51 protein-coding genes, 1 tRNA gene and 1 other RNA gene (1 of these 53 only partly in view) are annotated in these 57671 nt (G+C 70.8%); 46 read left to right on the forward strand and 7 right to left on the reverse strand.

Features of this window, described 5'->3' with window-relative positions; all coding sequences use genetic code 11:
- The 3 genes from ACWCQM_RS03345 to ACWCQM_RS03355 all read left to right on the forward strand — a co-directional run.
- A protein-coding gene (locus ACWCQM_RS03345; protein WP_450913673.1) for a serine/threonine-protein kinase crosses the window boundary here: on the forward strand, positions 1-665 show its 3' portion. 574 nt of this gene lie to the left of the window's left edge; 665 of the gene's 1239 nt are visible here — the last part of the coding sequence; its start codon lies beyond the left edge, outside the window; it ends in the stop codon at positions 663-665.
- 69 nt (positions 666-734) lie between these two features.
- Complete coding sequence (prfB, locus tag ACWCQM_RS03350) at positions 735-1841, forward strand: peptide chain release factor 2 (RefSeq protein ID WP_073746229.1); 1107 nt, start codon at positions 735-737, stop codon at positions 1839-1841.
- Between the two features lie 357 nt (positions 1842-2198).
- A complete protein-coding gene (locus ACWCQM_RS03355) occupies positions 2199-3080 on the forward strand; it encodes a hypothetical protein (protein ID WP_450913674.1) in 882 nt (293 codons plus the stop codon).
- 132 nt (positions 3081-3212) lie between these two features.
- Here ACWCQM_RS03355 and ACWCQM_RS03360 read toward each other — a convergent pair whose 3' ends face one another.
- The gene (locus ACWCQM_RS03360) at positions 3213-3404 is read right to left on the reverse strand and encodes a hypothetical protein (protein WP_073746233.1); all 192 of its coding nucleotides are present in this window, start codon (positions 3402-3404) and stop codon (positions 3213-3215) included.
- Between the two features lie 258 nt (positions 3405-3662).
- Between ACWCQM_RS03360 and ftsE the strand changes: the two genes are divergently transcribed.
- The 5 genes from ftsE to ssrA all read left to right on the forward strand — a co-directional run bounded on the left by ftsE (position 3663) and on the right by ssrA (position 7566).
- Positions 3663-4352: a cell division ATP-binding protein FtsE gene (ftsE, locus tag ACWCQM_RS03365; RefSeq protein ID WP_014046319.1), complete on the forward strand. Its 690-nt coding sequence runs from the start codon at positions 3663-3665 to the stop codon at positions 4350-4352.
- 23 nt (positions 4353-4375) lie between these two features.
- The gene (gene ftsX, locus ACWCQM_RS03370) at positions 4376-5296 is read left to right on the forward strand and encodes a permease-like cell division protein FtsX (protein WP_073746235.1); all 921 of its coding nucleotides are present in this window, start codon (positions 4376-4378) and stop codon (positions 5294-5296) included.
- Positions 5297-5364: 68 nt separating this feature from the next.
- Positions 5365-6552, forward strand: coding sequence for a S41 family peptidase (locus tag ACWCQM_RS03375; protein WP_450913675.1), 1188 nt, complete (start codon positions 5365-5367; stop codon positions 6550-6552).
- Between the two features lie 18 nt (positions 6553-6570).
- Positions 6571-7059: an SsrA-binding protein SmpB gene (gene smpB / locus ACWCQM_RS03380; protein WP_073746239.1), complete on the forward strand. Its 489-nt coding sequence runs from the start codon at positions 6571-6573 to the stop codon at positions 7057-7059.
- A gap of 120 nt (positions 7060-7179) precedes the next feature.
- Positions 7180-7566, forward strand: a transfer-messenger RNA (tmRNA) gene (gene ssrA, locus ACWCQM_RS03385).
- A 98-nt stretch (positions 7567-7664) separates the two neighbouring features.
- Here ssrA and ACWCQM_RS03390 read toward each other — a convergent pair.
- Positions 7665-8876 carry an MFS transporter gene (locus ACWCQM_RS03390; RefSeq protein ID WP_450914079.1) on the reverse strand — a complete coding sequence of 404 codons (1212 nt, stop codon included), beginning with the start codon at positions 8874-8876 and terminating at the stop codon, positions 7665-7667.
- Between the two features lie 166 nt (positions 8877-9042).
- Between ACWCQM_RS03390 and ACWCQM_RS03395 the strand changes: the two genes are divergently transcribed.
- The 7 genes from ACWCQM_RS03395 to ACWCQM_RS03425 all read left to right on the forward strand — a co-directional run bounded on the left by ACWCQM_RS03395 (position 9043) and on the right by ACWCQM_RS03425 (position 17811).
- Positions 9043-10011, forward strand: a complete 969-nt coding sequence (locus ACWCQM_RS03395; RefSeq protein WP_450913676.1) for a LysR family transcriptional regulator — start codon at positions 9043-9045, stop codon at positions 10009-10011.
- A gap of 169 nt (positions 10012-10180) precedes the next feature.
- Positions 10181-10834 carry a hypothetical protein gene (locus ACWCQM_RS03400; RefSeq protein ID WP_450913677.1) on the forward strand — a complete coding sequence of 218 codons (654 nt, stop codon included), beginning with the start codon at positions 10181-10183 and terminating at the stop codon, positions 10832-10834.
- A 69-nt stretch (positions 10835-10903) separates the two neighbouring features.
- Positions 10904-13027 (forward strand): glycosyltransferase, encoded by a 2124-nt coding sequence (locus tag ACWCQM_RS03405; protein ID WP_450914080.1) that lies wholly within the window; start codon positions 10904-10906, stop codon positions 13025-13027.
- A complete protein-coding gene (locus ACWCQM_RS03410; protein WP_450913678.1) occupies positions 13024-14469 on the forward strand; it encodes an acyltransferase family protein in 1446 nt (481 codons plus the stop codon). The genes ACWCQM_RS03405 and ACWCQM_RS03410 overlap by 4 nt, the downstream gene beginning before the upstream one ends.
- Before the next feature lie 152 nt (positions 14470-14621).
- Complete coding sequence (locus ACWCQM_RS03415; RefSeq protein WP_450913679.1) at positions 14622-15953, forward strand: nitrate/nitrite transporter; 1332 nt, start codon at positions 14622-14624, stop codon at positions 15951-15953.
- A 128-nt stretch (positions 15954-16081) separates the two neighbouring features.
- Entirely contained in the window at positions 16082-17227 is a 1146-nt protein-coding gene (locus ACWCQM_RS03420) for a uroporphyrinogen-III synthase (protein ID WP_450913680.1), read from the forward strand.
- Between the two features lie 20 nt (positions 17228-17247).
- The gene (locus tag ACWCQM_RS03425) at positions 17248-17811 is read left to right on the forward strand and encodes a GNAT family N-acetyltransferase (RefSeq protein WP_450913681.1); all 564 of its coding nucleotides are present in this window, start codon (positions 17248-17250) and stop codon (positions 17809-17811) included.
- On the opposite strand, the gene ACWCQM_RS03430 is transcribed toward ACWCQM_RS03425, so the two are convergent.
- Positions 17744-18346 (reverse strand): GNAT family N-acetyltransferase, encoded by a 603-nt coding sequence (locus ACWCQM_RS03430; protein ID WP_450913682.1) that lies wholly within the window; start codon positions 18344-18346, stop codon positions 17744-17746. The two genes, ACWCQM_RS03425 and ACWCQM_RS03430, sit on opposite strands and share 68 nt — an antisense overlap.
- A gap of 102 nt (positions 18347-18448) precedes the next feature.
- Here ACWCQM_RS03430 and ACWCQM_RS03435 point away from each other — a divergent pair, with 102 nt between their 5' ends.
- The 6 genes from ACWCQM_RS03435 (at position 18449) to ACWCQM_RS03460 (ending at position 25762) form a co-directional block, all read left to right on the forward strand.
- Positions 18449-19030, forward strand: coding sequence for a CGNR zinc finger domain-containing protein (locus ACWCQM_RS03435; RefSeq protein ID WP_450913683.1), 582 nt, complete (start codon positions 18449-18451; stop codon positions 19028-19030).
- A 176-nt stretch (positions 19031-19206) separates the two neighbouring features.
- Positions 19207-19794, forward strand: a complete 588-nt coding sequence (locus ACWCQM_RS03440) for a sigma-70 family RNA polymerase sigma factor (protein WP_073746253.1) — start codon at positions 19207-19209, stop codon at positions 19792-19794.
- Positions 19791-20729: a zf-HC2 domain-containing protein gene (locus ACWCQM_RS03445; RefSeq protein ID WP_450913684.1), complete on the forward strand. Its 939-nt coding sequence runs from the start codon at positions 19791-19793 to the stop codon at positions 20727-20729. The genes ACWCQM_RS03440 and ACWCQM_RS03445 overlap by 4 nt, the downstream gene beginning before the upstream one ends.
- A gap of 84 nt (positions 20730-20813) precedes the next feature.
- Entirely contained in the window at positions 20814-23186 is a 2373-nt protein-coding gene (locus ACWCQM_RS03450) for a HelD family protein (protein ID WP_450913685.1), read from the forward strand.
- 457 nt (positions 23187-23643) lie between these two features.
- The gene (locus ACWCQM_RS03455; RefSeq protein ID WP_267075387.1) at positions 23644-25077 is read left to right on the forward strand and encodes an NAD-dependent malic enzyme; all 1434 of its coding nucleotides are present in this window, start codon (positions 23644-23646) and stop codon (positions 25075-25077) included.
- Positions 25078-25480: 403 nt separating this feature from the next.
- A complete protein-coding gene (locus tag ACWCQM_RS03460) occupies positions 25481-25762 on the forward strand; it encodes an HU family DNA-binding protein (protein WP_003968811.1) in 282 nt (93 codons plus the stop codon).
- 494 nt (positions 25763-26256) lie between these two features.
- Here ACWCQM_RS03460 and murA read toward each other — a convergent pair whose 3' ends face one another.
- Positions 26257-27597 carry a UDP-N-acetylglucosamine 1-carboxyvinyltransferase gene (gene murA / locus ACWCQM_RS03465; protein WP_015608864.1) on the reverse strand — a complete coding sequence of 447 codons (1341 nt, stop codon included), beginning with the start codon at positions 27595-27597 and terminating at the stop codon, positions 26257-26259.
- A 297-nt stretch (positions 27598-27894) separates the two neighbouring features.
- On the opposite strand from murA, the gene ACWCQM_RS03470 reads away from it, so the two are divergent.
- From ACWCQM_RS03470 to ACWCQM_RS03545, 16 genes are all read left to right on the forward strand, one after another.
- Positions 27895-28455: a YqgE/AlgH family protein gene (locus ACWCQM_RS03470; RefSeq protein ID WP_450913686.1), complete on the forward strand. Its 561-nt coding sequence runs from the start codon at positions 27895-27897 to the stop codon at positions 28453-28455.
- A gap of 30 nt (positions 28456-28485) precedes the next feature.
- Complete coding sequence (locus ACWCQM_RS03475; protein WP_267075389.1) at positions 28486-28785, forward strand: DUF3039 domain-containing protein; 300 nt, start codon at positions 28486-28488, stop codon at positions 28783-28785.
- Positions 28786-29056: 271 nt separating this feature from the next.
- Entirely contained in the window at positions 29057-30361 is a 1305-nt protein-coding gene (locus ACWCQM_RS03480; RefSeq protein WP_450913687.1) for an extracellular solute-binding protein, read from the forward strand.
- A 2-nt stretch (positions 30362-30363) separates the two neighbouring features.
- Positions 30364-31335 (forward strand): carbohydrate ABC transporter permease, encoded by a 972-nt coding sequence (locus ACWCQM_RS03485; protein ID WP_450913688.1) that lies wholly within the window; start codon positions 30364-30366, stop codon positions 31333-31335.
- Positions 31332-32180, forward strand: coding sequence for a carbohydrate ABC transporter permease (locus tag ACWCQM_RS03490; RefSeq protein WP_450913689.1), 849 nt, complete (start codon positions 31332-31334; stop codon positions 32178-32180). Before ACWCQM_RS03485 ends, ACWCQM_RS03490 begins: the two co-directional genes overlap by 4 nt.
- Position 32181: 1 nt before the next feature.
- Positions 32182-33813 (forward strand): beta-N-acetylhexosaminidase, encoded by a 1632-nt coding sequence (locus ACWCQM_RS03495; protein ID WP_450913690.1) that lies wholly within the window; start codon positions 32182-32184, stop codon positions 33811-33813.
- Between the two features lie 249 nt (positions 33814-34062).
- Positions 34063-34959 carry an FAD binding domain-containing protein gene (locus tag ACWCQM_RS03500; protein ID WP_267075394.1) on the forward strand — a complete coding sequence of 299 codons (897 nt, stop codon included), beginning with the start codon at positions 34063-34065 and terminating at the stop codon, positions 34957-34959.
- Positions 34956-36659, forward strand: coding sequence for a 2Fe-2S iron-sulfur cluster-binding protein (locus ACWCQM_RS03505; protein ID WP_450913691.1), 1704 nt, complete (start codon positions 34956-34958; stop codon positions 36657-36659). The genes ACWCQM_RS03500 and ACWCQM_RS03505 overlap by 4 nt, the downstream gene beginning before the upstream one ends.
- Positions 36660-36738: 79 nt before the next feature.
- A complete protein-coding gene (locus ACWCQM_RS03510; protein WP_450913692.1) occupies positions 36739-39072 on the forward strand; it encodes a xanthine dehydrogenase family protein molybdopterin-binding subunit in 2334 nt (777 codons plus the stop codon).
- 103 nt (positions 39073-39175) lie between these two features.
- A complete protein-coding gene (locus ACWCQM_RS03515) occupies positions 39176-39688 on the forward strand; it encodes a hypothetical protein (protein ID WP_450913693.1) in 513 nt (170 codons plus the stop codon).
- Positions 39689-39735: 47 nt separating this feature from the next.
- The gene (locus ACWCQM_RS03520) at positions 39736-41175 is read left to right on the forward strand and encodes a WXG100 family type VII secretion target (protein ID WP_450913694.1); all 1440 of its coding nucleotides are present in this window, start codon (positions 39736-39738) and stop codon (positions 41173-41175) included.
- A gap of 25 nt (positions 41176-41200) precedes the next feature.
- Positions 41201-42565: a type VII secretion-associated serine protease mycosin gene (mycP, locus tag ACWCQM_RS03525; RefSeq protein ID WP_450913695.1), complete on the forward strand. Its 1365-nt coding sequence runs from the start codon at positions 41201-41203 to the stop codon at positions 42563-42565.
- Positions 42566-42701: 136 nt separating this feature from the next.
- Positions 42702-43136 carry a hypothetical protein gene (locus tag ACWCQM_RS03530; RefSeq protein WP_450913696.1) on the forward strand — a complete coding sequence of 145 codons (435 nt, stop codon included), beginning with the start codon at positions 42702-42704 and terminating at the stop codon, positions 43134-43136.
- A gap of 17 nt (positions 43137-43153) precedes the next feature.
- Positions 43154-45499, forward strand: a complete 2346-nt coding sequence (locus tag ACWCQM_RS03535) for a hypothetical protein (RefSeq protein WP_450913697.1) — start codon at positions 43154-43156, stop codon at positions 45497-45499.
- Between the two features lie 25 nt (positions 45500-45524).
- Positions 45525-46205, forward strand: coding sequence for a hypothetical protein (locus ACWCQM_RS03540; RefSeq protein WP_450913698.1), 681 nt, complete (start codon positions 45525-45527; stop codon positions 46203-46205).
- Between the two features lie 375 nt (positions 46206-46580).
- Positions 46581-47531: a MarR family transcriptional regulator gene (locus ACWCQM_RS03545; protein WP_450913699.1), complete on the forward strand. Its 951-nt coding sequence runs from the start codon at positions 46581-46583 to the stop codon at positions 47529-47531.
- Positions 47532-47535: 4 nt separating this feature from the next.
- Here ACWCQM_RS03545 and ACWCQM_RS03550 read toward each other — a convergent pair whose 3' ends face one another.
- A complete protein-coding gene (locus ACWCQM_RS03550; RefSeq protein ID WP_450913700.1) occupies positions 47536-47958 on the reverse strand; it encodes a hypothetical protein in 423 nt (140 codons plus the stop codon).
- A 119-nt stretch (positions 47959-48077) separates the two neighbouring features.
- Here ACWCQM_RS03550 and ACWCQM_RS03555 point away from each other — a divergent pair, with 119 nt between their 5' ends.
- The 3 genes from ACWCQM_RS03555 to ACWCQM_RS03565 all read left to right on the forward strand — a co-directional run bounded on the left by ACWCQM_RS03555 (position 48078) and on the right by ACWCQM_RS03565 (position 49612).
- On the forward strand, positions 48078-48854 hold the full coding sequence (locus ACWCQM_RS03555) for a helix-turn-helix domain-containing protein (RefSeq protein ID WP_450913701.1): 777 nt from the start codon (positions 48078-48080) through the stop codon (positions 48852-48854).
- Positions 48851-49102, forward strand: coding sequence for a DUF397 domain-containing protein (locus ACWCQM_RS03560; protein ID WP_450913702.1), 252 nt, complete (start codon positions 48851-48853; stop codon positions 49100-49102). Before ACWCQM_RS03555 ends, ACWCQM_RS03560 begins: the two co-directional genes overlap by 4 nt.
- Before the next feature lie 102 nt (positions 49103-49204).
- Positions 49205-49612: a hypothetical protein gene (locus ACWCQM_RS03565; protein ID WP_450913703.1), complete on the forward strand. Its 408-nt coding sequence runs from the start codon at positions 49205-49207 to the stop codon at positions 49610-49612.
- A gap of 76 nt (positions 49613-49688) precedes the next feature.
- Here ACWCQM_RS03565 and ACWCQM_RS03570 read toward each other — a convergent pair.
- Positions 49689-49763 (reverse strand) — tRNA-Cys (locus ACWCQM_RS03570).
- Positions 49764-49960: 197 nt separating this feature from the next.
- Between ACWCQM_RS03570 and ACWCQM_RS03575 the strand changes: the two genes are divergently transcribed.
- The 6 genes from ACWCQM_RS03575 to ACWCQM_RS03600 all read left to right on the forward strand — a co-directional run bounded on the left by ACWCQM_RS03575 (position 49961) and on the right by ACWCQM_RS03600 (position 56160).
- Positions 49961-51424 (forward strand): MFS transporter, encoded by a 1464-nt coding sequence (locus ACWCQM_RS03575; RefSeq protein WP_450913704.1) that lies wholly within the window; start codon positions 49961-49963, stop codon positions 51422-51424.
- A gap of 47 nt (positions 51425-51471) precedes the next feature.
- Positions 51472-51672, forward strand: a complete 201-nt coding sequence (locus ACWCQM_RS03580) for a ribbon-helix-helix protein, CopG family (protein ID WP_129263580.1) — start codon at positions 51472-51474, stop codon at positions 51670-51672.
- On the forward strand, positions 51669-52058 hold the full coding sequence (locus tag ACWCQM_RS03585; protein ID WP_450913705.1) for a type II toxin-antitoxin system death-on-curing family toxin: 390 nt from the start codon (positions 51669-51671) through the stop codon (positions 52056-52058). The genes ACWCQM_RS03580 and ACWCQM_RS03585 overlap by 4 nt, the downstream gene beginning before the upstream one ends.
- Positions 52059-52207: 149 nt before the next feature.
- Complete coding sequence (locus tag ACWCQM_RS03590) at positions 52208-53989, forward strand: DEAD/DEAH box helicase (protein WP_450913706.1); 1782 nt, start codon at positions 52208-52210, stop codon at positions 53987-53989.
- Positions 53990-54546: 557 nt separating this feature from the next.
- Complete coding sequence (locus tag ACWCQM_RS03595) at positions 54547-55188, forward strand: IclR family transcriptional regulator (RefSeq protein ID WP_267075409.1); 642 nt, start codon at positions 54547-54549, stop codon at positions 55186-55188.
- Between the two features lie 183 nt (positions 55189-55371).
- Positions 55372-56160, forward strand: a complete 789-nt coding sequence (locus ACWCQM_RS03600; RefSeq protein WP_450913707.1) for a S16 family serine protease — start codon at positions 55372-55374, stop codon at positions 56158-56160.
- A gap of 19 nt (positions 56161-56179) precedes the next feature.
- Here ACWCQM_RS03600 and ACWCQM_RS03605 read toward each other — a convergent pair whose 3' ends face one another.
- A complete protein-coding gene (locus tag ACWCQM_RS03605) occupies positions 56180-57496 on the reverse strand; it encodes an MFS transporter (protein WP_450913708.1) in 1317 nt (438 codons plus the stop codon).
- Positions 57497-57671: the final 175 nt, after the last annotated feature.

Genomic DNA, 57671 nt, shown 5'->3' on the forward strand with positions numbered 1-57671 from the left:
GCGCCGCCGTGGACATCTACGCCCTCGCCACCGTGCTCTACGAGCTCCTCGCCGGCTTCACCCCCTTCGGCGGCGGCCACCCCGGCGCCGTGCTGCGCCGCCATGTGACCGAGACGGTCGTCCCGCTCCCCGGCATCCCCGAGGAGCTCTGGCAGCTCCTGGTGCAGTGCCTGGCCAAGGCCCCGGCGTCCAGACTGCGTGCCTCGGAGCTGGCCACCCGGCTGCGGGAGATCCTCCCGCTGCTGTCCGGGATACCCCCGCTCGACGTCGACGAGCCCGACGCCGAGGCCGAACCCCAGGCGTACGACGAGCAGCAGTACACCCCGGCCCCCGAGGAGCCCCGCCGCCGCGGCGCGGTCCCGCTGGTGCCGGGCTCCTCACCGGACTCCAACCGGGACACCCACACGAGCATGCGCGTCCCGGCGCCCGACGAGCTGGCGGGCGGCCCCCTGGGCACCGCCCGCGCCCCGCGCGCCCCCGGCCGCCCCCGTCCGGGCTCGGCCAGGAACAAGGCCGCGGCCGTCCGCAAGCGCCGGATCACCCTCGGTGCGGCCGCCGTCGCCCTGTGTGCGGCCATAGGGGTGGGCGGCTGGCTCGCCACGAGCGGCGACGACGCGGGCCCGGCCCCCGACGACACGCGGAATTCGGCGCCCGCGGGCCCCTGAGGACGGCCCGCGAGGCCCCCTGATCCGGGGGAGGGACAGGTTCACTCGTCCAGCCGTTACGCTGGACCCGTGGCAGTCGTCGATATTTCCGAAGAGCTGAAGTCCCTCTCCTCCACCATGGGGTCGATCGAGGCCGTCCTGGACCTGGATGCGCTGAGGGCCGACATCGCCGCGCTCGAGGAGCAGGCGGCGGCGCCGTCCCTCTGGGACGACCCGGAGGCGGCGCAGAAGATCACCAGCAAGCTTTCGCACCTCCAGGCCGAGGTCCGCAAGGCCGAGGCCCTGCGCGGCCGTATCGACGATCTCGGAGTCCTCTTCGAGCTCGCCGAGGACGAGGGCGACGCCGACACGCTCGCCGAGGCCGAGGCGGAGCTCGAGTCGGTCCGCAAGGCGCTCGACGAGATGGAGGTCCGTACCCTCCTCTCCGGCGAGTACGACGCGCGTGAGGCCCTGGTCACCATCCGGGCCGAGGCGGGCGGCGTCGACGCGGCGGACTTCGCCGAGAAGCTCCAGCGCATGTACCTCCGCTGGGCCGAGCGGCACAACTACAAGACCGAGGTCTACGAGACGGCGTACGCCGAAGAGGCCGGCATCAAGTCGACCACCTTCGCCGTCGAGGTGCCGTACGCCTACGGCACGCTCTCCGTCGAGCAGGGCACCCACCGGCTCGTCCGGATCTCGCCCTTCGACAACCAGGGCCGTCGCCAGACGTCCTTCGCGGGTGTCGAGGTGCTGCCGGTCGTCGAGCAGACCGACCACGTCGAGATCGACGAGTCCGAGCTGCGCGTGGACGTCTACCGCTCCTCGGGCCCCGGCGGCCAGGGCGTCAACACCACGGACTCCGCGGTGCGCCTGACCCACCTGCCGACCGGCATCGTCGTCTCCTGCCAGAACGAGCGCTCGCAGATCCAGAACAAGGCGTCCGCGATGAACGTCCTCCAGGCGAAGCTCCTCGAGCGCCGCCGCCAGGAGGAGCAGGCGAAGATGAACGCGCTCAAGGGCGACGGCGGCAACTCCTGGGGCAACCAGATGCGTTCGTACGTCCTGCACCCGTACCAGATGGTCAAGGACCTGCGTACGGAGTTCGAGATGGGCAACCCGGAAGCGGTGTTCAACGGCGAGATCGACGGCTTCGTCGAGGCCGGTATCCGCTGGCGCAAGCAGAGCGAGAAGTAGCCGTACGCGTACGGCGACCGGGGCCCGGGCAGGTTTCCTGCCCGGGCCCCGGTGCGTTCCATCCGGCCCGTGGCCCGGGGCAGTTGGGGGGAAGACGTGGCGAATGAGTCACAGTCGTGATTCCGAATAGCCGTCAAGAACCCTCATATCGCCCCGTACGCACCTGGAACGGCCTTGACGTAGTCCTTAACTCTGGACAGGGTGCTAGGGCAGCACGCGTATGTCTGGGACAGGTGTGATCGGGGGCGGGCGGGATGACCACGGTACGGCGTGGCCCTGCAGAGCGTTGACCCCGCAGGGCCGTGGACCGCATAGGGCTGCTCCATCGACGAGATCAGCTACTGGGGGTAGCAACAGATGACGAAGAAGACGCGGATCCGCGTCGCGCGCATAGCCGCCTGCGCGGTTATCGCCGCAGGTGCCTCGCTCACCGCGGCGGGCGCCGCCCAGGCCTCGGGCATCGGCCTCGGGCTGGGCCTCGACGGCGAGGACGCCAGCGTCAGCGTCCAGGTCGGCTCGGCCGACGGCGACGATGGTGACAGCGGCGCAGGCGGCGTTGACGGCGGCGGCGACAGCGGTGCTGGCGGCGTTGACGGTGGCGCCGATGGTGGTGCTGACGGCGGTGCCGATGGTGGTGCTGACGGTGGCGCCGATGGTGGTGCTGACGGTGGCGCCGATGGTGGTGCTGACGGCGGTGCCGATGGCGGTGCCGATGGCGGCGCCGATGGTGGTGCTGACGGCGGTGCCGATGGTGGTGCCGATGGTGGTGCTGACGGCGGTGCCGATGGCGGTGCCGATGGTGGTGCTGACGGCGGTGCCGATGGTGGTGCTGACGGCGGTGCCGATGGTGGTGCTGACGGCGGTGCTGACGGCGGTGCCGATGGCGGCGTTGACGGTGGCGCCGATGGTGGCGTTGACGGTGGCGCCGATGGTGGTGCTGACGGCGGTGCTGACGGCGGCGCCGACGGCGGGTCCACCGGCACACCCGGCCCGTCCGACCCGGACGACGGCGCCGGCACCTGCACCGTCGACCTCGACGGTGCCGCCTGCGCCGACAACACCGACACCGACAGCGTCGGCAACACGCCGGTCGAGCAGGGCAAGGGCAAGGACGAGCTCGCCGAGACCGGTGCGGCCGAGACCACGTTCCTGCTGGTCGGCGCCGCGACGATGATCGCCGGTGGCATCGGCTTCCGCATCCTGCCGCGTCTGGCGGGCGGCGGTCGTACGGCCGCCTGACGTCCGTACGCGCACGAGGAAGGGCCCGGGAGAGCCGTCATGGCCTCCCGGGCCCTTTCGTGTACCGGAACCGCTCCTGCGGCCGTACGCGCGCGTCTGGGCCCCGCCGGGCGGTGGGGGGCGGTCTCCCGCTCAGACGGCCTGGTGCGCCAGCAGCGCCAGGGCGGCCACCAGGATCACCATCAGGGCGATCAGCATCGCCGGATTCAGCCCCGCGAAGAGCCCCTGCTCCTGCATCCGCTCGCGGCTCGCACGGCAGACGCGGCAGCGGCCCTCGCTCACGGGCGCCGCGCAGTTCGCGCACACCAGTCGGTCGTAGGTCATGCGCAGTCCTCCTCCCGCGCGGCGGAGCCGCATTCACGTTCTCTCCGCACAACGCTCAGGGAAACGCAACCGTTCCCCCTACCACTGTGCCAGCTCGCGGCGATTTCGGCGCGGCCCGCCGTACAAGGTCCGGCACGCCCTGTTTCGTTCCCTGCCGCTTTCCGTCACAAATCCCTCATTGAAGGACGCCGACTGCACGCGTACACCCGCTTCGCGTATGGTCACGCACACCTACCCCCGGCCGACCGTGGTGCATCCGTGATCCGATTCGACAACGTCTCCAAGACCTACCCGAAGCAGAGCCGTCCAGCTCTCCGGGACGTCTCACTCGACATCGAGAAGGGTGAGTTCGTCTTCCTGGTGGGCTCATCCGGCTCCGGCAAGTCCACCTTCATGCGGCTCATCCTCCGCGAGGAGCGCGCCAGCCAGGGCATGGTCCATGTGCTCGGCAAGGACCTCGCGCGGCTGTCCAACTGGAAGGTGCCGCAGATGCGCCGCCAGCTGGGAACGGTCTTCCAGGACTTCCGCCTTCTGCCCAACAAGACCGTCGCCGAGAACGTGGCCTTCGCGCAGGAGGTCATCGGCAAGCCGCGCGGCGAGATCCGCAAGGCCGTGCCGCAGGTGCTCGACCTCGTCGGTCTGGGGGGCAAGGAGGACCGGATGCCCGGTGAGCTCTCCGGCGGTGAGCAGCAACGCGTCGCCATCGCGCGGGCGTTCGTCAACCGCCCCATGCTGCTGATCGCGGACGAGCCGACCGGCAACCTCGACCCGCAGACCTCCGTGGGCATCATGAAGCTGCTGGACCGGATCAACCGGACCGGCACCACCGTGATCATGGCGACCCACGACCAGAACATCGTCGACCAGATGCGCAAGCGCGTCATCGAGCTCGAGCAGGGCCGTCTCGTACGCGACCAGGCGCGTGGCGTCTACGGCTACCAGCACTGAGCATCGAGTACTGAAAGGACGCCATGCGCGCCCAGTTCGTCCTGTCGGAGATCGGCGTCGGTCTTCGTCGAAACCTCACGATGACCTTCGCGGTCGTGGTCTCCGTCGCCCTCTCGCTCGCCCTGTTCGGCGGTGCGCTGTTGATGCGCGAGCAGGTCAGCTCGATGAAGACCTACTGGTACGACAAGGTCAACGTCTCGATCTTCCTCTGCAACAAGAACGACGCCAAGGACGTGCCCAAGTGCGCCAAGGGTGCTGTCACGGCGGAGCAGAAGAAGGAGATCAAGGCGGACCTCGAGAAGATGGAGGCCGTCGAGAAGCCGGTCCTCTTCGAGACGGTCGACCAGGCGTACAAGCACTACCAGGAGCAGTTCGGCGACTCGCCGATGGCCGGCAACATCACGCCGGACCAGATGCAGGAGTCGTTCCGGGTCAAGCTGAAGGACCCGCAGAAGTACAAGGTGGTCGCGACGGCCTTCGCCGGCCGTGACGGGGTGCAGTCCGTCCAGGACCAGCGCAGCATCCTGGACAACCTCTTCGGGCTGATGAACGGCATGAACGTGGCCGCGATCTTCCTGATGGCGCTGATGCTGGTCATCGCGCTGATGCTCATCGTCAACACCGTCCGCGTCTCGGCGTTCAGCCGGAGACGGGAGACGGGCATCATGCGGCTGGTGGGGGCGTCGGGCTTCTACATCCAGATGCCGTTCATCATGGAGGCCGCGTTCGCCGGACTGATCGGCGGACTGCTCGCCTGCGTGATCCTGCTGGCCGCCCGGTACTTCCTGATCGACGGCGGCCTCGCGCTCCAGGAGAAGCTGAACCTCATCGACTTCATCGGCTGGGAAGCGGTGCTCACCAAGCTCCCCCTGGTCATCGCGATCGGGTTGCTGATGCCCGCCGTTGCCGCTCTCTTCGCGTTGCGCAAGTACCTCAAGGTGTGACGTGCGCCCCGTCCCGCATGCGGCCAACGAGCCGTGTGCGGACGGGGCGTTGTCCTACACTCGGCCACATGCCGGGCCATACGTACCATTTGAAACCCCGCGGTCTCCGCCGCGGGGCGGCCCTGACGTTGGTGTTCGCGAGCGTGCTGGCCACCGCCGCGGCCACCGGGTCCCTGCCCCACGAGGACGGTGCGGGCACGGAGATACAGACGCGCTCGGTGTCCTCCACGGTCGGTTCCGTGGACCGCGAGGAGATCGCGGAGGCCGCAGCCGACGCCGAGGCCGACGGGAAGTCCGGCACGGACGCCGCCGAGGAGGTCGTGAGCCGCAGCGGGGACCGCTGGGGCGCGGTCTACGACGAGCGGGAGTACGAGGACTTCGAACGCGCCCTCGACGGCTCGTACACCGGTGTGGGCATCTCGGCCCGGCGCTCGGCCCGCGGCGAGGTCACCGTGACCGGGGTCCAGCCCGGCAGCCCCGCGCGTGCGGCCGGGGTGCGCAAGGGTGACCTGCTGCGGACCGTGGACGGCCGTCGCGTGGAGAAGCGCCCGGTCGCCGAGGTCGTCGCACTGCTGCGCGGGGACCGCGAGGGGGCGGCCGAGGGCACCTCCGTGGTGCTCGGGCTGAGCCGCGGCGGGCACTCCTGGACCACGACGCTCCGCAGGGCCCGGCTGACCATGCAGCCGGTCAGCGTGCGGCGGCTGGGCGAGGACCCCGAGTCCGCGGTGCTGATCAAGGTCGCGGCGTTCACCAGGGGCGCGGGCACCGCGGTCCGCGAGGCCGTGGACGAGGCGCCCGGGGACGCCGGCATCCTCTTGGACCTCCGGGCCAACTCGGGCGGTCTGGTCACCGAGGCCGTCACCGCCTCGTCCGCCTTCCTGGACGGCGGGCTCGTCGCCACCTACGACGTGCACGGTGAGCAGCGGGCCCTCTACGCCGAGCCGGGCGGGGACACCGAGCGGCCGGTGGTCGTCCTGGTCGACGGCGGCACGATGAGCGCGGCGGAGCTGCTGACCGGTGCGCTCCAGGACCGGGGCAGGGCCGTGACCGTCGGGTCGCGCACCTTCGGCAAGGGGTCCGTGCAGATGCCCAGCGAGCTGCCGGGCGGCTCCGTCGCCGAGCTGACCGTCGGGCACTACCGCACTCCGGCGGGCCGCAGCGTCGAGGGGAGCGGCATCACCCCGGACGTCGGGGCGGGTCAGGAGGCCCAGCAGAGGGGCGAGACGGTATTGAGTGGCCTCGGGGGTGGGTCGTAGTGCGAAAATGACCGCACTATGGCCAAGGAAAAAGACACCGGGCGCAAGATGATTGCGCAGAACAAGAAGGCGCGGCACGACTACCACGTCCTCGACACCTACGAGTGCGGTCTCGTGCTCATGGGCACGGAGGTCAAGTCGCTGCGGATGGGCAGGGCGTCGCTCGTCGACGGCTTCGTCCAGATCGACAACGGCGAGGCGTGGCTGCACAACATCCACGTCCCCGAGTACGTGCAGGGCACCTGGACCAACCACGCGGCCAAGCGGAAGCGCAAGCTGCTGCTGCACCGGGCCGAGATCGACAAGCTGCAGTCCAAGTCGCAGGAGACGGGCCACACGATCGTGCCGCTCGCGCTGTACTTCAAGGACAGCCGCGTCAAGGTCGAGATCGCGCTCGCGAAGGGCAAGAAGGAGTACGACAAGCGCCAGACGCTGCGAGAGAAGCAGGACACGCGGGAGACGAACCGCGCGATCTCGGCGGCCCGGCGGCGCCAGCGCAGCGCGTAGCGCCACCCGGCCCGGGGCCGGCGCCCCGGAGCCGCCGGAATACGGTGGCATCCGCGTGCGTTGGTCACGTACGATGGGCCGTGCACCTCACAGAAGGTGCGCGGATTGAAAAATCAACATGGGGATGATCGGTTTCGACAGCGGATGTCGAAGCAGGGGAAGCGAGTCGAGGAAGCGGCAATGATCTCGTAAACCATATGTCGCAACCAATAATCGCCAATTCCAAGCGCGATTCCTCCGCCTTCGCCCTCGCTGCCTAATTAGCAGCTAGCGAAGACTCTGCGGAGTGTCAGCCCGGGGGTGATCCCGACCCGGATCCTGGCATCAACAAGGGATCTAAACTTCTGAGCCCGGTCACGGGGTTCTGAAGGAAATCTAACAGTGACTGGGCCTGTCGGAGGCTTGTTCGCGTGACCTCCGGGGCCGAGAAAAGCGTAGCGAACTGCACTCGGAGAAGCCCTGGTTCCGCACCGTTGGACGCGGGTTCGATTCCCGCCATCTCCACAATTCCCATGTGAACGAGGACCCCGTTGCCCCTGGCAGCGGGGTCCTCGTTTTTCGTGTGCCCGTGTGCCCGTGTGCCCGTGCCTGCGTGAGCCCGCGGGTCAGATGGTTCTGCGGGTTCCGGCCGCCGCGACGGTCAGTGCCAGCGCCGCCGCGCACACCGGCACCGTGTATCCGGTCGCCGTCCCCGCGTGCTCCACCATCCAGCCGCCCAGCGCGGAACCCGCCGCCACGCCGCCGAGCAGCGCGGTGACGGCGAGTGTCATGCCCTCGTTGAGCTGGGCCGGTGGGGTGAGCCGCTGGACCAGTGTCATGCCGGTGACCATGGTGGGCGCGGTGGCGGCGCCGGCCAGCAGCAGGCAGCAGGCCAGGGCGAACAGGGAGCCGGTCGTGGCCGTGGCGACCAGGGGGAGGGACATCAGGGCGGTCATCCCCGTCAGGCAGAGCAGCAGCCTGCGCCGGACGTCCGGGGCGGGGCGCAGGGCCCCGTACAGCAGCCCGGCCACGCAGGAGCCGCCCGCCTGGAGCGCGAGGATCGCACCCCCGGCGCGGGCGATGGAGACGACCTCCAGGGCCCCGAAGACGGCCCCCGTCGCGAGGAAGACGGCGAGCAGGGCGGGTACGCCCTTGGTGCGCAGGGGCGAGGCGGCCCGGGTGCGGGGGGCCACCGGGGGTTCCGTCGCGCGCTGGGCGGCGAAGATCAGGACGCCGGTCATCAGGAGCACGGCTCCGGTGAGCGTGCCGGCCTCGGGGAAGAGCGCCCCGCACAGGGTCGCGGCGAGCACCGGGCCGAGCATGAAGCACAGTTCGTCGGCGGCCTGTTCGAAGGAGTTCGCGGTGTGCAGGGCGGAGGCGTCGCCCCGGTGCAGATGGGCCCAGCGGGCCCGCGACATGCCGCCCGTGTTGGGGGTCGTGGCGGTGGCGGCGTACGCGGCGAAGAGCGTCCAGACCGGTGCGTCGTAGTGCACGCAGAGGAGCAGCGCGAGCGAACCGAGCACGGCGACGGCGGTGGCGGGCACGGCGATCCTGGCCTGGCCGTGGCGGTCGACGAGGCGCGCCGTCCAGGGGGCCACCACGGCGGTCGCGAGCAGCCCGGTCGCGGTGACGGCCCCGGCCAGGGCGTACGAGCCATGGGCGTCGGCGATCATGATGACGGCGCTGACGCTGAACATCCCCATGGGCAGCCGGGCGAGGAGATTGCCCGCGGTGAACGCGCGTGCGCCGGGGGTGGCGAGCAGCCGGAGATACGGGTTGCCCGGGGCGGCGGGGCGCTCGGGGGCGGCCGTGGGGCCAGGGGTGGTGCGGTCCGGGATGGTGCGGTCCGGGGTGGAGCGGTCCGGGGTGGAGCGGTCTTGGGCGGTCGTCGGGTGCGGGGCGGCAGCGATCTCATGGGGCACGCGTCAACCCTCGGGGGCTGGGCCCGTGCCGTCCAACACCTGTTCGAAGCGTATTCACGCACTTCCGTTGTAGATTGATCGCGTGCCCGCACCCGACATCGATCCCCGTCTGCTCCGTGCCTTCGTCGCCGTGGCCGAGGAGCTGCACTTCACCCGCGCCGCCGCCCGGCTCTATGTCGCGCAGCAGGCGCTGAGCCGGGACATCCGGCGGCTGGAGCGCGAGCTCGGCCGGGAGCTCTTCCTCCGTACGACCCGGCAGGTGTCGCTCACCGGCGACGGGGAACGCCTCCTGCCGCACGCCCGGCGGGTGCTCGACGCGCATGCCGCTCTTTCCGCCGCTCTCACCGACCCCACGGACCGTCCCCTGCTCGTCGATCTGAACACCGATGGGATGACCGCGGCCAGGGTGCTGGCCCGCGCGCGGGAGCGCGCGCCGGAGTGCGAGCTGATGGCGCGCTTCGAGAGCGGACTCACCTGGGCGGCCGGCGAAGTGCTCGCCGGGCGGCTCGACGTCACCTTCGGGAGGGCCGCGGGGCTCGATCCCGCGGTGCTCGCCCAGCTCTCCGTCCAGCCCGTTCGGTACGAGCCGATGGCTGTTCTCCTGCCGCACGATCACCCTCTGGCGGGGCGCGAGGCCGTCGCCATGAGTGATATGGCCGGTGAAACCGTCTACGCGGGGGCGGGTAACGCGCGCACCCTGGAGTGGACACAGCTCGCTGCCCTGCTGTTCGGCACGTGGGACATCTCTCTGGCGCCGCCTGCCCCGCTCGCCGTGGGAGTGGCTGAATTTCAACGGGTCATGGCAAAGACGGGGCACCCCGTGCTGGCCGTCGCGGGCTTTCCGCCGCTGCCGGGGACGGTGCTGCGCCCGCTGGTGCGACCGGTGCCGCTGTCCCCGCTGCTGATGGTCTGGCGCAAGGGCCTCGACCACCCCGGGCTGACCGCTCTGCGTGCCGCAAGCGCCGAACTCGCTGGGGCAGAAGGATGGATGGTACGGCCAACGGATTCTTGGCTGCCCGAAACCGATTCGTCACTGATGCGTCACCGATGATGAACATCCGGTGATACAGGACCTTGCCGGTCCACTTCGTGCGCTACATTCAGGCTTTCGGGTGCACCGGACGAGTGCCGCCCGGACCGGGTGGGGGCCCGTCCGTTGGCAGGAATCACGTCATTTTTTCGCGCACCTGTTTCATTGAGTGGGGGATGTGCGAACACCTGTGGACAATTGGCGCGAAGGTACCCGTACCTGGCACACGCATGAGCCGAACGACGTCACCGTGCAACTGGACGGGCTCGGCCGTCAGCTTTCCGAGCTGCCGGTGGAGCCGAACCTTCCGGATCCCTCCGACGGACCGGTCTTCGTCGACGAGAGCGGCCGTCGCAGCAAGACGTACCGGCGGGTGGGCTGGGTGCTCGCCACGATCTGCGCCGTGTACGCGGTGACGCTGGTGGTCGCGCTGCTCGGCGGCAACTCCAGTGCTCCCTGGCTCCCGCTCACCGGTCAGGAGAAGAAGCACTCGGACGAGGTCGAGGTGCGACCGGCCCCGAGCGGTGACGCCGTGTCCCAGAGCCCGCAGGCCACTCCCTCCTCCTCCGCGTCGGCCTCGGCCTCCGCCTCCTCGCTCCCGTCGTCGGACGCGTCGGCGGCCGGTTCGGGCGCTTCCGGCGCGGCCGAGGCCTCGGCTTCCGCGTCCGCCGCGACACCCGGGGGCAGCAACTCCTCGGCGCCCGCCGGGGGCAACCAGGTCACCACGCCGCCCGTGGTCGACCAGTCGCCGACGCCGAGCCCCGACCCGCCCACCGAGGAGAGTCCTCCGGCCTCCCCGGATCCCTCGGAATCCACGGTGCAACCACAAGAAGGCACTCAGTAAATGACCACCCCCGTTCCGCGGGGCAGGCACAACGGGAAGAAGAAGCGGACCGTCCGGCGCAGGCTTCCCATGCGCTATCTGCTTCCGTCAGTCCTGCTCGTCGCTCTGCTCGCCATGCTCATGCTGCGCGGCTACGTCCACAGCGAGATCCTCGCCGACCACCGCATCCAGGCCCCCGCCCCCACCACCCAGGTGCCGGACGACGTCCTCGAAGGCGGTCCGGTCATAGACGCCCGTACGGCGGGTGAGGCGGCCAAGACGCTCCGGATACCGGACCACAGAATCGTCCTCACCTTCGACGACGGCCCCGATCCGGTCTGGACCCCACGGGTCCTGGACGAGCTCAAGAAGCACCATGCGCACGGCGTCTTCTTCGTCACCGGCACCATGGCCTCGCGCTACCCGGACCTCGTCCAGCGCATGGTCGACGAAGGGCACGAGATCGGGCTGCACACCTTCAACCACCCCGATCTCTCCTTCCAGTCCACCAGCCGCATCGACTGGGAGCTGTCCCAGAACCAGCTGGTGCTCGCGGGCGCGGCCGGCATCCGCACGTCCCTGTTCCGGCCCCCGTACTCCTCCTTCTCCGACGCCATGGACAACAAGTCCTGGCCGGTCACGCAGTACATCGGCAGCCGTGGCTACCTCACCGTCGTGAACAACACCGACAGCGAGGACTGGAAGCGCCCCGGCGTCGACGCGATTATCGAGCGCGCCACTCCCGAGCACGGCGACGGCGCGATCATCCTGATGCACGACTCCGGCGGCGACCGCTCCCAGACCGTGGCAGCCCTGGGCAAGTTCCTCCCGCAAATGCAGGACGAGGGCTACGAGTTCACCAATCTCACCGCGGCGCTCGGCGCCCCCAGCGCGCACACCCCGGTCACCGGGTTCGCGCTCTGGAAGGGCAAGGCATTCATCGGGGCGGTGGAGATCTCCGAGCACGTCACCGGCGTCCTGGTCGTCGGCCTGGCGGTCATCGGCGTCCTGGTGATGGTCCGCTTCGGGCTGATGCTGCTCCTCTCCTTCCTGCACGCCAGGAAGGTGCGCCGCAGGGGCTTCAGCTGGGGCGAGCCGTTCACCCGCCCGGTGTCGGTCCTCGTGCCCGCGTACAACGAGCGCGAGTGCATCGAGGCCACCGTGCGGTCGCTGGTGGCCAGCGACTATCCGATCGAGGTCATCGTCATCGACGACGGCTCGACGGACGGCACGGCCGACCTCGTCGAGGCGATGTGGATCCCGAACGTCCGCGTCGTGCGCCAGCGCAACGCGGGCAAGCCCGCGGCGCTCAACAACGGCATCGCGCACGCCCGTTACGACATCGTCGTGATGATGGACGGCGACACGGTCTTCGAACCCTCCACCGTGCGCGAGCTCGTCCAGCCCTTTGCCGACCGGCGGGTCGGGGCGGTCGCGGGCAACGCCAAGGTCGGCAACCGCGACTCGCTGATCGGCGCCTGGCAGCACATCGAGTACGTGATGGGCTTCAACCTCGACCGCAGGATGTACGACCTGCTCGGCTGCATGCCCACCATCCCCGGAGCGGTCGGCGCCTTCCGCCGGGACGCGCTGGACCGGATCGGCGGCATGAGCGAGGACACCCTCGCCGAGGACACCGACGTCACCATGGCGCTCCACCGCGACGGCTGGCGCGTCGTCTACGCCGAGAACGCCCGGGCGTGGACCGAGGCACCCGAGTCGGTGCAGCAGCTCTGGTCACAGCGCTACCGGTGGTCGTACGGCACGATGCAGGCCATCTGGAAGCACCGCCGCGCGGTCGTCGAGCGCGGGCCCTCCGGGCGCTTCGGACGGGTGGGACTGCCGTTCGTCTCCCTGTTCATGGTGGTCGCGCCGCTGCTGGCGCCCCTCATCGACGTCTTCCTGCTGTACGGACTGGTCTTCGGCCCGACGGGGAAGACGGTCGCGGCCTGGTTCGGCGTCCTGCTGGTGCAGGCCGTCTGCGCCGCGTACGCCTTCCGGCTCGACCGGGAGCGCATGACGCATCTGATCTCGCTGCCGCTCCAGCAGATCCTCTACCGGCAGCTGATGTACGTCGTGCTGCTCCAGTCGTGGATCACCGCTCTCACCGGCGGTCGGCTGCGCTGGCAGAAGCTCCGGCGTACGGGCGTGGTGGAAGCGCCCGGCGGCACGCAGAACCGCCGCAAGGACACGGATCGGAGGCCGGTGGCATGACCCATCCCCCGAGCGGCCCCGGCCCCCGGCAGGACGGCTACGACGACGGCGTGCCCTACGGCGCGCCCCTGTCCGCGCGGCCCGGCCCCTTCACCTCGGAACCCTCCTCGGCGGACCCCTTCGCGGGGGACCCCTTCACGGCTGACCCCTTCACGGCGGGTCCCCTGGCGGCGGCCCCGTTCACCGCGGACGCCTTCACGGCCGGTCACTCCGTCCCGGCCGGTCACTCCGGCCCGCCCCAGGCGCCCTACCCGCCCCAGGCGCCGACGGCCCCCGGTGCGGGCGGCAAGGAGCCCGCCGAGGCCCCCGCGCCCCGCGCCAAGCCCGGCCGGGACCGCTATCTCGACCTGCTCAGGGCCGTGGCCCTGGTCCGAGTCGTCTTCTTCCACCTCTTCGGGTGGGGCTGGCTGACCATCCTCTTCCCCTCCATGGGTGTCATGTTCGCCCTGGCGGGGTCGCTGATGGCCCGCTCGCTGTCGCGGCCGGCGGGAAGCGTCATCCGCGGCAGGCTGCGCAGGCTGCTCCCGCCGATGTGGGCGTTCGCGCTCGTCGTCCTGCCGATGATGTTCGCGCTGAGCTGGAAGCCCGTCCGTGAGGAGGGGCTGTGGTGGTTCATCAAGCTCGGCAGCTATGTCCTCCCGCTCGGATCTCCTCCGTATCCGGAGGAGATCGGCTCGCCGGGCGGGTGGCTGGAGCTGACCTGGGCCGACCAGGCGGCGGGGCCGCTCTGGTACCTCCGGGCCTACCTCTGGTTCGTGCTCGCGTCGCCCCTGCTCCTCAAGGCGTTCCGCAGGCTCCCGTGGGTCACGCTGCTCGCCCCGATCGGTCTGACCGCCGTGATCGGCACCGGCCTGGTGACGGTCCCCGGCACCCTCGGCGAGGGGCTCGTGGACTTCGCCGTGTTCGGGTCCTGCTGGATCCTGGGCTTCGCCCACAACGACGGCCTCCTGAAGGAGATCCCGCGCTATCTGGCGGTCTCGTCCGCCGCGATGGTCATGGGATTCGGCCTGTGGTGGGCGTCCGGGCACCTCACCGAGGAGGGCTGGAACCTCGACGAGATCCCGCTCGCCCAGGCCACGTGGTCCCTCGGCTTCTGCGCGATCCTCCTCGTGTACGCACCCTCCTGGCAGAAGCTGCCGGGCCGGTTCGCCGCCTGGGACAGCCTGGTCACCCTGGCCAACAACAGGGCCGTGACGATCTATCTGTGGCACAACCTGCTGCTGATGGCCGCCGCGCACCTCGTCGAGGGCCTCTGGTCCATCCCCTGGTTCGGCGACACCTTCGACACGTACATCGAGAAGTCGTACGAGGGGCTCGTCCTGATCGCGATCTGGCCACTGCTGGGGCTCGCGATCCTGGCGTTCGGCTGGGTCGAGGACGTCGCCGCCAAGCGCCGTCCGCGGCTGTGGCCGAACGGGGCGGACCGGCGGCGCCGCGCCTGACACGGGCGCGGGGGTGCGGTGGGCCCGGCTCACCGCACCCCCGTGCACCGAGTGAGAGCAAGGTTGCGCACCGGTCACCTCAGGGCACCGCACCGAAACGCGGACTCCCTAGCGTCGGGATCACAACACCCCGACCCCTGTGGAGGCGCGTGATGGCCGGTCGTTGGATCGAGCAGTGGGAGCCGGAGGACGAGACCTTCTGGCGAGAGAAGGGCGAGAAGGTCGCCCGGCGGAACCTGTGGTTCTCCGTGCTCTCGGAGCACATCGGGTTCTCGATCTGGTCCCTGTGGTCCGTCATGGTGCTGTTCATGGGGCCGGAGTACGGGATCGACCCGGCGGGGAAGTTCTTCCTGATCTCCACGGCCACCCTGGTCGGCGCGATCGTCCGGGTGCCCTACACCTTCGCGGTCGCCATCTTCGGGGGCCGTAACTGGACCATCTTCAGCGCGCTGTCGCTCCTGGTGCCGACCATCGCCGCGTTCTGGGTGATGGAGCCCGGCACCTCCTACACCACCTTCGTCGTCGTCGCCGCGCTCACCGGTATCGGGGGCGGCAACTTCGCCTCCTCGATGACGAACATCAACGCCTTCTTCCCGCTGCGCAAGAAGGGCTGGGCCCTCGGGCTCAACGCGGGCGGCGGCAACATCGGCGTCCCGGTCGTCCAGCTCATCGGCCTGCTGGTGATCGGCACGGCCGGCGCCGCGCACCCGAGGATCGTGCTCGGTGTGTACCTGCCGCTGATCATCGTGGCCGCGCTCGGCGCCGCGCTGAAGATGGACAACCTCCGGCCCGTCCAGAACGACACGGGGGCGGCGCTCCAGGCCGTGCGCGAGCCGCACACCTGGATCATGTCGGTGCTCTACATCGGCACCTTCGGCTCGTTCATCGGCTACAGCTTCGCCTTCGGGCTCGTCCTCCAGACCCAGTTCGGCCGGACCCCGCTGCAGGCCGCCTCGCTCACCTTCATCGGCCCGCTGCTCGGCTCCCTGATCCGGCCCGCGGGCGGCTGGCTCGCCGACCGCTACGGTGGCGCCCGGATCACCCTGTGGACCTTCGCGGCCATGGCGGGGGCGACCGGTGTGGTCGTCTACGCCTCCGGCATCGAGTCGCTGCCGGTCTTCCTCGTCGGCTTCATCGCGCTGTTCGTGCTGACGGGTCTGGGCAACGGCTCGACGTTCAAGATGATCCCGGGCATCTTCCACGCCCAGGGCGTCAGCAGGGGCCTGAGCAGCGAGGAGGCGGCGGCGTACGGCCGGCGGCTCTCCGGCGCGGCCATGGGGCTCATCGGGGCGATCGGCGCCCTGGGCGGTCTGGCGATCAACCTGGCGTTCCGCCAGTCCTTCGCGACCTCGGGCGCCGGGACCGCAGCCTTCTGGTGCTTCCTCGGTTTCTACGCCGTCTGCTTCACCCTGACCTGGGCGGTATACCTTCGCCGCTCCGAAGCGGTGGCCGCGAAGCCCCAGCTCAGCTACGCCGAGGTGTGAGGATGGCCATAACGCGTCGCACGACGTAACGGGTGGGAAATACGGGAGAACCGAGACTGTCACGCAGGGTTGACAGTCTCGGTCCTTCGCATCATCGAGCAACAGCGGGACGAGAGCCGGGTATCGCCATGCACGTCGACGACGCACAGCACGGGCCCCTCGCGGGCTTCACGGTCGGGGTGACCGCGGCCCGTCGCGCCGAGGAGCTGGGAACGCTCCTCACGCGCCGGGGGGCCGCGGTTCTGCACGCCCCCGCGCTGCGGATCGTGCCTCTCGCGGACGACAGTGAGCTCCTGGCCGCGACCAAGGAGCTGATCGACAACGCCCCCGACGTCGTGATCGCCACCACCGCCATCGGCTTCCGGGGATGGGTGGAGGCGGCCGACGGCTGGGGCATCGGTGACGGGCTCCTGGACCGGCTGCGCGGCATCGAGCTGCTGGCCAGGGGGCCCAAGGTCAAGGGCGCCATCCGGGCGGCCGGGCTCACCGAGGCGTGGTCGCCGCAGTCCGAGTCGATGGCCGAGGTCCTGGACCGGCTGCTCGGCGAGGGGGTGGCGGGCCGCAGGATCGCCCTCCAGCTGCACGGCGAACCGCTGCCGGGCTTCGTCGAGTCGCTCCGCGCCGCAGGCGCCGAGGTCGTCGGCGTACCCGTCTACCGATGGATGCCCCCCGAGGACATCGCGCCGCTCGACCGCATGCTCGACGCCACGGCGTCCCGGAGCCTGGACGCCCTCACCTTCACCAGCGCGCCCGCCGCCGCCTCCTACCTGAACCGGGCCGAGGCCCGCGGCATGCTGCCCGAGGTGCTCTCCGCGCTCAGCCACGACGTCGTGACCGCGTGCGTCGGACCGGTCACCGCGCTGCCGCTCCAGGCCAAGGGCATCGACACCGTCCAGCCGGAGCGGTTCCGGCTCGGCCCGCTCGTCCAGGTGCTCTGCGCCCAGCTGCCCGCCCGGGCGCGTACGCTCCCCGTCGCCGGACACGCGGTCGAGATCCGCGGCCACGCGGTGCTGGTCGACGGCGCCCTGCGCCCGGTGCCCCCGGCGGGCATGGCGCTCCTGCACGCCCTGGCCCGCAGGCCGGGCTGGGTGGTCTCCCGCGCCGACCTGCTGAGGGCGCTGCCCGGCAGCGGGACCGACGAGCACGCCGTGGAGACGGCGATGGCCCGGCTGCGTACGGCGCTGGGGGTGCCCAGACTGATCCAGACGGTCGTCAAGCGCGGCTACCGGCTGGCGCTGGACCCCTCGGCGGACACCAAGTACGACGGTTCCTGAGGGGCCGATAGCGTGCGGGGATGATCTCCGAGAGCCATCCCCTGAGCGACGGCGTCCGGCTGCGGCCCGTCACCCTCGACGACGCCGGGTCCTTCGCCGAGGCCCTGACCCGCAGCCGCGCCTACATGCGCCCCTGGGAGCCCGTGCGCCCCGAGGCCTTCTACACCCCGGACGGCCAGGTCCAGCGGCTGACCGGGCTGCTGGCCGACCGGGACGCGGGGCGTGCGATGCCCTGGGCGCTGGCCGACGACGAGGACCGGGTCGTGGGGGCGATGACCCTCGCCTCCATCGAGCGGGGGCCGTTCCGCAACGCCCGGCTCGGCTACTGGATCGACGTCGGCCATGCGGGCCGGGGCCTGGCCACGGCCGCGGTTCTCCGGGTCTGCGAGCTGGCGCGCGACGGGCTCGGGCTGCACCGCGTCGAGGCCGGGACGGTCCTGGACAACGCCGCCTCGCAGCGGGTGCTGGCCAAGGCCGGATTCGAGCTGTACGGCACGGCGCCGCGCTATCTCCACATCAACGGCGCCTGGCAGGACCACCGGATGTTCCAGCGCATCCTGCACGACGGCCTTCCGCAGCGCTGAGCGGCGCCGTGCGGGAGTGCCGGTGGCCGCCCAGCGGCATGCGCGGCGACCGGGCGGGGACGGACTCGGCCAGGGCGAATCCGGACTTCTCCGCGACCCGGCAGGACGCCTCGTTGCCCGTCCCGTGGAGCAGGTCCAGGCGCCGCAGGCCGTCCTCGGCGAACCGCGCGAACGCCCAGTCGGTGAGCGCCCCGAGAGCCCCCGTGGCCACACCCCGGCCGCGCGCCGACGCCGTCGTCCAGTAACCGGCCTGGGCGCTCGGGGCGCCGGGGAGACGGTTCAGCGCGAGGTTGCCGACGATCTCCCCGTCCCGGGCGGTGTCGGTGACGGCGAAGCTGTACCGGCTGCCGTTCGCCCACCCCTCCTCCTGGACCGTCATCCAGCGTTCCGCCGCCCCGGCGTCGGGGACCTGCGTCCGCAGCCACCGCCGCATCGAGGGGTCGTCGTACGCCGCGAGCAGCGCCGGTATGTCCCCGCGCCGCCACGGGCGCAGGAGCAGGGGCCCGGCCGTCAGCGTGGCCGCATCGTCGTTCATGCAGGAACGGTACGACGGCGGGAGGGGTTACGGGCCGGGCGGGATGCGGGCACTCTGGGGGTGACTCTCCCCACAGGTGATCCCCGAGGCGGTGACAGGCTCATGGCGGCGGGCACGGGCGCGTACGGCCGGCGGTTCGACTCCGGTCGGATCTGCCTGGACCTGGTGGCGACAGGGGCGGGCGGGTGCGAGCAGCTGGACCGCCCCGCGCACCTCGCCGAGTGGCTGGTGGCCTCCCGGCTGGTCCCGCGCGGGACCCCGCTCGCCGCCGTGGACGAGACCTGGCCGGCGCGCTTCCGGCAGCTGCGCACGGACATCGACCGGCTGATGACGGCTCAGCTGGCCGGCGGTAGCGCCGACAGCGCCCTGGACCGGATCAACGCCCTTTCGGCGGGCCCGATTCCGGGGCTGCGCGCCGTGCGGGACCAGGGCGGTGTGCTCGTACGGGCGCTGAGCGCCGACCCGGGGTGCGGGGCGCTGCTCGCGGTGGTGGCCCGGGACGCGGTGGACCTGCTGACGGACCCGGTGGCACGGGCGGGGCTGCGCCGGTGCGAGGGCGACGCCTGCGGGCGGCTCTATCTGGACACCTCCCGGGGGCGGCGGCGCCGCTGGTGTTCCAGCGAGGTCTGCGGCAACCGGGAGCGGGTGGCCAGGCACCGGCGCCGGGCACGGGCCATGTCGTAGCGCCCCCTGGCCGGGAAGGGGCAGGCCGTAGCGCCTCTGGCCTGCCATGTCGTTGGGCCCCTTTCCAGCCGAAACCCCCTGCCCCGGAAGAAAGTTGTGCGCCGGCTGAATGAACCGGTCCCCGTTCCCGTACCGACGGGCACAGAGCTCGACAGGGTCTCGACCGGGAGGTTCGGGTGCGCAAGGATGCGGCCGTGGCCGATGACCGTCCGCACAGGGCTCGACATCGCAGTGCACCGCGCCGCCCGCCCTCGGACGTCCCCGACGAGGAGCTGATGCGGGCGCTCTACCGCGAGCACGCCGGGCCGCTGCTCGGCTATGTGCTCCGGCTCGTCGCGGGCGACCGCCAGCGGGCCGAGGACGTGGTGCAGGAGACGCTCATCCGTGCCTGGAAGAACGCCGGTTCGCTCAACCGGGCCACCGGCTCCGTCCGCCCCTGGCTGGTGACGGTCGCCCGGCGCATCGTCATCGACGGCCACCGCAGCCGGCAGGCCCGGCCCCGCGAGGTCGATCCGTCGCCGCTGGAGGTCATCCCCGCGGAGGACGAGATCGACAAGGCGTTGTGGCTGATGACGCTCTCGGACGCACTCGACGATTTGACCCCGGCCCACCGGGAAGCATTGGTCGAGACCTACTTCAAGGGCCGTACGGTCAACGAGGCCGCCGAGATCCTCGGCGTGCCCAGCGGGACCGTGCGGTCCCGGGTCTTCTACGCACTGCGCTCGATGAAGCTCGCACTGGAGGAGAGGGGGATCACGGCATGAGCGACCACGAATGGCAGCCCTTCGGGCCCAGGCCGACCGGCCCCCGGGGACCCTCCGGCCCTCCGGGAACCGGGCACCGGGGAGCCTCCGGCCCTCCGGGAACCGGCCATCGGGGACCCTCCGGCCCTCCGGACGACCCCTTCGCGCCCCCCGGCGATGACGCGGGGCACGACGCCGCGGGGCACGACGCCGCGGGCGCCTACGCGCTGGGCATCCTCGACGACGCCGACGCGAGTGCCTTCGAAGCGCATCTGGCGAGCTGCGCCAAGTGCGCCGCCGACCTCGACGCCTTCGCCGGGATGGAGCCCATGCTGGCCATGCTCGCCGAGGCACCGGCCGCCGTCCCGGGCGCACGCCCCGTACCGCACGTTCCCGGGCGCCCCGCGCCCCGGCTGCTGGACGGGCTGGTCGACGAGGTCGCGCGGAAGCGGTCGCAGCGCCGGAGGCGCGCCCGCTGGCTGATCGCGGCGGCGGCCGTCCTCGTGATCGGCGGCCCGGTGGTGGCGGTCACCGCCACCGCGGGGGAGGACTCCCGCGGACAGGTGGAGGCGGCCGATCCGCACCCCACGAGCCCCGCGGAGGACGCCTTCTTCCACCACATGCCGGAGAAGCTCCGGGCGAGCGATCCCGTCACCCGGGTCGACGCCACGGTCGGCATGGAGCCGAAGGCCTGGGGCACCCACACGGTCCTGGAGCTGAAGAACGTCAAGGGCCCGCAGAAGTGCAGCCTCGTCGCCGTGTCCCGGACCGGCGAGGAGGAGGTCGTCACCTCCTGGTCCGTGCCGAAATGGGGGTACGGCATCGAGGACTCCGCCCACGCGAGCGCGCGGAACCCGCTGTACGTACACGGGGGCGCCGCGATGGCGCGCGGGGACATCGACCACTTCGAGGTGCGCACCTTCGACGGCGAGCGGCTCGTGAAGATCGACGCGTAAACGCAACCACGGCCACAGGTGCGCCGCGGCCCCCCTTTCGCGTACGGTTGACGGCTGCCCAGTGCACGTCAGAAGGGGGCCTCGGTGGCCGCGCAGGATGCCGCTGTCGATTCGTTGCGGGACCGGGAGATCGGTGTCGAACAAGACCATCTCGACCAGGTCTACCGCCGTCTCGAAGAGAAGATCGACGAGGCGGAATTTCTCATGCAGGACGCCAGCAAACGGGGCCAGGTCGGGACGCCGGGGGCACTCGCGGAACGCGATGCCCAGGTCTTCCGGGCCGGGGTCCATCTCAACCGGCTGAACAGTGAGTTCGAGGACTTCCTCTTCGGCCGGATCGACCTGCTGCGGGGCAAGGACGGCGAACGCGGCCCGGACGGCGCCTTCACCTCCGTGGAGGCCGCCGACGACGCCGTACGGGAGGACAGCACCGCAGAGATCGCCGAGACGCTGCACATCGGCCGCATAGGAGTGCTCGACTCCGACTACGCGCCGCTGGTGATCGACTGGCGGGCGCCCGCCGCCGCGCCCTTCTACCGCTCGACGCCGAAGGACCCGGGCAGGGTCGTACGCCGCCGGGTCATCCGCTCCAAGGGCCGCAAGGTCCTCGGGGTCGAGGACGACCTGATGCGCCCCGAGCTGACCGCGTACCTGGACGGCGACACGCTGCCCGTCATCGGCGACGGCGCCCTGATGGCCACGCTGGGCCAGGCCCGCAGCCACACGATGCGGGACATCGTCTCCTCGATCCAGGCCGAGCAGGACCTCGTGATCCGGGCCCCCGCCGCGTCCGTCACCGAGGTGGCGGGCGGACCGGGGACGGGCAAGACGGCGGTGGCCCTGCACCGGGCCGCGTACCTGCTGTACCAGGACCGGCGCAGGTACGCCGGAGGCATCCTCGTCGTCTCGCCGACCCCGCTGCTCGTCGCGTACACCGAGGGCGTGCTGCCCTCGCTCGGCGAGGAGGGGCAGGTCGCGATCCGCGCGGTCGGCTCCCTGTCCGACGAGGCCGCGGGCGTGGAGGGGGCGACCACCTACGACGATCCGGCCGTCGCCCGGATCAAGGGCTCGTCCCGGATGCTCCACGTGCTGCGCAAGGCGGCCCGCGGCGCGCTTGAGCAGTCCGCGCCCCGGCCCGCCGCCCGGCAGGGGCAGCTGGAGTTCGGGGAGGAGCCCGCCCGGGGCGCCGGCACCCCCACCCTGCTCCGGGTGGTGGCCTTCGGCGCCCGCGTCGAGCTCGACGCGGAGGAGCTGCGCCGCATCCGGCACAACGTCCTGGGCGGCACCGCCCCGGTCAACCTGCTGCGCCCGCGCGCCCGCAAGCTGCTTCTGGACGCCCTGTGGAGCAAGTCGTCGGGCCGGGGCCGCTACACCGACCCCGAGCTGATCGCGGAGCTGCGCTCCTCGTTCGACGACGACGTCTCCACGGAGGCCCCGTTCCTGACGTTCCTGGACGCCTGGTGGCCGGAACTCACCCCTCGTGGGGTGCTGGCCGCGATGGCCGACGAGCGGCGGCTGAGCCGGTGGGCGCGCCGCATCCTCAACCAGGGCGAGGTGCGCCGCCTCGCGCGTGCGCTGAAGCGGCTGGGGGAGGACGGCAAGGGCCCGCTCTCCGTCCACGACGTGGCGCTCCTGGACGAGCTCCAGACCCTGCTGGGCACCCCGGCGCGGCCCAAGCGGAAGCGTGAGCTCGATCCGCTGGACCAGCTCACGGGCCTTGAGGAGCTGATGCCGCAGCGCGAGGAGACCCAGCGCGAGCGGGCCGAACGGCTGGCGGCGGAGCGCACCGAGTACGCCCACGTCATCGTCGACGAGGCGCAGGACCTGACGCCGATGCAGTGGCGGATGGTCGGCCGCCGAGGGCGCCACGCCACCTGGACGGTCGTGGGCGACGCCGCGCAGTCCTCCTGGTCCGATCCGGACGAGGCGGCGGCGGCCCGCGACGAGGCGCTCGGCAACCGGCCGAGGCGCCGTTTCACGCTCACGGTGAACTACCGCAACCCCGCGGAGATCGCCGAGCTCGCGTCGAAGGTGCTGGCGCTGGCCATGCCGGGGATGGAGTCCCCGCGCGCGGTCCGCTCGACGGGCGTGGAGCCGCGCTTCGAGACGGTCGGGGCCGGGGACCTCGCCTCGACGGTCCGCGAGGAGGCGCGCAGGCTGCTGGCCGAGGTGGACGGCACCGTCGGCGTCGTCGTCGCGATGAACCGCCGCGCGGAGGCCCGGGGCTGGCTGGAGGAGCTCGGTGAGCGCGTGGTGGCGCTGGGAAGTCTGGAGGCGAAGGGCCTGGAGTACGACGCCACGGTGGTCGTCTCGCCGGCGGAGATCGCCGACGAGTCCCCGGCCGGGCTGCGGGTGCTCTATGTGGCTCTCACCCGTGCGACGCAGCAGCTGACCGTGATCTCGGGGGAGCGTGACATGCCGGACGAGCAGGGAGTACCGGACCTGCTGAGGGACTGAGCGGCGCGCGTCGCCGGTTCTTTGCCGAGTCAACACGTCGCACAGGAATCACTTCTCCGGGGTGTTTGTTAGCCTGGTGTCGGCACCGGCTCGATCCAAGCCCCCGGGCCCAACCTTCGTCGCTACGAGCGACCACTTGCCGCGAGGCGAGCATGGCGGGCCGGTGTCACCTGACTGAAGAAGACAGACCCGCGTCACCTGATGGTGGCGCGGGTCTGTTTCTGTTTACGCGCCGTGCCGTCCCGCGCTCCCGGCCGATCGGGGGGCCACCCGCGCCGATCGGGGGGCCGTCCGGGGTTACGCAGGACGGCTACTTCTCGTATGGTGGAAAAAAGTTTCCGAAAGGTGGCAGTCATTACCTGCTACTGGTCGGTAGGTGCGACGATCGGAACGCACGTGCGGGGCTGAGCCCCGTTCGCGTGCGGCAACGAAGCTCAGGAAAGCGAAGGACTCGGCCATGGCAACGGCGCCCAGCGTCTCGTACTCGATGACGGTCAGGCTGGAGGTGCCCGCGAGCGGCACAGCGGTCTCCCAGCTCACCACGGCCGTGGAGTCCTCCGGAGGCTCGGTCACCGGCCTCGACGTGACCGCTTCCGGCCACGAGAAGCTGCGGATCGACGTCACCATCGCGGCATCCTCCACCTCGCACGCGGACGAGATCGTCGAAGGTCTGCGCGACATCGACGGCGTCGTGCTGGGCAAGGTCTCCGACCGTACGTTCCTGATGCACCTCGGCGGCAAGATCGAGATGGCGTCCAAGCACCCCATCCGCAGCCGTGACGACCTCTCGATGATCTACACCCCGGGTGTGGCCCGGGTCTGCATGGCGATCGCCGAGAACCCCGAGGACGCCCGCCGTCTGACCATCAAGCGGAACTCCGTCGCGGTCGTCACGGACGGCTCCGCGGTGCTCGGCCTCGGCAACATCGGCCCGATGGCCTCGCTCCCCGTGATGGAGGGCAAGGCGGCCCTGTTCAAGCGTTTCGCGGGCATCGACGCCTGGCCGATCTGCCTGGACACGCAGGACACCGACGAGATCGTGTCCATCGTCAAGGCGATCGCCCCGGGCTTCGCGGGCATCAACCTGGAGGACATCTCCGCCCCCCGCTGCTTCGAGATCGAGGCGCGGCTGCGCGAGGCCCTGGACATCCCCGTCTTCCACGACGACCAGCACGGCACCGCCATCGTCGTCCTGGCCGCGCTGACCAACGCGCTGCGCGTGGTCGGCAAGGCGATCGGCGACGTACGGGTCGTCATGTCCGGAGCGGGCGCGGCCGGCACGGCCATCCTGAAGCTGCTCATCGCCGCGGGCGTCAAGCACACGGTCGTCGCCGACATCCACGGTGTGGTGCACGCGGGCCGCGAGGACCTGGTGGACGCCACCCCGGACTCGCCGCTGCGCTGGATCGCCGACAACACCAACCCCGAGGGCGTCACCGGCACCCTCAAGGAGGCCGTCGTCGGCTCCGACGTCTTCATCGGCGTCTCGGCCCCCAACGTCCTGGACGGCTCCGACGTCGCGGCCATGGCCGAGGGCGCCATCGTGTTCGCGCTCGCGAATCCGGACCCCGAGGTGGACCCGGCAATCGCCCGTGAGACGGCGGCAGTTGTCGCCACCGGCCGCTCCGACTTCCCGAACCAGATCAACAACGTCCTGGTCTTCCCGGGCGTCTTCCGCGGTCTGCTGGACGCTCAGTCCCGCACCGTCAACACGGAGATGATGCTCGCCGCGGCGCGCGCCCTCGCCGGCGTGGTCGCCGAGGACGAGGTGAACGCGAACTACATCATCCCGTCCGTCTTCAACGACAAGGTCGCGGGCGCCGTCGCCGGTGCGGTCCGCGAGGCCGCCAAGGCGGCCGGCGTCGCCGAGGCGGCGGCGGACCCCGCGTAAGGGGATTTCATCCGGACGGCCCTGTCCGGGGCCGTCCGCGGGGGCCGATCGCGGCCCCCGCGGACGGTGCCGTACCTCACGTCCCGGTGCGCCGTACGGCGCGTCGCGGGTCGCGGCGTCCCAAACGCCCCTTTAGGGTGGGCGGGCAGCGAGCCCCACAGGCCCGGCATCCGCTGCGGACCGCTCCAACAAGTCGACGGAACGTCATCACGGCCACCCGGTGGTGCTTTTCGTACGGCGCCGAGGGGTTCCGGATTGGCGTTAGCGCCGCAGGTGGGGGCAGGATGCGTATTCGGGCGCGAGGGTCTGACATCAGACCCGGGTCCGGGGACTGTCAGAGGGCCCTGGCAGCATCGGCTTCGATCTCACGCCTCACAGGCAAGAAGAACACGGGAGTACAAACATGAACCGCAGTGAGCTGGTGGCCGCCCTGGCCGACCGTGCCGAGGTGACCCGCAAGGACGCCGACGCCGTTCTGGCCGCCCTCGCCGAGACCGTCGGCGAGATCGTCGCCAAGGGCGACGAGAAGGTCACCATCCCCGGCTTCCTGACCTTCGAGCGCACCCACCGTGCCGCTCGCACCGCTCGTAACCCGCAGACCGGCGACCCGATCAACATCCCGGCCGGCTACAGCGTGAAGGTCTCCGCGGGCTCCAAGCTCAAGGAAGCCGCCAAGGGCAAGTAAGGCCCCCAAGGCATCAAGAAGGGCGGCCGTCCTGACCGGGGCGGCCGCCCTTCGGCGTACCCGGAACCCCGCCCGGCGCCGACCCGCCCGCATATGCCGCCCGTGCGGGCGCTGTGAGGCGGGCTGCGGCGTCCCGGCACCCCGGGGCGGACTCGGAGTGGGCAGCCGGGCGTGTTAGGCGCTGTACGGGCGTTCTGCGGCGCCTGAGCGGTACCGGGCGGCGCGACACGGATAGCGGGCGGAGCCCGCCGGTCCCCGGGCCCTGATCAGAGCGGCGCCCCCACCGATCCTCGGACCCTGATCCGGGCGGCGCTCACGCCGGTCCCGGCACCGCGATCAGAGCGGATCGCCGGGCGCCCGTGGGGGAGCCGGGAGGAGGGAAAACCGCCGCCCCGGTCCCTCGCGGGGGGCCGGGGCGGCGGACTGTGGTGCGGGGTCGCGCAATGCTGTGTGCGGCAGCACTGTGCGCGCGCCGGAGCGCGTCGGGCGGTGCGTCAGACGAGTGAGCCGCCCGGCAGCTCGACCTTGGCGCCGAGCTTCTCCAGCTTGTCCATGAAGTTCTCGTAGCCGCGGTTGATCAGGTCGATGCCGTGCACCCGGGACGTGCCCTGGGCCGCCAGCGCGGCGATCAGGTACGAGAACCCGCCGCGCAGGTCGGGGATGACCAGATCCGCGCCCTGGAGCTTCGTGGGGCCGGACACGACCGCGGAGTGCAGGAAGTTCCGCTGCCCGAACCGGCAGTCGGAGCCCCCGAGGCACTCGCGGTAGAGCTGGATGTGCGCACCCATCTGGTTGAGCGCCGAGGTGAAGCCGAGCCGGGACTCGTAGACCGTCTCGTGGACGATCGAGAGGCCGGCGGCCTGCGTCAGCGCCACCACGAGGGGCTGCTGCCAGTCGGTCTGGAAACCGGGGTGCACGTCGGTCTCCAGGGCGATGGCGTTCAGCGCGCCGCCCGGGTGCCAGAAGCGGATGCCCTCGTCGTCGATCTCGAAGGCGCCGCCGACACGGCGGAAGGTGTTGAGGAAGGTCATCATCGAGCGCTGCTGGGCGCCGCGGACGTAGATGTTGCCCTCGGTCGCCAGCGCCGCCGACGCCCAGGAGGCCGCCTCCAGGCGGTCCGGGATCGCCCGGTGGGTGTAACCGTCGAGCTTGTCGACACCGGTGATCCGGATGGTCCGGTCGGTGTCCATGGAGATGATCGCGCCCATCTTCTGCAGTACGCAGATGAGGTCCTCGATCTCCGGCTCGACGGCCGCGTTGGACAGCTCGGTGACGCCCTCGGCGAGGACGGCGGTCAGCAGCACCTGCTCGGTGGAGCCCACCGACGGGTACGGCAGCCGGATCTTCGTGCCCCGCAGCCGCTGCGGGGCCTCCAGGTACTGGCCGTCGGCCCGCTTCTCGATGGTCGCGCCGAACTGGCGGAGCACCTCGAAGTGGAAGTCGATCGGCCGTCCGCCGATGTCGCAGCCGCCGAGGCCCGGGATGAAGGCGTGGCCGAGGCGGTGCAGCAGCGGACCGCAGAAGAGGATCGGGATGCGCGACGAGCCCGCGTGGGCATCGATGTCGGCGACGTTCGCGCTCTCGACGTGCGAGGGGTCGAGGATGAGTTCGCCCGGCTCGTCACCGGGGCGGACGGTCACGCCGTGCAGCTGCAGCAGCCCCCGGACCACCCGCACATCGCGGATGTCGGGCACGTTGCGGAGCCGGCTGGGCCCGCTGCCGAGCAGTGCGGCGACCATTGCCTTCGGCACCAGGTTCTTGGCGCCTCGGACGCGGATCTCGCCCTCCAGCGGGGTGCCGCCGTGGACAAGCAGGACATCGTCTGTGCCGGTCATGTATCTCGCGTTCCGGAGTGGTCGGGCAGGGGGCCATCAAAAGGGTAATGGGCTTCCACCCCCCTTCCGTAAGGAGCCGGGGTCCGTACGAACGTCATGAATTCGCCACAACACGTTCTGCTCCCCGTGCTGTGCGGAGGGTCACCGTCCGTACGGTCCCTCCCGGCGCCCGCCGGCCGTGCGCTCCCTGTGTCTCCGTGCGGGGTTCGTGCGCCCTGAGCTGCGCGGAGGCGACGGACGGGACCGGGCGCGTCACTTGGTCCCCGCGGAGGGCGAAGATGCGGGATCATCTGTGCCATGACGGAGGTGTCCTCGCTCACAGGGCGGCTGCTCGTGGCCGCGCCCGCCCTCGCGGACCCGAATTTCGACCGCGCGGTGGTGCTGCTCCTCGACCACGACGAGGAGGGCTCGCTCGGTGTGGTCCTGAACCGCCCGACCCCGGTCGGCGTCGGGGACATCCTGGCGTCCTGGGCCGGCCTGACCGGTGAGCCCGGCGTCGTCTTCCAGGGCGGCCCCGTCTCGCTCGACTCCGCGCTGGGCGTGGCCGTGATCCCCGGCGACGAGGGTCCCCTGGGGTGGCGCAGGGTGCACGGGGCGATCGGTCTGGTGGACCTGGAGGCGCCGCCGGAGCTGCTCGCCGCGGCGCTCGGCTCGCTGCGGATCTTCGCCGGGTACGCGGGCTGGGGGCCCGGCCAGCTGGAGGCGGAGCTCACGGACGGCGCCTGGTACGTCGTCGAGTCGGAGCCGGGCGACGTCTCCTCGCCGCGCCCCGAGCACCTCTGGCGGGCGGTTCTGCGCCGCCAGCGCAGCGAACTGGCGATGATCGCGACGTATCCGGACGACCCTTCGCTGAACTGATGCCCGGAGCTTTCAGTACGCTTGGCAGTTATGAGCACTCTTGAGCCCGAGCGCGGGGCAGGTACGGGGACCCTCGTAGAGCCGACGCCGCAGGTGTCGAACGGCGACGGTGACCACGAGCGCTACGCCCATTACGTCCAGAAGGACAAGATCATGGCGAGCGCCCTGGAGGGCACTCCCGTGGTGGCACTGTGCGGCAAGGTCTGGGTCCCGGGGCGCGACCCCAAGAAGTACCCGGTCTGTCCCATGTGCAAGGAGATCTACGAGTCCATGGGCGCCGGTGGCGACAAGGACAAGGGCAAGGGCGGCAAGGACGGCGGCAAGAAGTAGCCCGCGGGCCTCTTATCCCTTCATCCCCTTTCAGGACCTGACCCCGGCCCCCGGGGTGCGCGGCGACGCGTACCCCGGGGGCCGTTCGCATGCCCGGGGGCATCCGGGTGCGCGGCGGGCGGGAAGGACGCGTTGCACGGGCTGCACCGCGTGGTCACAGAGTGGTTGAGACCACTTGTCAGCTCCCTGACACGCCCCTAGTCTCCTGCCAGTTGTGCAGAACGAAACGCCCGTTGCAGGGAATGCAACGAATGACCGGTAGGGGTTCCGGATGAAGCTTTCTGCCCGAATCGCCGCCCCGGCCGCGGCTCTTGTGCTGGCGGGCCTCACCGCCACCGCCTGCGCGCCGGGGACCTCCGACACGAGTGCGGAGGGCGACGAGAAGACAGGCACCCTCCGCGTCTGGCTCTTCCAGGAGGTCGGCAACAAGCCCAAGGAGAAGGTCGTCGACGCCGCGGTCGCCGACTTCGAGAAGGCCCACGAGGGCGCCGAGGTGGAGGTCGAGTACATACCCGTCGACACCCGCGCCCAGCGCATCAAGGCCGCCTTCAACGACCCGAAGAGCGCCCCCGACCTGATCGAGTACGGCAACACCGACACCGCGGGCTATGTGAAGGACGGCGGACTCGCCGACGTCAGCAAGGAGTTCTCCGCCTGGGACGAGGCCAAGGACACCGACCCGACCGCGAAGCAGTCCGTGACGGTCGGCGGCCAGGTGTACGGGGCACCGTTCTTCGTCGGCGTACGGGCGCTCTACTACCGGACCGACGTCTTCGACGAGCTCGGCATCGAGCCCCCGAAGACCCAGGACGAACTGATCTCCACCGCCAGGAAGATCCACAAGGAGAAGCCGGACCTCTACGGTCTCGCGGTCGGCGGCGCCTACACCTACGGCGCGATGCCCTTCATCTGGGCGCGCGGCGGCGAACTGGCCGAGGAGACCGGGGTGACCTACAAGTCCGCCATCAACAGCGGGAAGGCCCGCGAGGGCATCGAGGCCTACACCTCGCTCTTCGGGGACGACAACTGCCCGGCCGCCAAGTGCGCGTCCATGGGCGGCAACGCGACCGTCACCGCCTTCGCGTCCGGCAAGGCGGCCATGGCGATCGGCGGCGACTTCAGCCACGCCGCCGTCGAGGCGGGCGCCGTGAAGGGCAAGTACGCCGTCGTGCCGCTGCCCGGCGTGGACGAGGGCTCGATCGCTCCGGCGTTCGCGGGCGGCAACAACATCGGTGTGCTCAAGAGCAGTGCGCACCGCACCCTCGCCGTCGACCTGATGAAGTCGCTCGCCGGCAAGAAGACGCAGGCGAAGATGTTCGACGCGATGGGCTTCCTGCCGACCTACACGGACGTGCTGGACACCGCGGCGGAGAAGGAGCCCTTCGTCGGCCCCTTCGTCGAATCGCTCGGCGCGGGCGCCAAGTTCGTCCCCGCCTCCCCGGCCTGGGGCCAGATCGACGCCTCCCTGGTCCTGCCGACCATGTTCCAGGAGATCGTCAGCGGCCGTAAGGACGTGGACGCCGCCTCGGACGACGCGGCGAAGAAGATGGACGCGGCGTTCGCCGAAGCGGGCTGACGATGACCGCGGACACCACACTCCACAAGGCCCCCGAAAGGCCCGGGGCGAGCGGGACGACCGCCCGCGCGCCCCGGCGCCGCCCGGCATCACCCGCGCGGCGCTCCGGCTGGACCCCCTGGCTCTATCTGCTGCCCGCGCTCGCCCTGCTCGGCGGACTCCTCGTCTACCCGATCTACCAGCTGGGCCTGATCTCCTTCCTGGAGTACACCCAGGCGCAGGTCAGCGGCGGCGAACCGACCACCTTCCAGGGCTTTCGCAACTACGCCACGCTCTTCGGCGACAGCCAGTTCTGGCAGGTGCTGCTGGCCACCGTGCTCTTCGCCGCGGCCTGCGTGGTCACCACCCTGTTCACCGGCTGCGCCCTGGCCGTCCTGCTGACCAGGATCCGCGCCCTGCCCCGGCTCGCGCTCATGCTGGCCGCGCTGGGAGCCTGGGCGACCCCGGCGATCACCGGCTCCACCGTCTGGGTCTTCCTCTTCGACCCGGACTTCGGCCCGGTCAACAAGGTGCTGGGGCTCGGCGACTTCTCCTGGACGTACGGGCGCTACAGCGCCTTCGCCCTGGTGCTCCTCGAAGTGCTCTGGTGCTCGTTCCCGTTCGTGATGGTGACCGTGTACGCGGGCATCCGGGCCATCCCCGCAGAGGTACTGGAGGCGGCCTCGCTGGACGGCGCCTCGCAGTGGCGGATCTGGCGCTCGGCCATGGCCCCGATGCTGCGGCCGATCCTGGTCGTCGTCACCATCCAGTCGGTCATCTGGGACTTCAAGGTCTTCACCCAGATCTACGTCATGACCAACGGCGGCGGCATCGCCGGCCAGAACCTGGTGCTCAACGTGTACGCGTACCAGAAGGCGTTCGCCTCCTCGCAGTACAGCCTCGGGTCGGCGATCGGCGTCGTGATGCTGGTGATCCTGCTCGCCGTCACGCTGGTCTATCTGCGCCTCGTACGGCGCCAGGGGGAGGAACTGTGAGCGCACGCACGCTTCTGCGCGTCCGCAGGCCGGGACGGCTGGCGGCGGAGGCCGCGGCCCTGCTCATCGCCGTCGTCGTCGCCTTCCCGCTCTACTGGATGGTGCTCTCCGCCTTCAAGCCCGCGGGGGAGATCCAGTCCACCGAGCCGCGCCCCTGGACCCTGGCTCCCTCCCTCGACTCGTTCCGCAGAGTCTTCGAACAGCAGGAATTCGGCCGCTACTTCCTCAACAGCCTGATCGTCGCCGGCACCGTCGTCATCGCCTCCGCGCTGATCGCCTTCCTCGCCGCGACGGCCGTCACCCGATTCCGCTTCAAGTTCCGCTCGACCCTGCTCATCATGTTTCTCGTGGCACAGATGGTGCCGGTCGAGGCGCTGACCATCCCGCTGTTCTTCCTGATGCGGGACTTCGGCCAGCTGAACACCCTGGGATCGCTGATCCTGCCGCACCTCGCCTTCTCGCTGCCTTTCGCGATCTGGATGCTGCGCGGCTTCGTGAAGGCCGTCCCGGACGCGCTGGAGGAGGCCGCCTACATCGACGGGGCGAGCCGCACCCGCTTCCTCTGGCAGATCCTCTTCCCGCTGGTCTTCCCCGGCCTCGTGGCGACGAGTGTCTTCTCCTTCATCTCGACCTGGAACGACTTCCTGTTCGCGAAATCGTTCATCATCAGCGACACCTCCCAGTCGACGCTTCCCATGGCGCTGCTGGTCTTCTTCAAACCCGACGAGAACGACTGGGGAGGGATCATGGCGGCCTCGACCGTGATGACCATCCCCGTACTGGTCTTCTTCGTCCTCGTACAGCGGCGCCTGGTCTCCGGGCTCGGCGGAGCGGTTAAGGACTGACATGCACGAACTGATTCCGGCACCCCTGCACACCGGTGCCCCCGGACGGTGCGGGTTCGTCCTGGACGCCGCCACCACGCTCACCGCAGGCCCCGGCACCGAGGGCACGGAGCGCTGGCTGCGCACCACCCTCCAGGCCGCCTTCGGGCTGCCGCTCGCCCCCGGGACGGGCGAGGACGGGAACACCGTCGAGCTGCGCGTCGATCCCTCCCTGGAACCTGAGGGATACCGGCTGGGCGTGTCGCCCACTTGGGGCGTGCGCATCACCGGAGGGAGCGCGGCCGGGGTGTTCTGGGGCGCGCAGACCCTGCGTCAGCTCCTGGGCCCCGAGGCATTCCGCCGCGCGCCCGTCAGCCCCGGCACGCAGCGGGGCGTCCCGTACACCGAGATCGAGGACGGCCCCCGCTTCGGCTGGCGCGGGCTGATGCTCGACGTGGCACGGCACTTCATGCCCAAGGACGATGTGCTGCGCATGCTCGATCTGCTGGCGGCCCACAAACTGAACGTCTTCCATTTCCACCTCACCGACGACCAGGGATGGCGCGTCGAGATCAAGCGCCACCCCCGGCTCACGGAGGCGGGAGCCTGGCGCGCACGCACCAAATACGGCCACCGCGCCTCGGAACTGTGGGACGAGACACCGCACGGCGGTTTCTACACCCAGGACGACATCCGCGAAATCGTGGCGTACGCCGCCGAGCGGCATATCCGCGTCGTCCCCGAAATCGACATCCCGGGCCACTCGCAGGCAGCCATCAGCGCGTATCCGGAGCTGGGCAACACCGATGTCATCGACACCTCCGCGCTTTCCGTGTGGGACACCTGGGGGGTCAACCCGAACGTACTCGCCCCCACTGACAACACCCTGCGCTTCTTCGAAGGGGTCTTCGAGGAACTGCTCGACCTCTTCCCCGCCGACGTGTCGCCGTTCATCCATATCGGGGGCGACGAATGCCCCAAGGACCAGTGGAAGGCGTCGCCGTCGGCACAGGCCCGCATGGCCGAACTCGGCCTGGCCGACGAGGACGAGCTCCAGTCCTGGTTCATCCGGCACTTCGACCGCTGGCTCACCGGCCGGGGGCGCCGCCTCATCGGCTGGGACGAGATCCTGGAGGGCGGCCTCGCGGAGGGCGCGGCCGTGACGTCCTGGCGGGGGTACGCGGGCGGGATCGCCGCCGCCGAGGCCGGGCACGACGTCGTGATGTGCCCCCTGCAACAGGTGTACCTGGACTACCGCCAGGACGGGGGCCCCGACGAGCCGATGCCCATCGGGTACGTCCGCACCCTGGAGGACGTCTACCGCTTCGAGCCCCTGCCCCCGGGCCTCTCGGAGGAGGCGGCCCGGCACGTCATGGGCACCCAGGCCAACGTCTGGACCGAGGTCATGCAGAACAGGGCCCGCGTCGACTACCAGGTCTTCCCGAGGCTCGCCGCCTTCGCCGAGGTCGCCTGGTCCCGCCTCCCGGCGTCCGGCGAGCGGGACTTCGCCGATTTCGAACGGCGGATGACTTCGCACTACGCCCGGCTCGACGCCCTCGGGGTGGACTACCGTCCGCCGGCGGGACCGCATCCGTGGCAACGGCGGCCGGGCGTCCAGGGTCGCCCGATCGAGGGACCGCCCCCGGTCCTGTGACCTCCGTCCCACGCCCGGACCGGGGGAAGAGAATAAGTCGTACGAACTCGCTGAAGAGTGGCATTTCGTGCGCCGGGCCGAAGCTCTGGCAAAGCTGACTTTTCCCCTGGTCGGGGACGGAAACACCCTTCGCGGACCCTCGCGTCGCAGCGCCCGGAAGATGTGCCAGAGTTGCCACGTCCCGGCCGTGAGCACGTACCGTACGGCGGACAGGCGGGACTGCCGGGACACCGGGAAGGGGCAGCTGGGTTGACCACGCACGCACCGCAGGCGATGCGGTCGGTAACGCTGCCGGCCTCGCTCGACGAGGCCGTGGCGGCTCTCGGCGCCATGCCCGCCGCCGTTCCCGTGGCCGGCGGCACGGACCTCATGGCGGCCGTCAACAAGGGCCTCCTGCGGCCCTCGGGACTGGTCGGCCTGAGCCGGATCAGCGAGCTGCGCGGCTGGCACTACCAGGACGGCCACGCCCTGCTCGGCGCCGGTCTCACCCACGCGCGCATGGGACGGCCCGACTTCGCCGCCCTCATCCCCGCGCTCGCCGCGTCCGCGCGTGCCGCGGGCCCGCCCCAGATCCGTAACGCCGGGACGCTCGGCGGCAACATCGCCTCCGCCGCGCCGACCGGCGACGCCCTGCCGGTGCTGGCCGCCCTGGAGGCCGAGCTCGTCATCGCGGGCCCCGGCGGCGCGCGCCGCGAGATGCCCGTCTCGCACCTGCTGGCCGGGCGCGAGATGCTCGAACCCGCCGAGCTGATCGGCTTCGTCCGGGTGCCGCTGCTGCACGCCCCCCAGGTCTTCCTGAAGGCGACCGGGCGCACCGGACCCGGTCGCGCCACCGCCTCCGTCGCTATCGTCCTGGACCCGGCCCGGCGCGGGGTGCGCTGCGCGGTGGGCGCGATCGCACCGATGCCCCTGCGGCCCCTGGAGGCCGAACGCTGGATCGCCTCCCTGATCGACTGGGACGGCGAACGGGGCCTGGCCCCCGACGCGCTGGCCGCCTTCGGCGAGTACGTCGCGGCTGCCTGCATCCCGGACCAGGCACCACCGGACGACGGGGGAGAGGCACCTCCGCTGTCGCCCGCAGTCCTGCACCTGCGGCGCACGGTCGCCGCGCTCGCCCGACGCGCACTGGGGAGGGCACTGTCGTGAGCAATGAAGAGAACCCCGAGCAGCAGCACGGGCAGCCCGACCCGTACGCGGGCTGGCAGCCGACCCCGCAGGGCGGTGAGTACGACGCCGAGGCGACCGCCTTCGTCCACCTGCCCCCGGAGGACCTCGCCAACCTCGGGAACGACCCGCTGGCCGCGCCCGGCCAGGGGTACGTACCGCCGATGATCCTGCCGCTGACCCCGGCGGCGGGCCTCGACCCCGCGGTGACGGGCAGCTGGGTCCTGCAGACCCAGAGCCAGCAGGAGCGCGCGGCCGGCCACTCCACGAGCGCGGAGCCCGTTCCGGACGCGGTGCACTGGCCCGACCCGAACCAGCAGCCCGAGCCGTACCAGCAGCCGTACCCGGACACCTCCCAGTACGGCCCGACCTCGTCGGCCACGGCCCAGTGGAACTTCACCGAGGCGCTGCCCCAGGCCGAGCCCGAGCCCGAGCCGGTCCCCGAGCCCGCCGGGCACACCGGTCAGTGGACGATCCCGGTGGCGGACGGCGACCTCCCCGAGGAATCGGGCGAGTTCGCCGCCTCGGCGCTGGCCTCCCCCTGGTACGCCGACTCCGCCCCCGCCACGCTGCCGGGCGGCGCGCCCGCACCGTGGGCGACGCAGGCCCCGGAGCCCGCCCCCGAGCCCGTCGGCTTCGAGCCCTCGGAGTCCTCCGGCTTCGAGGCTCCGGAGCCGTCCGGCTTCGAGGCTCCGGAGGCCTCCGGCTTCGACACCCCGGTGTCCTCCGGCTTCGAGGCTTCGGCGGACGACTCCCTGCCCGGACACCCGGAGACCCCGGCGCACCCGGAGGCCGTGGAGGCCCCCGGGGCGCCCGAGGCCCCTGCTGCCGCTGATGCACCGCAGGCCCATGAGGCCCCTGAGCCCCTGGACGTCCAGGAGGCCCCGGAGGCCGCCGAGCCGACGGAGGCACCGTCCGCCGAAGGCCCCGCACCCGAGGACGCGTCCGCCACCGAGGCGGCCGGACCCGCCGCAGAGCAGGCCCCCGAGGCCGCACACGCCGAGGCGGCTCCCGAGCCCGAGGCCGAGCCCGCTCCCGAGCCCTTGGGCGACCCCGGGGCCGTCGCTCCCGTGGACGTACCCAGCCAGCACCCCTCGGCCTCGTACGTCCTCCATGTGAACGGTGCCGACCGCCCCGTCAGCGACGCCTGGATCGGCGAGTCCCTGCTGTACGTGCTCCGCGAGCGCCTCGGCCTCGCCGGGGCAAAGGACGGCTGCTCCCAGGGTGAGTGCGGCGCCTGCAACGTCCAGGTCGACGGCCGCCTCGTGGCCTCCTGCCTGGTCCCCGCGGCCACGACGGCGGGCAGCGAGGTCCGTACCGTCGAGGGCCTCGCGGTGGACGGCGAACCCTCCGACGTCCAGCGGGCGCTGGCCGAGTGCGGGGCCGTCCAGTGCGGCTTTTGCATCCCGGGGATGGCCATGACCGTCCACGACCTCCTGGAGGGCAACCACGCCCCCAGCGAGCTGGAGACGCGCCAGGCGCTCTGCGGGAACCTCTGCCGGTGTTCCGGCTACCGGGGCGTGCTCGACGCCGTACGCGAGGTCGTCGCCGGCCGGGAGGCGACCGCCGAGGCGGCGGCGGAGGCTGCGGCCACCGCGCCGGAGGAGCCCGAACCGCGCATCCCGCACCAGGCCGCGCCCGGAGCGGGCAGCGTCCAGGCACACGAGGGAGACGTCCGGTGAGCACCGCGCCGTCTCCCGCACGACCGGTCACCCCCGCCAACAGCCGCCGCCGCAGCGGAGCGAACGACAAGGAGGCGGCGTGACCAGCGACGCAGCCACCGCGACCAGCACCCCGCGCACCAACCCGCAGCCCGAGGGCACCGAGCCGGACCAGGAGGCGCCCGCGCTCGGCCTGGGCACCTCGCTGCCGCCCGCCGACGCCCGCGCCAAGACCGAGGGCACGTTCCCCTACGCGGCCGACCTGTGGGCCGAGGGACTGCTGTGGGCCGCGGTGCTGCGTTCCCCGCACCCGCACGCGCGCATCCTGTCGATCGACACCTCGGGTGCGACCGGGATGCCGGGCGTGCGCGCGGTCGTCACGCACGAGGACATCCCCGGGGACGGCGCGTACGGCCGCCGGGTCGTCGACCGCCCGGTGTTCGCGTCCGACCTCGTGCGCCACCACGGCGAGGCCATCGCCGCCGTCGCCGCGGACCACCCCGACACCGCCCGGCTGGCCGCCGCCGCGATCACCGTCGAGTACGAGGTCCTCGAACCGGTCACCGACCCCGAGAAGGCCTTCGCCGCGGAGCCCCTGCACCCCGACGGCAACCTCATCCGCCACATCCCGCTGCGCTACGGCGACCCGGACACCGTGGGCGAGGTCATCGTCGAGGGGCTGTACCGCATCGGCCGCCAGGACCCCGCCCCGATCGGCGCCGAGGCCGGCCTCGCCGTGCCCCGCCCCGACGGCGGCGTCGAGCTCTACACGGCCTCCACCGACCCGCACACCGACCGCGATCTGGCCGCCGCCTGCTTCGGCCTGGACCCCGAGCGGGTCAAGGTCGTCGTGACCGGCGTCCCCGGGGCGACCGGCGACCGGGAGGACCCCGGATTCCAGATCCCGCTGGGCCTGCTCGCCCTGCGCACCGGCTGCCCGGTGAAGCTCGCCGCCACCCGCGAGGAGTCCTTCCTCGGCCACGCCCACCGCCACCCGACCCTGCTGCGCTACCGCCACCACGCGGACGCCGAGGGACGGCTGGTCAAGGTCGAGGCCCAGATCCTCCTCGACGCGGGGGCGTACGCCGACTCCTCGTCCGAGTCGCTGGCCGCCGCTGTGGCCTTCGCCTGCGGCCCGTACGTCGTCCCGCACGCCTTCATCGAGGGCTGGGCGGTCCGTACGAACAACCCGCCCTCCGGCCATGTCCGCGGCGAGGGCGCGATGCAGGTCTGCGCGGCGTACGAGGGCCAGATGGACAAGCTGGCGGCGAAGCTGGGCATCGACCCGGTCGAGCTCCGGCTCCGCAACGCCCTCTCCACCGGCGACATCCTGCCCACCAGCCAGACCGTGACCTGCCCGGCCCCGGTCGCCGAACTCCTCCGCGAGCTCAGCGAATTCCCGCTGCCCGCGCTCCCCAAGGACGCCCCCGAGGACGACTGGCTGCTCCCGGGCGGCCCGGAGGGCGCGGGCGAGCCCGGCGCCGTACGCCGTGGTGTCGGCTACGCCGTCGGCATGGTGCACATGCTCGGCGCCGAGGGCGCGGACGAGGTCTCCACGGCCACGGTCCGGGTCCACGACGGTGTCGCCACCGTCATCTGCGCGGCCGTCGAGACCGGTCAGGGCTTCACCACGCTCGCCCGGCAGATCGTCCAGGAGACCCTGGGCGTCGAAGAGGTCCACGTCGCCGCGGTCGACACCGACCAGCCCCCGGCGGGCCCGGCGACGCACGGCCGCCACACCTGGGTCTCGGGCGGAGCGATCGAACGCGCGGCCAAGATGGTCCGCACACAGCTCCTCCAGCCCCTGGCGCACAAGTTCGGCATGTCCACGGAGCTCCTCCAGATCGCGGACGGCAAGATCACCTCGTACGACGGTGTGCTGTCCACGACGGTCACGGAGGCGATGGACGGCAAGGAACTCTGGGCCACCGCCCAGTGCCGCCCGCACCCCACGGAGCCCCTGGACGAGTCCGGTCAGGGCGACGCCTTCGTCGGCCTCGCCTTCTGCGCGGTCCGCGCGGTGGTGGACGTCGACATCGAGCTCGGCTCGGTCCGTGTGGTCGAGATGGCCGTCGCCCAGGACGTCGGCCGGGTCCTGAACCCGTCCCAGCTGGCGACCCGCATCGAGGCGGGCGTCACGCAGGGCATCGGCGCGGCCCTCACGGAGAACCTCCGCACGGCCCGCGGTCTGATCCGGCACCCGGACCTGACGGGGTACGCACTTCCGACCTCCCTGGACGCTCCGGACATTCGCATCGTCAAACTGATCGAGGAACGGGACGTCGTCGCCCCCTTCGGGGCCAAGGCCGCGTCGGCGGTCCCGGTGGTGACCTCCCCGGCTGCGGTGGCCTCGGCGGTCCGCGCGGCGACCGGCCGCCCGGTCAACCGTCTCCCGATCCGCCCGCAGGCAGCGGTGGCCGTCGCGAAGTCATGACGTGTGATTCACGTTGCACCTGCAACCCGGGGGTGCGGGCTGTCACCGGTGCTGACTACAGTGATCCCTGAAGTCGTGGCCGGCCGGATACGGGGAGGGTGCTGTGCTGCCGAGTGATGGGGTCGGAGCTGCGCTGGGAGCGATCCCGGTCCTGGGAGTCGCCACGGCGGGTGCCGCCGTCGAACTGGCCACCGAGCTGACGTCGTTCACCAAGTTCCGCAACCGTATCGACGAGATACTGGACGACCTCAAGACGTCGCCGGCGGGCCCCAAGAAGCTGGGCGAAGACCCCATGGTCCGCGCCCAGTTCGGTGGCGGCGACAGCCAATGGGCCGAGGCCGCCAGCCTGTTCACGTCCTACCAGTCCGTGATCACGGAGCTGGAGTCGCTCTCCAAGCTGCTGTCGGACTCCATAGAGGGCATGAGCATCGCGGTCCTCGCGTCGCACAACGGCTACGAGAACCTGGACATCGACATCCGCCGCCGCATGCTCGCGATCTCGGACGAGGCGAAGAAGCACTACGGCGGTGAGTACGACCCGACGCAGCCGGCGAAGCAGCACGGGGACACGACGCCGCCCACGCCTGCGCCGGAGCCGAGCACCGGGACGATCTGATGGCGGGGACGATCACTGGCACGGCGCGGGGATAGACGGGGGCTGGGATGGACCACAAGGAATCAGGGCAGGGGACGCCCTTCGACGGCATGTCCCACGAGACGATGCTGGCATGGCTGGACAAGGCCAACAGCGGGGCGATCCAGGGTGCGTCGGACCGCCTGGTGAGCGCGGCCACGGAGATCCGCAAGATCGCGGAGGACCTGAAGGTCCGCCCCCAGATGGTCGAGTGGAAGGGCGAGGGCGCCGACGCCTTCCGTACCTGGAGCGCCGACCTGGCCAACGCGACGCTGCGCCTGGGCGACTACAGCGAGGGCGCGTCGAAGTGGCTGGCCCAGGCCTCGGACGCACTGGCCTCCGCCCAGGTCGCCATCCCGCGCACGGACGCGGGCGCCGAGGCGAACCTGGAGGCGGCGCGGGCGGCGCGGAACGACCCGGACGCGTCGGCCGTCGAGAAGAAGTCCCTGGAGACGCTGCTCGCCGCGAAGGAGTCGAACCGCCAGGAGGCGGCGGCGCAGATGCGGAGGCTGGCGCAGTCGTACGCGTTCTCGGCGTCGCAGATGGACGGCCTGGAGAAGCCGGTGTTTCCGCCGCCGCCGGGGGCGATTGTTCCGGAGCGTGAGGAAGAGGCGCGCAACGTGAGCGCCAGCCGCGAGTTCGGCCCGGCTGCGTCGACCGGTGCCACGTCCGCGTCGACAAGCACCACCGGGGGCGGCATTGACGTTCCAGGGACCGTGGGCGCGGCTTCGCGTGGCACATCGGACCCACTCAGTGTGCCCGTGGCTTCTGCCACGCGGCCTGTGGACATGGAGATCGCCGGAACGGCGACGCTCCCTGACACGCCGTCCGTCACGCCGGTTGCCCCCACTGCCCCTGCCGGAGGAAAGGTCGATGCCTTGCCTCCACTCACGGGACCCGTTGTTGGCGGGGGGCCCGTGCTGCCGCCGAACACGAGTGGTGGCAAGCCTGTGAGTATGGTGCGTCCGCCCACTGCCGGCGGGCCGAACCTCGGGAACAATCTCGCAGGCAGGCCTGCCCGTGACGCCAGCATCGTCGGGGGCCGCCCTGTGGCTCAGTCCACCGGCCGACCGCTGGGAGGACTTCCCCGTGGCAATGTCATCGGCGGCGAAGGCACCCATGGCGGCCGTGCTCCGATGGCGCACGGTGGGGGCCTCGGGGGTTCGGGTGGCCAGAACGGCATTGTCGGTGGGCGGCGGCTGGCCGGCGAGACCGGTGGGATGGTTGGTGGGCGCCCCCAGCAGGGACGCTCTGTTGGCCGCCCCTTCACTCCTGGGGGCACCGGCCTGGTCCGGGGTACAGCGGGAGAGAACGGCCGTGGCACCGGTGCGCTGGGGCGCGCGGGGATCAATCCTCAGCGGCCAGAGGACTCGCGTCGCGAGGGCGGCGAGCGTCCGGACTACTTGGTCGAGGACGAAGAAACCTGGCAGCAGGGCGGTCGCCGCGTCGTCCCGCCAGTCATCGACTGAGCCGTAGAGACGAAGAAGGATTCGGATGCGTACCAACAGCACCACGGGCAGTTCCCGTCGAAGTGTGGTCCCCGTCGTGCTGGGGCTTCTGCTCGCAGTCGGTGCTTCGACGCCTGCCTTCGCGGACTCGGCCCGCTCCGAGCAGTGGCATCTCGACGCCATGAAGGCGGAAGAGATGTGGAAGACGAGCACCGGCGAGGGAGTCACCGTTGCGGTGATCGACTCAGGTGTGGACGCAACCAATCCTGACCTTGCTGGACGTGTCCTGGAGGGTCTGAACCTGGAGAAGGATCTTCCGGGCGACGAGCTTGAGGACTACAGCGGGCATGGTACGGGCATGGCCGGTCTCATCTCCGGGACCGGCCAAGCTCTCGGAGGGAACGGTGCCTTCGGTCTGGCGCCGGGTGCCAAGATCCTCCCGATCCGGATGCCCAAGGCAGGCGGGGCCGCGAACCAGGCCGCTGGGGACAAGCGGTTCAACGAGAACCTTCCGAAGGCCATCAAGTACGCCGTAGACCACGATGCCAAAGTCATCAACGTCTCGCTGGGCGTGACAACCGGATCGCAGAATCTGAACGAGGCTGTCGAATATGCGCTGACCAAAGGCGCCCTGATCTTCGCCTCCACCGGAAACAGCGGCGACGGCTCCAACCTGGTCGAGTACCCGGCAGGTACGCCAGGAGTGGTCGGTGTGGGGGCTGTTGGCCAGGACCTCCAGAGGACCGACGAATCCCAGTACGGCCCGCAGGTGGACCTCACCGCGCCGGGGGAGGAGATGATTCATGCCTGTGGCGGGGAGACCGGGTTCTGCGAGTCCCACGGAACCAGTGACGCCACCGCCCTCGCCTCCGCCTCCGCCGCCCTCATCTGGTCCAAGCACCCCGACTGGACCAACAACCAGGTCCTCCGCGTCCTCCTGAACACGGCGGGCGGGCCGACGACCGGGGAGGAGCGGGCCGACGACATCGGGTACGGCATCGTCCGGCCCCGTATCGCCCTGACGACCCCCGGCGACCCCGGCCCCGCCGACGAGTACCCGCTCCCCGACCTCGCCGCAGCCGCCTCGCCGGCTCCCTCCGCCGAGCCGTCCAAGGCGGCCGGCGGCGCGGAGACGGGCGACGAGCCGGCCGCCGCAGCCCCGGCCGCCGACGACGAGGGCGGCAACGCCGCGCTCTGGATCGGCCTGGGCGTCGGCGCGGTGGTCGTCATCGGAGCGGTGGCGGCGATCATCCGCTCCCGCCGTCGCACGGCGCCCCCGGCGGCTCCCACGGCCGCCCCGTACGCGTACCAGCCGCCCCAGCAGCCTCAGCCGCCCCACCGCCCCGCCTACGGCCCGCCGCAGGGCTCCAACGGGCCCTACGGTGGCCCGCCGCAGGGCCCCGGCGCCTGAGGCCGGGCGGGCGCGGCCGGGGCGGATCACCCGCCGCCCCGCGTGTGCGACCTGAAACCGAACAGCTAGCGTGTGCGTCGCCGGAACCGTAGCGGTGGCTTCCGGCGGGCCACGGGAAACGACCATGGGGGAATTCGTGACGTTCGACGCTGAATGGGCGGCTCTTCGGGCGGAATCGACGCAGCGGGTCGATATGCGGCTCAACAGCGTCCCTGCCGAGGGCGGCAGTAGCGGCGGCCCCGCGAACGCCGATCTGGCGGTCAACCAGGACAACCTGGGGGCCATCGGACACGACGCCTACGAGGTGCGTACCCGGTTGTCGAAGGACGGTGACCACGCCCGTCCGACGACCTTCGACGCGGCGATCGCACTCACCAACGGGAACTTCAGCAGTGGCTCCGCGCTGATGAAGGTTCACGACCGCTGGCAGACGCACATGAAGACGCTGCTCGACGCCTGTGCGCAGATCTCCAACCACCTCAATTACACGAAGTCCGCGCACTCCAAGGACGACGTGCAGATCGGTGGCGATCTCATCTCGGTGTCCAAGCTCAACGACTATCTGAAGTAAGGCCCGGGGGAATCCGCATGCTGAAGTTCGAAGACATCGTCGATGCTCCCGTAGCCAAGCTGAAGTCGGCGGCCGACGACTGGTCGGAGATGGTCACCAAGCTCGATCGGCTGGCCGACGACGCCAACGACGGCATGAAGGCCAAGGCGGACAAGGCCGAGTGGGAAGGCGCGAACGCCGGGGTCACCAAGGGGTTCATAGCCAAGACGGCCAAGGAGTTCAAGGACGCCGCGGCCGAGGCGAAGGGCGTCAAGGCGATTCTCGAGGAAGCCCACACGGCCATCAAGAAGGCCAAGGACGACCTCGTCAATATCCGGGACCACGAGGGACCGGCGGCCGGTATGCACATCGACGCCAAGGGCAAGGTCACCGCGCGCCACCCCGTGGAGGACATCCCGGCCTCGCAGCGCGCTCACGACCCCGACTATCCGGAGCTCGCACGCCAGCAGAAGGCGAACATCGCGTCCTGGCAGAAGAAGATCGACAACATCGTCGAGACCTGCAACGACACGGACGAGACCTTCAAGCTCACCCTTGAGGCCAACGTGACCGAGGGCAAGGACTTCAGCGCCCCGAAGTACACGAAGATGGACCAGGAGGAGGCCGCACGGGCCGCCACTCTGGCCGCCAAGGGCCGCGACATCACGCACACCGAGCTCCAGGCACTCAACGAGCTGTTGCACGACAACAGCAAGTCGGTGGAGTTCTCGAAGAACTTCTACGAGAAGCTCGGCCCGGAAAAGTCGCTCGCGTTCTTCGGGCAGCTCTCCACGGACACGTACAACTACGGCAAGGTCGACAAGGAACGCCTCAAGGACGTCCAGGACCTCCAGAAGAACCTGGGCCTCAACCTGGCGACCGCTTCCCACGACAAGGACTTCAGCGAGAAGTGGGGCCCCGAGCTCCGCAAGATGGGTACGGAACGTATCCCGCTCGCCAAGCACGACTACAACGGGCCGTACGGCTACCAGCTGCTCGGCGGGATCATGCGGTACGGGAACTACGACAAGTCGTTCCTCAACCCGATCGCCGAGCACGTGGCGCAGCTGCACCAGAAGGACCCGTACATGTTCGCCGACAACAAGGTGGTGAACAGCCCGTTCAAGAACCCGTTCAACCCGTCCGGCGTCAACGGTGCGGGATACGACCCGACCACCGCCATGCTGGAGGCGCTCGGCAACAGCCCGGACGCGGCCAAGCACTTCTTCAATGACCCGCCGACCGCGTACAACGAGGACGGCACGGTCAACAAGGGCGCCACGGCGGACCTCGGCAAGAACGGCGACACGCCGATCGAGAACTACCTCGACTTCTTCGGCAACGAGAAGTGGGAGTCGTTCGGAGACGTCAACTCTCTCGACGAGGACGAGCTCAAGGGCTCCCTCAACCACATGCCCGACGCTCTGGGCCACGCCCTGGAGGCGGCCACACTCGGCTACCCGGCCGGGCACCCGGACGCCGGTGTGGTGCGGGACGACGACAACGCCGCGGTCATGCAGCAGGTCATGGAGAAGTACGGGGCGGACGCCGGCCTGCTCAAGCAGCAGGAGGCGATGTCCGACAGCCTGGGCACCATGGGCGCCGGCTACATCGACGACATCAACTGGGCCTTGGACAAGGGCGACCCGGACAGTGTGTTCGCCCCGAAAAACTCGGAGGGGCACATCGACTTCGAGGATGACACGGAGGGCAGGAGCATCACTCGTGGCTTCCTCAGCGCCCTCGGTCAGCACCCGGACGCCTACGCGACGGTCTCGGCCGCGGAAGAGGTGTACACGCGGAGTGTGCTGGAGAACCAGGTCGACTCCAACGGGGTGATCGACAAGGGCAGCGCCCGAAACGCTGTGCACGTCGGTGCGGAGGTCCAGGGCATGCTCGACCAGTCCCGGGCCGACCAGGTCCAGGCCGACAACATGAAGAGCCACGAGGATTACGAGAAGGCTGTCGCCAAGCGCTCCGGATGGGTCGAGTTCGGCGCGGCGGCGGGCATCGCCGCGGGCGTCGCCTTCCTGCCGGCCACCGCGGCGGTCGGGACGGCGGCCGTGCTCATCCCCCTGGCCACCGACACGGCCAGCGGTGGGCTGGAGCAGCTCGCGGGGCAGTTCATCGGTGACCTCTCGGACAAGTCGGTCGACGAGAGCAAGGAGAAGGCCGAGGAGCTGACCAGGGAGGAATGGAACAAGATCTATCGGGCCGGCGAGTCCACGGCCGAAGCGCCCATGGAGGACTTCCTCGGCCGCCACACCGGGGACTCGAAGGAGGACAAGGAGTTCCGTCAGGACATGAAGGAGTCCATGAGGAACGGCTATTCGACCGGTAACGAGCGGGAGAACCAGCAGGGCCAGGATCCGGAAACGGGCTGACGAGAACATGGAAACCGGTGGAGGGATGAAGAGCGTGGGACTGGCACGGGCAGGGCGCCTGGCGGCCGTCGTCGGCCTGGTCGTGGCCGCAGGAGCGGGCCTGGCGGCCTGCGGCTCGGACGCGGAGGGCAAGGGCGGCGATGAGACCTTCGTGGGGGCCGACAAGGTCTGCGGCGGCCTGTTCGACGCGTCCTTGGCGAAGAAGGTCGAAGCGGTCACGACGGACTCGGAGTTCTTTGCCAGTGGCACCGGCGGCCGGGACAAGGTCGTCGAGGCGCTGACGGACGGATACGAGTCCGGGCGTAGCTGGGCCACGGGGGCGGACCTGTGTGAACTCAGCCCGAAGGGCGGCGGAGCCGGCGACGGAGCGGCGCTCAAGTTCTCCATGTACGCCCCGCAGGACGTGAAGGACCTGAGGACCGCCCCCGGCACGGTGTCCTACACGATGGGCAAGAGGTCCGAGGCGCGGGCCACCGGAGCCTCGCTCTACCTCGAGTGCGTCAGCCCGCAGCTCAAGGGCTCGGAGGCGCAGCCGCTGCGCATCTACGGGGGCTTCACGGTGGGGGAGAGTGATGCCCCGGACACGCCCGAGACCCGTGACGCCAATCTGGAGATCCTTCACACCGGGGCTCTCTCCGTGGTGAAGGAACTCGGCTGCGAGGACAACGCAGGGCTGCCCGAGACTCCCGATCTCACCCCGAAGTAGACGCTCGGCGGGGGCGGGCGGTGACCCCGACGCTCGGGTCCCGAGTCTCGGGGGTCGAGCGCCGGGTGCGGCCCTGTCACTCGTTCAGGGGGTCCGGGGACTCCTGCGGGCCGACGCTTGAGCTTCGGGATTCGAGGGCCGAGTCGCGAGGGCCGGGGTTCGAGCGGTGTTGTTCATCCGGGGGGTAGGTAAGGGCTTTTGGGGAAACCTCCCCTCCCTCCCACCCCGTCACGGCCAGCAAGTATGACTAATCGTGATCGAGTTGCAGCGGAGAGTCGCGACTGCTTACGGTGCCCACAACGAGACGACCCCGACGGGTGTTTACCGCACCGGCCGGGGTCTGACCCAAGATCGAGCACCTAGAAAGACGATCTCGTGGCTATCCAGCACCTTAACTCCGCCCCGCCCGCCCCCGCAGCCTCGCGCCCGTACACCAAGGCTCCCACCGGCTACGGCAAGCAGACCGTCCCGGCCCAAGGCCCCGCCGATACAGCCGCCTTCGCCCTCCTACCCGAGCGGGAGCGTTATGTCGCCGGGTATGTCGACCATCTGCCCGACGGTGCCGCCATGGACATCAAGTCGCTGGCCAAGGACCTGCCCCTGTACGGCCAGATGGCCATCGGCACCGCTCTGCGCGCCCTCGCCGTGGCCGGGCATCTGCGCCGCGTCCGCTGCCGGGTGGAAGGCGCCGGTCAGTGCCGGTGGGTGACGCTCACCTACTGGTCCCGTACCGCCCATGACAACGAGTGGTGGACCGCCAGGCTCGCAGGCGAGGCGGCCACCGCCCCGGAGCAGGCACCCGTACCGGTGGTCGTGCCCCAGCAGCGCACAGTGGAACGACCCGCAGTGGACGTGCCGACCCCGGACGCAGGGGCGCCGTCCCCCGCCTACCTCACCCTCGCCGAACTCGGCCGCAGGGAACCCCGCCTGGCGCTCTCCGCCGCCGACTGCGCAGCTCTGGAACCGCTCGCCGCCGCATGGTTCGCGCGAGGTGTGAGCGCCGACTACCTGACCTCGGCGCTCACCGCCGGACTGCCCGAGCCCATCGGATCACCCATCGGCCTGGTACGCCGCCGCCTCACCGACAAGATGCCGCCCCAGCTGCCCACAGCACCCGCACCTGTCCAGGGCCCGCCCGGCACTCCCGTGCGCGCTCTTCTGGTCGAGTGCACCGAATGCGGGCGCCCCGGTCCGGCCGGAGCTCTCCCGGACGGCCTGTGCCGCCCCTGCGGGACCGCGTCGGCCGAAGAGGCGACGCCCGCCGAGGTCGAACGCGATGTCCCTGCACTCGTCGCCAGCCTCCGCAACCTGATGCGCACTCCCTGAGGAATCACGCGTCGGCCACGTGCGCGGCCTCCGGAGCGAGTTGGGCCATCACCAGTCCGTACAGCAGCTCCGCGTCCACGAAGTCCCCGTCCTGCGGGGGCCCGCAGCGCCAGCTCAGCGGATACGTGTTGCCGTGGGCAGCCGGAATCCCCACGTACTGGTCGCGGGCAGCCGGGCCGAAGCACTTCGCGCCGGGCGGCCAGTCGAAGTCCTGGCTGGCGCCGGGTTCCAGCAGGAAGTACGTCCACCGCGCACCCGCGATCTCCCGCACGACGGGCCCCGGATCGCCGTCTGTGAGCGTGGCGAGGTGGTGCAGCACCGCCTCGCCGCAGACGCCGCGCAGTCGGATCGCGTCGAAGTAAATGCCAGTCAGGTGGAGTTGGAGCCCCGAGGCGGGTACCCATTCGGGGAGCTTCTTGCTCGTCATGGCAATGAGCATCGCGGTGGCTGCGTAGCGTGACCAGGAGGTGGCGATCCACATCGGTGCAGTGTGGGGAACGGTGGTGAGTTGTGGGGACGACTGAGGTATCCCATGTTCGGCGACTCGTGGGGGAGTTGGTTCGCGTCCATCGGGTGCGTGCTGGGTTCACGCAGAGGACGGCTGCGCAGAAGTTGCTGATCTCGGAGTCGCTGATGGGCGCGGTCGAGCGCGCGGAGCGCATCCCGTCGATCGGTCTGCTGGTGGCGGCCGACGAACTGTTCGCAGCGAACGGTGCTCTGAAGGAGTGCTGCGAGATGCTGGACGAGGAGAAGTATCCTCCGAAGTTTGTGAACTGGGCACAGTTTCAGCGGACCGCTCGGGTCATCAACGGGTACGAGACGATGGTGATGCCAGGTCTGCTTCAGACCGAGGCGTACGCGTACGCCCTACACCGGGTGCGTGTGCCCGCGTACACGGAGGCCGAGGTCGTCAGCCGCGTCGAAGCGAGGCTGGAGCGCCAGGCGGTTCTGACGCGCACACCGCCTCCCCACATCGGATACGTCGTGGAGGAGTCGGTCTTGGAGCGATGCTTGGGCGGGCCTGACGTGCTGAAGGGGCAATTGCAGCACATGCTCGACTGCATCGAACGCCATAACCACCTGACAGTGCAGGTGATGCCGACAGCGCAGCACACCCATGCAGGGCTGATGGGGTCGATGCACTTGATGTCCACGGCGGAGGGTCGTGCGGTCGTGTACGTGGAGGCGCGTGGCGGGGATAGATTTATCTCGCAGCCGGACCAGGTCATCGACATGCTCGACCTCTTCGGCATCTTGCGGGCTCAGGCGCACAACCCCTGGGAATCCGCAGAGATCATCGAGAAGAAGATGGGGCAACTGTGAGCTACCACGCCACCCGACTGATCTGGTTCAAGTCCAGCCACAGCGGCAACGAGGGTGCCGAGTGCATTGAAGTCGCCTACGACTGGCACAAGTCCAGCTACGGCGGCAACGAGGGCGCGACCTGCGTAGAGGTCGCCACCTGCCCCCACACCGTCCACGTCCGTGACTCCAAGGTCACCGACGGCCCCACCTTCACCGTCACCCCCGCCGCGTGGACCGCATTCGTGGCGGGTGCGGTCACGGGCTGACCGTACCCACGGCCCGACGTGGCACCGGCCCGCCGGATACTTCCGTGAGGCACAGTTCCGCGCCCGATAGGCAAGTTGGACAATCAACGGGGGAGACTTCTCATGCAATGGCCAGCCCGACAGGAATTCGACCGTTGGGCCGGACGGCAGCAGAGCTGGGGCGCCGGCCTGATGGCGGTCTCCGTGGCCCTGTTCCTCTGGCTGGGGTACTTGCTGCTGATCCCGTTCACCGTGCATGACTATCAGGATGAAATCGCCTGCGATGCGCCGGTGTTCTACGACAGCGAGAGCACGTCGTACAGCCAAGGCGCGGGGAAGCTGTGCAGCGTCGAGCGTGACTGGCCGGAACTCCTCGGAATCGGATTCCTCGCCGTACCCCCCGCCGTCGCGGGTGCGGCGCTGTTCGTGAGCGGGAGCGCACGCAAGCGGGCGAGTTCCCATGTCTTCCGGATTTTGGAGATGCAGGAGTCCGAGGAGCGAGCCCGGCAGAAGGTGCGGCCACAATCCTGAGCCATTGCCGGTATTCGCCTCGCACGCAGAAGAGGCCGCCCACCACGGGGGCGGCCTTCCCTTCCGGGTCTTCCGCTGGAGGCCGTGACCGGATTCGAACCGGTGTAACTCGAGTTGCAGTCGAGCCCCTGAACCACTCGGGCACACGGCCGTGCGTTTCTTGATCTGCCGTCGACGGTACGGGGCCTGTGGGGCGGGCTCAAGGGTCGCGGGCGGCCCGCAACGCGACTGCCATACCGCGTTCACAGTCACCCGTGGGGCCGAGGTGGCGGTCGTACGACCAAGGGACCAGAGGGATACGCCACCCGACAGGGGTCACCGGGCTTTGCGGCCCTTACTCTGAGGCTCATGACTGCCCTGGAACCCCGTGACGCCGAGGTCACCGCCGCCCTCGTGGAGACCACCGCACCCGCCCCGGTCGAAGGCGTGCTCGGGCGTACATACCGGGCGCTCAGCATCGGGATCGTGTCCGTCGTGCTGCTCATCGCCTTCGAGGCGACCGCCGTCGGCACGGCGATGCCGGTGGCCGCGCGTGAGCTGCACGGCATCCCGCTCTATGCCTTCGCCTTCTCCGCGTACTTCACCACCAGCCTCTTCGCGATGGTGCTCTCCGGGCAGTGGGCCGACCGGCGCGGGCCGCTCGCGCCGCTCGCCACCGGGATCGGGGCGTTCGGGGCCGGGCTGCTGCTCTCCGGTACGGCGGCCGGCATGTGGATCTTCATCCTGGGGCGGGCCGTCCAGGGTGTCGGCGGCGGGCTCGTGATCGTCGCGCTGTACGTGGTCATCGGGCGCGCCTATCCGGAGCGGATCAGGCCGAGCATCATGGCGGCGTTCTCGGCGGCCTGGATCGTGCCGTCCGTCGTCGGGCCGCTCGCCTCGGGGACCGTGACCGAGCAGCTCGGGTGGCGCTGGGTCTTCGTCGGCATCCCGGTCCTCATCCTTCTGCCGCTCGGCCTCGCGCTGCCGGCGATACGGCGGATGGCGGGCGGTCCCACGGACGCGGAGGCGGCGGCCGAGCCGTTCGACCGGAGGCGCATCCGGCTCGCCCTCGGGATCTCGGCAGGCGCCGGGCTGCTCCAGTACGCCGGCCAGGAGCTGCGCTGGCTCTCCCTGGTCCCGGCGCTGGCCGGTGCCGCGCTGCTCGTGCCCGCCGTGCGCGGGCTGCTGCCCGCGGGGACCGTGCGGGCCGCGCGGGGGCTGCCCGCGGTGATTCTGCTGCGGGGGATGTCGGCCGGCTCGTTCATCGTCGCGGAGTCCTTCGTGCCGCTGATGCTCGTGACCCAGCGCGGGCTCTCCCCGACCCTGGCCGGCCTCTCCCTGGCCGCCGGCGGCCTGACCTGGGCTCTCGGCTCGTACGTCCTGGCCAGGCCCCGGCTGGAGCCTCACCGGGGCGCGCTCATGGTGGCGGGCATGGTGCTCGTGACGCTGTCGATCCTCGCCGCGCCCGCCGTGCTGATCGAGTCGGTACCGGTGTGGACGCTCGCTGCGGTATGGGGTGTCGGCTGCTTCGGCATGGGCATGGTGATCGCGTCGACGAGCGTGATGCTGCTGAAGCTGTCGGCCCCGCAGGAGGCGGGGGCCAACTCGGCCGCCCTCCAGATCTCGGACGGTCTCTCCAACGCGCTGCTGCTCGCCGCGGGCGGTGCGGCGTTCGCCGCGCTCGGCGGCGGCTCGGTGGGCGCGGCGGCGCACGGGGCTGTGGGAAGCGGTACGGCCGCGGCGCACCCCGGTGCGTTCATGGTGGTGTTCCTGCCGATGGCGGCGGTGGCACTGATGGGCGTGTGGGTGGCGGGGCGGACGCAGCCCCGGTAGCGCCCGTACGGTACCATTTTGGCCCCATGCGGTGGTACCGTTTTGGTATGGCTATGAACCTGCGTCTTCGCGACGACCAGACCGAGGCACTCAAGCAGCGGGCTGAGCAGGAGGGCACCAGCATGCACGCGATACTGCTCAAGGCCGTCGACGACTACCTCGCCCGGACTGCGCAGGAGGCCATCGTCCGTAAGACGGCCAAGGAGCAGGCCGCCAAGTGGGGCGAGCTCATGGACCGGCTGAAGTGACCTGCGTCTATCTCTCCTCCGAGGACATCCTCGTCATCGCCGGATACGCCTGCGACGACATGCAGGTGGTCGTGCGGGACGTGGGGCTCCTGGAATCCGCGGCACACCGCCCTTCCGCCGCCATGTTCGGGGAGGAGGCGTATCCGGACGTGATCGACAAGGCCGCTGCGCTCCTCCAGTCCCTCGCGGTCAACCATCCACTTTTCGATGGCAACAAACGGACGGCATGGCTGTCCTGCGTCTCGTTCCTGGCGATGAACGGAGTGGACCTGCGGCCCGACATCGACGCGGCGGAACGCCTGGTCATCGCGGTGGCGACCGGCGAGACGGACGAGGTGAAGGTCATCGCCCAGGGGCTGCGGGAGCTGGTCGTCGCCGAGGTGTGAGAGCTGTCGCATTCTGCTCCGGGGCGGCGCCGTTCAGGGAAGGTTCCGCTCCCCCCGCCGGTAGGGTGGCCCGGTTGTCGTATCGCGTGCGGGCCGGCTCCGGCTCGTACGGACAGCGCCCCACGTACCCGAGTGCCGAACCGGAGACCGTGACTACTACCGCCTCCCACCATCTCTCACCCGCCTTTCCCGGACGCGCCCCCTGGGGGACCGCCGGGAAGCTGCGTGCCTGGCAGCAGGGTGCCATGGAGAAGTACATCCAGGACCAGCCGCGGGACTTCCTCGCGGTCGCGACGCCCGGCGCCGGGAAGACCACCTTCGCGCTGACCCTCGCCTCGTGGCTGCTGCACCATCACGTGGTGCAGCAGATCACCGTCGTGGCGCCCACCGAGCACCTCAAGAAGCAGTGGGCGGAGGCGGCGGCCCGCATAGGGATCAAGCTCGACCCCGACTACAGCGCCGGACCGGTGAGCAAGGAGTACCACGGCGTCGCGATCACGTACGCCGGTGTCGGCGTGCGCCCCATGCTCCACCGCAACCGCTGCGAGCAGCGCAAGACGCTCGTGATCCTCGACGAGATCCACCACGCCGGTGACTCGAAGTCCTGGGGCGAGGCGTGCCAGGAGGCCTTCGACCCGGCGACCCGCCGGCTGGCCCTCACCGGTACGCCCTTCCGCTCGGACACCAACCCGATCCCCTTCGTCGCGTACGAGGAGGGCAACGACGGCATCCGCCGTTCCTCGGCCGACTACACCTACGGCTACGGCAACGCGCTCGCCGACGGCGTCGTCCGCCCCGTGATCTTCCTCAGCTACAGCGGCAACATGCGCTGGCGCACGAAGGCGGGCGACGAGATCGCCGCTCGGCTCGGTGAGCCGATGACCAAGGACGCCATCGGCCAGGCCTGGCGCACCGCGCTCGCGCCCACCGGCGACTGGATTCCCAATGTGCTGGCCGCCGCCGACAAGCGGCTGACCGAGGTGCGCAAGGGCATTCCGGACGCGGGCGGGCTGGTCATCGCGACGGACCAGGAGTCGGCGCGTGCGTACGCCAAGATCCTCAAGTCGGTCACCGGTGAGAAGCCGACCGTGGTCCTCTCCGACGAGAAGGCCGCGTCGAAGAACATCGACAAGTTCAGCCAGGACGAATCGCGCTGGATGGTCGCGGTGCGCATGGTGTCGGAGGGCGTCGACGTGCCGCGTCTCGCGGTCGGCGTGTACGCCACCACGATCTCGACGCCGCTCTTCTTCGCGCAGGCCGTCGGGCGTTTCGTGCGGTCGCGCAGGCGTGGCGAGACCGCCTCGGTGTTCCTGCCGACCATCCCGATGCTCCTCGACTTCGCGAACGAGATGGAGGTCGAGCGCGACCACGTGCTCGACAAGCCGAAGAAGGGCAGCGACGAGGAGAACCCGTTCGCCGAGGAGGACCAGCTCCTCGCGGACGCCGAGAAGCTGGAGGACGAGGAGACCGAGGAGCAGCTGCCCTTCGAGGCGCTGGAGTCCGACGCGGTCTTCGACCGGGTGCTGTACGACGGTGCCGAGTTCGGCATGCAGGCGCACCCGGGCAGCGAGGAGGAGCAGGACTACCTCGGCATCCCCGGGCTCCTCGAACCCGACCAGGTGCAACTGCTGCTCCAGAAGCGGCAGACCCGGCAGATCGCGCACAGCCGCCAGAAGCCGGCCGCGGAGGCCGACCTCCTGGAGAAGGCCGCCGAGAACCGGCCCGTGGTCACGCACAAGAAGCTGCTGGAGCTCCGCAAGCAGCTCAACACGATGGTGTCGGCCTACACCCACCAGAGCGGCAAGCCGCACGGGGTGATCCACACCGAGCTGCGGCGGGTGTGCGGCGGACCGCCGAGCGCGGAGGCCACGGCCGGGCAGATCCAGGACCGGATCAAGAAGGTCCAGGAGTGGGCCACCCGGATGCGGTGAGCGACGGCGGACGCCGGGGAATTCACGGGTCCGGTACGGGGATGAGCCCCGTGCCGGACCCGTTCTCCGTCCGGTGGCCGACGCGATGTCTTCGGCGCGGGACGGTGATGTCCCCGGCGCGGTCCGCCGATGTCCCCGGCGCGGGCTGAGCGGGGCGAGGGCGTGCGCGTGCGGGCGGGCGCCGGAGCGCGCACGGGCGCGGGAAAAATTTGTGGCGCATATTTCACGGTGGGTTAACAATCGTTCACGGGTGATGTACGGAGCGTCGCGAGGACGTCACCCGACTTGAACGCGCGTAGATGTTCGCGTTCCGGACGGTTCCGCGCTGACCGGCGGTTATGCGGGCGCGTTCCGGTGGGAGACCGGATTCTGGACGAGGTCTTCCGCTGAGCGGACCCGCTCGCTAATCTCCCCGAAACATGAACGCCCCGTGGCAATGTGGCCTCGGAGCGCAGCCGGTGCCATGGCCAGTCGGCGGCCTCTCGGTGCGTCGCCGTGGGACCGGCGTCGGCATCCCGGAGAGAAACCGCCCCGCTCACCAAGAGGGAGAGGGCGTCGTGACCGCGGAGACTTCTCAGACGCTCGACAGGGGACTGCGTGTCCTCAAGTTGCTCGCCGATACCGATCACGGCCTGACCGTCACCGAGTTGTCCAACAAACTCGGGGTCAACCGCACCGTGGTCTACCGACTGCTCGCCACCCTGGAACAGCACGCCCTCGTCCGGCGTGACCTGGGCGGCCGGGCCAGGGTGGGCCTCGGCGTGCTGCGCCTGGGCCGGCAGGTGCACCCCCTGGTCAGGGAGGCGGCGCTGCCCGCTCTGCGCTCCCTGGCGGAGGACATAGGGGCCACCGCCCACCTCACCCTCGTCGACGGGGCGGACGCGCTGGCGGTCGCCGTCGTCGAGCCGACCTGGACCGACTACCACGTGGCGTACCGGGCCGGGTTCCGCCACTCCCTGGACCGGGGCGCCGCGGGACGGGCGATCCTCACCGCCCGGCAGAAGACGGTCGACCACCCGGGCTACACCCTCACTCAGGGCGAGCTCGAAGCCGGTGCCTGCGGGGCCGCCGCGCCGCTGGTCGGGGTCTCGGGAGTTGAGGGCAGCGTGGGCGTGGTCATGCTCGCCGACGCCGTACCGGAACGAGTCGGCCCGCGTGTCCTCGACGCGGCCCGCGAGGTCGCGGACGCCCTGCGCTGAGGTCCGGCGGCTGGGGTGGAGGCCCCGCGCTGAGATCCGGCGGCCGGACGTCCTGCGCTGAGATCCGGCGGCCGGACGTCCTGACCCCGCGCCGAGGCCGCAGGGCCCGGCCGCGAGGCTCCGGCGACTCCGGCCGCCCCGGGGCGTTCGGAGTCCGGGGCGCGCGGCGGATAGATTGGACGGGTGGCTCTTCGTCTCTCTCGCCCCCGCACCCTCGCCCTCTGCGCGCTGCCCGTCCTGGCGCTGTTCGGCACGGCCGCCTTCGCGCCGCTCCCGTTCACCGTGGCGCAGCCCGGTACCACCGCCGATGTGCTCGGGGACAGCAAGGGGACGCCGGTCATCACGATCAAGGGCGCGCCCACCCGGGCCCCCGAGGGTGAGCTGCGCATGACGACGATCCTCGCGACCGCGCCCACGGCCGACATCGGGATCGCAGACGTGGTCGACAGCTGGTTCCGGACGGACCGGGCGGTCATGCCGCGTGACTCGGTCTATCCGTCGGGCGAGTCCGAGAAGGAGATCGAGCAGCACAATTTCCAGGACATGAAGGAGTCGCAGAACGTCGCCGTCGACGCGGCCCTGAACTACCTCGACAAGAAGCCGGGTTCGGTGGACATCACGCTGCGCCTCGCCGATGTCGGCGGCCCCAGCGCGGGCCTGTTCTTCTCGCTCGGCATCATCGACAAGCTGGACGGCAACGGCTCCGGCGGCGATCTGACCGGTGGGCGCACCGTCGCCGGTACGGGCACGATCGAGGCCGATGGCGCGGTCGGCGCGGTCGGCGGGGTCTCCCTGAAGACGCAGGCCGCCCGGCGCGACGGCGCTACGGTCTTCCTGGTCCCGAAGGCCGAGTGCAAGCAGGCGGAGGCCGAGCGGCCCGACGGTCTGCGGCTGATCCCCGTCACGACCCTGAAGGGCGCGGTGTCCTCGCTGCGGGCGCTGGACCAGGGTGGCAAGGTCCCGAGCTGCTGACCGGGGGCGCCGAGTCGCGCTACGGACCCGGGCTGCTGACCCGGGGCGCCGGGTCGGGCTCCGTACCCGAGCTGCTGACCCGGGGCGCCGGGTCCGGCTCCGGAACCGGGCCGCCGGCCTGCGCCTTCGGATCCTCCATGCCCCGCCACGTGGGGAAGACCAACGGGCTCAGCGTCGCCAGGAAGTAGACCCCGCCCATCGCCACCAGCGCCCCTGTCGCGCCCATCCCCTCGACCAGCAGCCCCGCGACCAGCCCGCCCACCGGCATGGCGAGCTCGCTGCCGGCTGTGAGGGCCCCCGAGACCCTGCTGCGCAGCCGCTCCGGGATGCGTTCGTAGGTCAGCGTCGCCAGGATGGGGTTCAGTGCACCGGTGGCGACGCCGCTCAGCGCCATGGTGACCGCGAGCGGCAGCGTCGTCCCGGTCAGCGCCGCGACCGCGAATCTCGGCGCGCCGCACAGCAGCACGCACACCGCGAACACGGTCCGCCGCGAGAAGCGGTGCCCCACCGCCCCGTACAGCAGCGCGCCGGTCAGGCCGCCGGCGCCGAACAACGCGGTGAGCAGCCCCAGGTCCGTTGCCCCGCCGAGCTCGCCCTCGGCGTGCACGGGCAGCAGGACGGCGTTCCAGCCCTGGTCCGCGCCGTTCATGAACATCACCATGACGACGACGGCCAGCAGCAGCCGGTCGCCCAGCGCATACGCGTAGCCCTCGCGCAGCTCGGCGCCGTACGCGCGCAGTGAGACCGGGGCCGCGGCCTTGTAGGGCTCGGCCGCGCGGACCCCGCGTACACCGGCCGCCACCAGCAGGGCGGACAGCGCGAAGGTGGCGGCGTCCAGCAGGAGCACGGTCTCGGCCCCGACGGCGGCGATCAGTACGCCCGCCAGCGCGGCGCCCACCATGCGGGCGCCGCGCGACACCGCGTCGAAGAGGCTCGCGGCGCGGGCGAGCGTGGTGCCCGCGTGCTCGGCCAGGGCGGGCACGAGGACGTAGCGCGCGGTGTTGCCGGGGGTGTGGGCCAGCCCGTTCAGTGCCATCAGGGCGCAGAGCATCCAGAATTCGAGTACGCCCGTGGAGTGGAGCAGCGGGACAGCGGCCACGGCCGCGCCGCAGACCGCGTCGGACCCGACGGCAACCCGGCGCCGGCCCAGCCGGTCGATGACGGGCCCGCCCACCAGAGCCGCGACGACGATCGGCAGGGTCGCGCAGAACGCGACGACCCCGGCCCGCCCAGCGCTCCCCGTGGTCTCCAGGACGAACCACGGTACGCCGATGAGGGTCAGCGAAGTTCCGGCCGTGGATATGGAGTTGGCCGCGAGGACGGCGATCAGCGGCATGCGGTGCCGTATCCCTTTCCCCCCGTCCACCGTCAGGCCGCCCGTGCGGCCCTGCGCGGCGGTGCCTGGGCCAGCCGGAGGCCCAGCTCGACCATCGTCCAGCCCATCCGCTGGCGCAGCGGGCGCCGGACCGGATGGAACTCGGCTGCCTCGCGCCGGAGTTCGGCGGATCTAT

The organism is Streptomyces sp. NPDC002125, assembly GCF_053593715.1.

Excerpts from the sequence above, each read along its gene's own strand:
- ACWCQM_RS03575 (WP_450913704.1), top strand. The coding sequence starts at position 49,961 with ATGACTGCCCTGGAACCCCGTGACGCCGAGGTCACCGCCGCCCTCGTG.
- ACWCQM_RS03355 (WP_450913674.1), top strand. The coding sequence starts at position 2,199 with ATGACGAAGAAGACGCGGATCCGCGTCGCGCGCATAGCCGCCTGCGCG.
- murA (WP_015608864.1), bottom strand. The coding sequence starts at position 27,597 with ATGACCGGCACAGACGATGTCCTGCTTGTCCACGGCGGCACCCCGCTG.
- ACWCQM_RS03550 (WP_450913700.1), bottom strand. The coding sequence starts at position 47,958 with ATGACGAGCAAGAAGCTCCCCGAATGGGTACCCGCCTCGGGGCTCCAA.
- ACWCQM_RS03415 (WP_450913679.1), top strand. The coding sequence starts at position 14,622 with ATGGCCGGTCGTTGGATCGAGCAGTGGGAGCCGGAGGACGAGACCTTC.
- ACWCQM_RS03495 (WP_450913690.1), top strand. The coding sequence starts at position 32,182 with ATGCACGAACTGATTCCGGCACCCCTGCACACCGGTGCCCCCGGACGG.
- smpB (WP_073746239.1), top strand. The coding sequence starts at position 6,571 with ATGGCCAAGGAAAAAGACACCGGGCGCAAGATGATTGCGCAGAACAAG.
- ACWCQM_RS03430 (WP_450913682.1), bottom strand. The coding sequence starts at position 18,346 with ATGAACGACGATGCGGCCACGCTGACGGCCGGGCCCCTGCTCCTGCGC.
- ACWCQM_RS03470 (WP_450913686.1), top strand. The coding sequence starts at position 27,895 with ATGACGGAGGTGTCCTCGCTCACAGGGCGGCTGCTCGTGGCCGCGCCC.
- ACWCQM_RS03480 (WP_450913687.1), top strand. The coding sequence starts at position 29,057 with ATGAAGCTTTCTGCCCGAATCGCCGCCCCGGCCGCGGCTCTTGTGCTG.
- ACWCQM_RS03520 (WP_450913694.1), top strand. The coding sequence starts at position 39,736 with ATGGACCACAAGGAATCAGGGCAGGGGACGCCCTTCGACGGCATGTCC.
- ACWCQM_RS03485 (WP_450913688.1), top strand. The coding sequence starts at position 30,364 with ATGACCGCGGACACCACACTCCACAAGGCCCCCGAAAGGCCCGGGGCG.
- ACWCQM_RS03540 (WP_450913698.1), top strand. The coding sequence starts at position 45,525 with ATGAAGAGCGTGGGACTGGCACGGGCAGGGCGCCTGGCGGCCGTCGTC.
- ACWCQM_RS03425 (WP_450913681.1), top strand. The coding sequence starts at position 17,248 with ATGATCTCCGAGAGCCATCCCCTGAGCGACGGCGTCCGGCTGCGGCCC.
- ACWCQM_RS03445 (WP_450913684.1), top strand. The coding sequence starts at position 19,791 with ATGAGCGACCACGAATGGCAGCCCTTCGGGCCCAGGCCGACCGGCCCC.
- ACWCQM_RS03405 (WP_450914080.1), top strand. The coding sequence starts at position 10,904 with ATGCGCTATCTGCTTCCGTCAGTCCTGCTCGTCGCTCTGCTCGCCATG.
- ACWCQM_RS03420 (WP_450913680.1), top strand. The coding sequence starts at position 16,082 with ATGCACGTCGACGACGCACAGCACGGGCCCCTCGCGGGCTTCACGGTC.
- ftsX (WP_073746235.1), top strand. The coding sequence starts at position 4,376 with ATGCGCGCCCAGTTCGTCCTGTCGGAGATCGGCGTCGGTCTTCGTCGA.
- ACWCQM_RS03535 (WP_450913697.1), top strand. The coding sequence starts at position 43,154 with ATGCTGAAGTTCGAAGACATCGTCGATGCTCCCGTAGCCAAGCTGAAG.
- ACWCQM_RS03435 (WP_450913683.1), top strand. The coding sequence starts at position 18,449 with ATGGCGGCGGGCACGGGCGCGTACGGCCGGCGGTTCGACTCCGGTCGG.
- mycP (WP_450913695.1), top strand. The coding sequence starts at position 41,201 with ATGCGTACCAACAGCACCACGGGCAGTTCCCGTCGAAGTGTGGTCCCC.
- ACWCQM_RS03410 (WP_450913678.1), top strand. The coding sequence starts at position 13,024 with ATGACCCATCCCCCGAGCGGCCCCGGCCCCCGGCAGGACGGCTACGAC.
- ACWCQM_RS03360 (WP_073746233.1), bottom strand. The coding sequence starts at position 3,404 with ATGACCTACGACCGACTGGTGTGCGCGAACTGCGCGGCGCCCGTGAGC.
- ACWCQM_RS03605 (WP_450913708.1), bottom strand. The coding sequence starts at position 57,496 with ATGCCGCTGATCGCCGTCCTCGCGGCCAACTCCATATCCACGGCCGGA.
- ACWCQM_RS03460 (WP_003968811.1), top strand. The coding sequence starts at position 25,481 with ATGAACCGCAGTGAGCTGGTGGCCGCCCTGGCCGACCGTGCCGAGGTG.
- ACWCQM_RS03565 (WP_450913703.1), top strand. The coding sequence starts at position 49,205 with ATGCAATGGCCAGCCCGACAGGAATTCGACCGTTGGGCCGGACGGCAG.
- ACWCQM_RS03455 (WP_267075387.1), top strand. The coding sequence starts at position 23,644 with ATGGCAACGGCGCCCAGCGTCTCGTACTCGATGACGGTCAGGCTGGAG.
- ACWCQM_RS03375 (WP_450913675.1), top strand. The coding sequence starts at position 5,365 with ATGCCGGGCCATACGTACCATTTGAAACCCCGCGGTCTCCGCCGCGGG.
- ACWCQM_RS03475 (WP_267075389.1), top strand. The coding sequence starts at position 28,486 with ATGAGCACTCTTGAGCCCGAGCGCGGGGCAGGTACGGGGACCCTCGTA.
- ACWCQM_RS03580 (WP_129263580.1), top strand. The coding sequence starts at position 51,472 with ATGGCTATGAACCTGCGTCTTCGCGACGACCAGACCGAGGCACTCAAG.